Annotated in this window: 58 protein-coding genes (2 of these 58 only partly in view); 32 read left to right on the top strand and 26 right to left on the bottom strand. The window is 64.4% G+C overall.

Annotated elements, in window-relative coordinates; translation table 11 throughout:
- The 8 genes from F462_RS07860 to F462_RS07825 form a co-directional block, all read left to right on the top strand.
- Positions 1-878 carry the 3' portion of an NAD(P) transhydrogenase subunit alpha gene (locus F462_RS07860; protein WP_018874017.1) on the top strand. 256 nt of this gene lie to the left of the window's left edge, so only the last 878 of its 1,134 coding nucleotides appear in the window; the start codon falls outside the window, past its left edge; its stop codon occupies positions 876-878.
- Complete coding sequence (locus tag F462_RS07855) at positions 875-1,186, top strand: NAD(P) transhydrogenase subunit alpha part 2 (RefSeq protein WP_017942675.1); 312 nt, start codon at positions 875-877, stop codon at positions 1,184-1,186. Before F462_RS07860 ends, F462_RS07855 begins: the two co-directional genes overlap by 4 nt.
- Positions 1,183-2,571, top strand: a complete 1,389-nt coding sequence (locus F462_RS07850; protein ID WP_018874018.1) for an NAD(P)(+) transhydrogenase (Re/Si-specific) subunit beta — start codon at positions 1,183-1,185, stop codon at positions 2,569-2,571. Before F462_RS07855 ends, F462_RS07850 begins: the two co-directional genes overlap by 4 nt.
- Before the next feature lie 408 nt (positions 2,572-2,979).
- Entirely contained in the window at positions 2,980-5,175 is a 2,196-nt protein-coding gene (locus F462_RS07845) for a primosomal protein N' (protein WP_038053062.1), read from the top strand.
- A gap of 75 nt (positions 5,176-5,250) precedes the next feature.
- Positions 5,251-7,014: an arginine--tRNA ligase gene (argS, locus tag F462_RS07840; RefSeq protein ID WP_038053060.1), complete on the top strand. Its 1,764-nt coding sequence runs from the start codon at positions 5,251-5,253 to the stop codon at positions 7,012-7,014.
- A gap of 4 nt (positions 7,015-7,018) precedes the next feature.
- The gene (locus F462_RS07835; RefSeq protein WP_038053058.1) at positions 7,019-7,609 is read left to right on the top strand and encodes an SPOR domain-containing protein; all 591 of its coding nucleotides are present in this window, start codon (positions 7,019-7,021) and stop codon (positions 7,607-7,609) included.
- Positions 7,610-7,611: 2 nt separating this feature from the next.
- Positions 7,612-11,553: an ATP-dependent RNA helicase HrpA gene (gene hrpA / locus F462_RS07830; RefSeq protein WP_038053056.1), complete on the top strand. Its 3,942-nt coding sequence runs from the start codon at positions 7,612-7,614 to the stop codon at positions 11,551-11,553.
- Between the two features lie 25 nt (positions 11,554-11,578).
- Complete coding sequence (locus F462_RS07825; RefSeq protein WP_018141497.1) at positions 11,579-12,835, top strand: FAD-dependent oxidoreductase; 1,257 nt, start codon at positions 11,579-11,581, stop codon at positions 12,833-12,835.
- A 192-nt stretch (positions 12,836-13,027) separates the two neighbouring features.
- On the opposite strand, the gene F462_RS07820 is transcribed toward F462_RS07825, so the two are convergent.
- From F462_RS07820 to F462_RS07810, 3 genes are read right to left on the bottom strand one after another with little or no spacing between them, the layout of a single operon-like run.
- Entirely contained in the window at positions 13,028-14,362 is a 1,335-nt protein-coding gene (locus F462_RS07820) for an ATP-binding protein (protein ID WP_018141496.1), read from the bottom strand.
- Between the two features lie 25 nt (positions 14,363-14,387).
- Positions 14,388-15,104: a response regulator transcription factor gene (locus tag F462_RS07815; protein ID WP_018141495.1), complete on the bottom strand. Its 717-nt coding sequence runs from the start codon at positions 15,102-15,104 to the stop codon at positions 14,388-14,390.
- Entirely contained in the window at positions 15,101-15,430 is a 330-nt protein-coding gene (locus F462_RS07810) for a PepSY domain-containing protein (protein ID WP_038053054.1), read from the bottom strand. Before F462_RS07810 ends, F462_RS07815 begins: the two co-directional genes overlap by 4 nt.
- 96 nt (positions 15,431-15,526) lie before the next feature.
- Between F462_RS07810 and F462_RS07805 the strand changes: the two genes are divergently transcribed.
- Together F462_RS07805 and F462_RS07800 are read left to right on the top strand one after the other, a co-directional pair.
- Positions 15,527-15,838, top strand: coding sequence for a DUF2288 family protein (locus F462_RS07805; protein ID WP_038053051.1), 312 nt, complete (start codon positions 15,527-15,529; stop codon positions 15,836-15,838).
- Between the two features lie 9 nt (positions 15,839-15,847).
- The gene (locus F462_RS07800) at positions 15,848-16,240 is read left to right on the top strand and encodes a DUF3775 domain-containing protein (RefSeq protein WP_018141492.1); all 393 of its coding nucleotides are present in this window, start codon (positions 15,848-15,850) and stop codon (positions 16,238-16,240) included.
- Positions 16,241-16,261: 21 nt separating this feature from the next.
- Here the strand turns inward: F462_RS07800 and F462_RS07795 are convergent, their stop codons facing one another.
- The gene (locus tag F462_RS07795; RefSeq protein WP_081911380.1) at positions 16,262-16,570 is read right to left on the bottom strand and encodes a PilZ domain-containing protein; all 309 of its coding nucleotides are present in this window, start codon (positions 16,568-16,570) and stop codon (positions 16,262-16,264) included.
- Between the two features lie 224 nt (positions 16,571-16,794).
- Between F462_RS07795 and F462_RS07790 the strand changes: the two genes are divergently transcribed.
- Both F462_RS07790 and F462_RS07785 read left to right on the top strand, forming a co-directional pair.
- On the top strand, positions 16,795-17,106 hold the full coding sequence (locus tag F462_RS07790) for a c-type cytochrome (RefSeq protein ID WP_018141490.1): 312 nt from the start codon (positions 16,795-16,797) through the stop codon (positions 17,104-17,106).
- Between the two features lie 17 nt (positions 17,107-17,123).
- The gene (locus F462_RS07785; RefSeq protein WP_018141489.1) at positions 17,124-18,419 is read left to right on the top strand and encodes an FCSD flavin-binding domain-containing protein; all 1,296 of its coding nucleotides are present in this window, start codon (positions 17,124-17,126) and stop codon (positions 18,417-18,419) included.
- 283 nt (positions 18,420-18,702) lie between these two features.
- Here F462_RS07785 and F462_RS07780 read toward each other — a convergent pair whose 3' ends face one another.
- Entirely contained in the window at positions 18,703-18,903 is a 201-nt protein-coding gene (locus F462_RS07780) for a YdcH family protein (RefSeq protein WP_026181616.1), read from the bottom strand.
- A gap of 141 nt (positions 18,904-19,044) precedes the next feature.
- On the opposite strand from F462_RS07780, the gene F462_RS07775 reads away from it, so the two are divergent.
- Complete coding sequence (locus F462_RS07775) at positions 19,045-19,815, top strand: alpha/beta hydrolase (RefSeq protein WP_038053045.1); 771 nt, start codon at positions 19,045-19,047, stop codon at positions 19,813-19,815.
- A gap of 59 nt (positions 19,816-19,874) precedes the next feature.
- Here F462_RS07775 and F462_RS07770 read toward each other — a convergent pair whose 3' ends face one another.
- A complete protein-coding gene (locus F462_RS07770) occupies positions 19,875-20,615 on the bottom strand; it encodes a ferredoxin--NADP reductase (RefSeq protein WP_038053042.1) in 741 nt (246 codons plus the stop codon).
- A 114-nt stretch (positions 20,616-20,729) separates the two neighbouring features.
- Between F462_RS07770 and F462_RS07765 the strand changes: the two genes are divergently transcribed.
- Together F462_RS07765 and F462_RS07760 are read left to right on the top strand one after the other, a co-directional pair.
- A complete protein-coding gene (locus tag F462_RS07765) occupies positions 20,730-21,311 on the top strand; it encodes a thioredoxin family protein (RefSeq protein WP_038053039.1) in 582 nt (193 codons plus the stop codon).
- A 148-nt stretch (positions 21,312-21,459) separates the two neighbouring features.
- Entirely contained in the window at positions 21,460-21,990 is a 531-nt protein-coding gene (locus F462_RS07760) for a hypothetical protein (protein WP_038053036.1), read from the top strand.
- Between the two features lie 553 nt (positions 21,991-22,543).
- Here F462_RS07760 and F462_RS07755 read toward each other — a convergent pair.
- Complete coding sequence (locus F462_RS07755) at positions 22,544-22,924, bottom strand: hypothetical protein (RefSeq protein ID WP_018141482.1); 381 nt, start codon at positions 22,922-22,924, stop codon at positions 22,544-22,546.
- Between the two features lie 86 nt (positions 22,925-23,010).
- Between F462_RS07755 and F462_RS07750 the strand changes: the two genes are divergently transcribed.
- On the top strand, positions 23,011-23,217 hold the full coding sequence (locus tag F462_RS07750) for a hypothetical protein (RefSeq protein WP_038053033.1): 207 nt from the start codon (positions 23,011-23,013) through the stop codon (positions 23,215-23,217).
- 107 nt (positions 23,218-23,324) lie between these two features.
- Here the strand turns inward: F462_RS07750 and nadA are convergent, their stop codons facing one another.
- The gene (gene nadA / locus F462_RS07745) at positions 23,325-24,407 is read right to left on the bottom strand and encodes a quinolinate synthase NadA (RefSeq protein ID WP_038053030.1); all 1,083 of its coding nucleotides are present in this window, start codon (positions 24,405-24,407) and stop codon (positions 23,325-23,327) included.
- 134 nt (positions 24,408-24,541) lie between these two features.
- Between nadA and F462_RS07740 the strand changes: the two genes are divergently transcribed.
- The 4 genes from F462_RS07740 (at position 24,542) to F462_RS07725 (ending at position 26,470) form a co-directional block, all read left to right on the top strand.
- Positions 24,542-24,973 carry a hypothetical protein gene (locus F462_RS07740; RefSeq protein WP_038053027.1) on the top strand — a complete coding sequence of 144 codons (432 nt, stop codon included), beginning with the start codon at positions 24,542-24,544 and terminating at the stop codon, positions 24,971-24,973.
- Positions 24,970-25,509: a protein disulfide oxidoreductase gene (locus F462_RS07735; RefSeq protein WP_038053024.1), complete on the top strand. Its 540-nt coding sequence runs from the start codon at positions 24,970-24,972 to the stop codon at positions 25,507-25,509. Before F462_RS07740 ends, F462_RS07735 begins: the two co-directional genes overlap by 4 nt.
- Before the next feature lie 177 nt (positions 25,510-25,686).
- The gene (locus F462_RS07730; protein WP_018882585.1) at positions 25,687-25,929 is read left to right on the top strand and encodes a type II toxin-antitoxin system Phd/YefM family antitoxin; all 243 of its coding nucleotides are present in this window, start codon (positions 25,687-25,689) and stop codon (positions 25,927-25,929) included.
- Positions 25,930-26,095: 166 nt separating this feature from the next.
- Positions 26,096-26,470 carry a type II toxin-antitoxin system VapC family toxin gene (locus F462_RS07725; RefSeq protein ID WP_038053020.1) on the top strand — a complete coding sequence of 125 codons (375 nt, stop codon included), beginning with the start codon at positions 26,096-26,098 and terminating at the stop codon, positions 26,468-26,470.
- A 315-nt stretch (positions 26,471-26,785) separates the two neighbouring features.
- Here F462_RS07725 and F462_RS07720 read toward each other — a convergent pair whose 3' ends face one another.
- Entirely contained in the window at positions 26,786-27,652 is an 867-nt protein-coding gene (locus tag F462_RS07720) for a formylglycine-generating enzyme family protein (RefSeq protein ID WP_038053017.1), read from the bottom strand.
- Between the two features lie 261 nt (positions 27,653-27,913).
- Between F462_RS07720 and F462_RS07715 the strand changes: the two genes are divergently transcribed.
- From F462_RS07715 to F462_RS07685, 7 genes are all read left to right on the top strand, one after another.
- A complete protein-coding gene (locus F462_RS07715; RefSeq protein WP_038053015.1) occupies positions 27,914-28,438 on the top strand; it encodes a GspH/FimT family pseudopilin in 525 nt (174 codons plus the stop codon).
- A gap of 163 nt (positions 28,439-28,601) precedes the next feature.
- A complete protein-coding gene (locus F462_RS07710; RefSeq protein ID WP_018874026.1) occupies positions 28,602-29,090 on the top strand; it encodes a GspH/FimT family pseudopilin in 489 nt (162 codons plus the stop codon).
- A 38-nt stretch (positions 29,091-29,128) separates the two neighbouring features.
- Positions 29,129-29,611 (top strand): type IV pilus modification protein PilV, encoded by a 483-nt coding sequence (gene pilV / locus F462_RS07705; RefSeq protein ID WP_038053012.1) that lies wholly within the window; start codon positions 29,129-29,131, stop codon positions 29,609-29,611.
- On the top strand, positions 29,608-30,642 hold the full coding sequence (locus F462_RS07700; protein ID WP_051918119.1) for a PilW family protein: 1,035 nt from the start codon (positions 29,608-29,610) through the stop codon (positions 30,640-30,642). The genes pilV and F462_RS07700 overlap by 4 nt, the downstream gene beginning before the upstream one ends.
- Positions 30,643-30,662: 20 nt before the next feature.
- Entirely contained in the window at positions 30,663-31,142 is a 480-nt protein-coding gene (locus F462_RS07695) for a pilus assembly PilX family protein (RefSeq protein ID WP_038053009.1), read from the top strand.
- Positions 31,143-31,271: 129 nt separating this feature from the next.
- Entirely contained in the window at positions 31,272-34,601 is a 3,330-nt protein-coding gene (locus tag F462_RS07690) for a pilus assembly protein (protein ID WP_051074843.1), read from the top strand.
- A gap of 139 nt (positions 34,602-34,740) precedes the next feature.
- Positions 34,741-35,121, top strand: coding sequence for a type IV pilin protein (locus F462_RS07685; RefSeq protein WP_038053006.1), 381 nt, complete (start codon positions 34,741-34,743; stop codon positions 35,119-35,121).
- Positions 35,122-35,401: 280 nt separating this feature from the next.
- Here F462_RS07685 and F462_RS13890 read toward each other — a convergent pair whose 3' ends face one another.
- Positions 35,402-35,593, bottom strand: coding sequence for a hypothetical protein (locus F462_RS13890; RefSeq protein WP_208854132.1), 192 nt, complete (start codon positions 35,591-35,593; stop codon positions 35,402-35,404).
- 49 nt (positions 35,594-35,642) lie between these two features.
- Here F462_RS13890 and F462_RS07675 point away from each other — a divergent pair, with 49 nt between their 5' ends.
- Together F462_RS07675 and F462_RS07670 are read left to right on the top strand one after the other, a co-directional pair.
- Positions 35,643-35,873, top strand: coding sequence for a type II toxin-antitoxin system Phd/YefM family antitoxin (locus F462_RS07675; protein ID WP_038054893.1), 231 nt, complete (start codon positions 35,643-35,645; stop codon positions 35,871-35,873).
- A 1-nt stretch (position 35,874) separates the two neighbouring features.
- Positions 35,875-36,261: a type II toxin-antitoxin system VapC family toxin gene (locus F462_RS07670; protein WP_038053001.1), complete on the top strand. Its 387-nt coding sequence runs from the start codon at positions 35,875-35,877 to the stop codon at positions 36,259-36,261.
- 342 nt (positions 36,262-36,603) lie between these two features.
- On the opposite strand, the gene typA is transcribed toward F462_RS07670, so the two are convergent.
- The 3 genes from typA to speA form a co-directional block, all read right to left on the bottom strand.
- On the bottom strand, positions 36,604-38,424 hold the full coding sequence (gene typA, locus F462_RS07665; protein ID WP_018141463.1) for a translational GTPase TypA: 1,821 nt from the start codon (positions 38,422-38,424) through the stop codon (positions 36,604-36,606).
- A 369-nt stretch (positions 38,425-38,793) separates the two neighbouring features.
- A complete protein-coding gene (locus F462_RS07660; protein ID WP_038052998.1) occupies positions 38,794-39,042 on the bottom strand; it encodes a YcgL domain-containing protein in 249 nt (82 codons plus the stop codon).
- A gap of 5 nt (positions 39,043-39,047) precedes the next feature.
- Positions 39,048-40,952, bottom strand: a complete 1,905-nt coding sequence (speA, locus tag F462_RS07655) for a biosynthetic arginine decarboxylase (RefSeq protein WP_038052996.1) — start codon at positions 40,950-40,952, stop codon at positions 39,048-39,050.
- Positions 40,953-41,187: 235 nt separating this feature from the next.
- Here speA and speE point away from each other — a divergent pair, with 235 nt between their 5' ends.
- Positions 41,188-42,039, top strand: coding sequence for a polyamine aminopropyltransferase (gene speE / locus F462_RS07650; RefSeq protein ID WP_038052993.1), 852 nt, complete (start codon positions 41,188-41,190; stop codon positions 42,037-42,039).
- Positions 42,040-42,294: 255 nt separating this feature from the next.
- Here the strand turns inward: speE and fetB are convergent, their stop codons facing one another.
- From fetB to folB, 6 genes are all read right to left on the bottom strand, one after another.
- On the bottom strand, positions 42,295-43,101 hold the full coding sequence (fetB, locus tag F462_RS07645; RefSeq protein ID WP_038052990.1) for an ABC transporter permease: 807 nt from the start codon (positions 43,099-43,101) through the stop codon (positions 42,295-42,297).
- A complete protein-coding gene (locus tag F462_RS07640) occupies positions 43,092-43,712 on the bottom strand; it encodes an ABC transporter ATP-binding protein (RefSeq protein WP_038052987.1) in 621 nt (206 codons plus the stop codon). The genes fetB and F462_RS07640 overlap by 10 nt, the downstream gene beginning before the upstream one ends.
- Before the next feature lie 329 nt (positions 43,713-44,041).
- The gene (locus F462_RS07635) at positions 44,042-45,295 is read right to left on the bottom strand and encodes an ammonium transporter (protein WP_038052985.1); all 1,254 of its coding nucleotides are present in this window, start codon (positions 45,293-45,295) and stop codon (positions 44,042-44,044) included.
- Between the two features lie 34 nt (positions 45,296-45,329).
- On the bottom strand, positions 45,330-45,668 hold the full coding sequence (locus tag F462_RS07630) for a P-II family nitrogen regulator (RefSeq protein WP_012981610.1): 339 nt from the start codon (positions 45,666-45,668) through the stop codon (positions 45,330-45,332).
- 69 nt (positions 45,669-45,737) lie between these two features.
- Positions 45,738-46,454 (bottom strand): TorF family putative porin, encoded by a 717-nt coding sequence (locus tag F462_RS07625; protein ID WP_038052982.1) that lies wholly within the window; start codon positions 46,452-46,454, stop codon positions 45,738-45,740.
- Between the two features lie 384 nt (positions 46,455-46,838).
- Entirely contained in the window at positions 46,839-47,198 is a 360-nt protein-coding gene (folB, locus tag F462_RS07620) for a dihydroneopterin aldolase (protein ID WP_038052979.1), read from the bottom strand.
- A gap of 105 nt (positions 47,199-47,303) precedes the next feature.
- Between folB and F462_RS07615 the strand changes: the two genes are divergently transcribed.
- Positions 47,304-48,296: an amidoligase family protein gene (locus F462_RS07615; RefSeq protein ID WP_038052976.1), complete on the top strand. Its 993-nt coding sequence runs from the start codon at positions 47,304-47,306 to the stop codon at positions 48,294-48,296.
- Positions 48,297-48,345: 49 nt separating this feature from the next.
- Complete coding sequence (locus F462_RS07610) at positions 48,346-49,113, top strand: gamma-glutamyl-gamma-aminobutyrate hydrolase family protein (RefSeq protein WP_208854165.1); 768 nt, start codon at positions 48,346-48,348, stop codon at positions 49,111-49,113.
- Positions 49,114-49,361: 248 nt separating this feature from the next.
- Here F462_RS07610 and msrA read toward each other — a convergent pair whose 3' ends face one another.
- The 7 genes in view from msrA to trkA are tightly spaced (at most 40 nt apart) and all read right to left on the bottom strand, a layout consistent with a single transcriptional unit that may run on beyond the window.
- Positions 49,362-49,994 (bottom strand): peptide-methionine (S)-S-oxide reductase MsrA, encoded by a 633-nt coding sequence (gene msrA, locus F462_RS07605; RefSeq protein WP_038052973.1) that lies wholly within the window; start codon positions 49,992-49,994, stop codon positions 49,362-49,364.
- Positions 49,995-50,005: 11 nt separating this feature from the next.
- A complete protein-coding gene (locus F462_RS07600) occupies positions 50,006-51,160 on the bottom strand; it encodes a PQQ-dependent sugar dehydrogenase (RefSeq protein WP_081911430.1) in 1,155 nt (384 codons plus the stop codon).
- A 19-nt stretch (positions 51,161-51,179) separates the two neighbouring features.
- Positions 51,180-52,034 carry a DNA-formamidopyrimidine glycosylase family protein gene (locus F462_RS07595; RefSeq protein ID WP_038052971.1) on the bottom strand — a complete coding sequence of 285 codons (855 nt, stop codon included), beginning with the start codon at positions 52,032-52,034 and terminating at the stop codon, positions 51,180-51,182.
- An 11-nt stretch (positions 52,035-52,045) separates the two neighbouring features.
- Positions 52,046-53,023 carry an LpxL/LpxP family acyltransferase gene (locus F462_RS07590; protein ID WP_038052969.1) on the bottom strand — a complete coding sequence of 326 codons (978 nt, stop codon included), beginning with the start codon at positions 53,021-53,023 and terminating at the stop codon, positions 52,046-52,048.
- Positions 53,020-53,379, bottom strand: a complete 360-nt coding sequence (locus F462_RS07585; protein WP_038052967.1) for a tetratricopeptide repeat protein — start codon at positions 53,377-53,379, stop codon at positions 53,020-53,022. Before F462_RS07585 ends, F462_RS07590 begins: the two co-directional genes overlap by 4 nt.
- 40 nt (positions 53,380-53,419) lie before the next feature.
- Entirely contained in the window at positions 53,420-54,874 is a 1,455-nt protein-coding gene (locus F462_RS07580; protein ID WP_038052965.1) for a TrkH family potassium uptake protein, read from the bottom strand.
- 10 nt (positions 54,875-54,884) lie between these two features.
- On the bottom strand, positions 54,885-55,851 hold the 3' portion of the coding sequence (gene trkA / locus F462_RS07575) for a Trk system potassium transporter TrkA (protein WP_018141442.1). It continues 413 nt past the right edge of the window; 967 of the gene's 1,380 nt are visible here — the last part of the coding sequence; its start codon lies beyond the right edge, outside the window; its stop codon occupies positions 54,885-54,887.

Raw genomic sequence — 55,851 nt, 5'->3', positions numbered from 1 at the left:
AAGGCTCGACCGTGGTCAGCCTGTTCCACGCCCACCGCAACCCGGACGTGGTCAAGGCGATGCAGGAGCGCAAGATTCTGAGCTTCGCGATGGAACTGATCCCCCGCATCTCGCGCGCCCAGAGCATGGACGTGCTGTCCTCTCAGGCCGCCGTGGTCGGCTACAAGGGCGCGATCATGGGCTCGGATCTCTCCTGCCGCTTCTTCCCGATGCTGACCACCGCGGCCGGCACCATCCGCCCGGCTAAGGTCATCGTGATTGGTGCTGGCGTGGCCGGTCTGCAGGCGATCGCGACCGCCAAGCGCCTGGGTGCGATGGTCGAGGCCTATGACGTGCGCTCCGCCACCAAGGAGCAGGTCGAATCGCTGGGTGCGAAGTTCCTGGATCTCGGCGTCTCCGCCGAGGGCGAGGGGGGCTACGCCCGCGAACTCACCGAAGAAGAGAAAAAGCAGCAACAGGACGCCCTGGGCGAGTACATCGCCAAGGCGGACGTGCTGATCACCACCGCTGCGATCCCCGGTCGCGATGCGCCCAAGCTGATCCCCAAGGAAATGGTCGAGGGCATGAAGCCGGGCGCTGTGATCATCGACCTGGCGGCCGAGGGCGGCGGCAACTGTGAGCTGTCCAAGCCGGGCAAGACCAGCCGAACCAAGGGCGTGGTCATTCACGCACCGCTGAACGTGCCCTCGCAGGTCCCGCTGCACGCCTCCGAGATGTACGCCAAGAACCTGCTCAATTTCCTCACGCCGATGATCGCCGAAGGCGGCGAGTTCAAGCCGGACTGGGATGACGAAGTCATCGCCAAGAGCGTGCTGACGCGCGACGGCGAGATCGTGCACGAGGCCACCCGCGAGGCCCTCAAGGGAGCGAAATCATGATCATCGAAGGCTTTATCGCGCTGTACATCTTCATGCTCGCGGCCTTCACCGGCTACGAGATCATCTCCAAGGTACCGGTCATCCTGCATACCCCGCTGATGTCCGGTTCCAACTTCGTCCACGGCATCGTGCTGGTCGGGACCATGGTCGCACTTGGCCATGCCACGACCCCACTGGAACAGGCCATCGGCTTTGTCGCCGTGATCCTGGCCGCGGGTAACGCCGTGGGTGGCTACGTCGTCACTGAACGTATGCTGGAGATGTTCAAGACCAGCAAGAAGGACGACAAGAAGGGAGATAACGCATGAGCATGATCATCAACCTCGCCTACTTTGCGGCGGCGGTCCTGTTCATCGTCGGCCTCAAACAGATGTCTTCGCCGACCACCGCGCGGCCGGGCATCATCTGGGCCGGCGTGGGCATGGTGATCGCCACGCTCGTGACCTTCGTGCATCCGGAGATTTCCGGCGGCGTGAACTACACCCTGATCATCCTGGGTATCGTCATTGGTGGCGGCCTCGCCTGGTGGAGCGGCAAGAAGGTCGCGATGACCGACATGCCGCAAATGATCGCGCTGTACAACGGCATGGGCGGCGGTGCCGCAGCCGGTATCGGTGCGATCTACCTGCTGCAGGCAACCCCGGAAACGGTCAGCAACACCGGCCTGGCGATCGCCGTGACCGGCTCGCTGATCGGCTCGGTGGCCTTCTCCGGCTCGCTGGTGGCCTACGCCAAGCTGCAGGGTCTGATGAAGAAGACCTTCACCTTCGGCGGCCAGCAGGTGGTGAACATCGCGATCTTTGCGATCACCGTTATCCTCGGCTTCATGCTGGCAACCGGCGGCGGCGAGATTGGTTCGGCCACGCTGCTGCTGTTCTTCGTCCTGTCGCTGGCCTTTGGCGTGCTCATGACCCTGCCGATTGGCGGCGCTGACATGCCGGTAGTCATCTCGCTGTACAACGCCCTGACCGGCCTTGCAGTTGGTCTGAAGGGTATCGTCCTCGACAACCCGGCGCTGATGATTGCCGGTATCGTGGTCGGTGCGGCCGGTACGCTGCTGACCCAGCTGATGGCCAAGGCGATGAACCGCCCAATCAGCAACATCCTCTTCAGCCAGTTCGGTGGGTCCAGCGGCGGCGCGGAAGAGGCGATCGAAGGCACCATGAAGGAGATCCAGGCCAACGACGCCGGGATCATGATGGCCTACGCCGAGAAAGTGATCATTGTGCCGGGCTACGGCATGGCCGTGGCGCAGGCACAGCACAAGATCTGGGAGTTCACCCAGCTGCTGCAGAAGCGTGGCGTGGACGTGAAGTTCGCGATCCACCCGGTCGCGGGCCGCATGCCCGGGCACATGAATGTGCTGCTGGCCGAGGCCGGCGTGCCCTATGACATCATCTTCGACCTCGACGAGATCAACGAGGAGTTCAAGACTGCGGATGTCGCCATGGTGATCGGCGCGAACGACGTCGTGAATCCGGTGGCCCGGACCAACCCGGACTCCCCGATCTACGGCATGCCGATTCTGAACGCCGACCAGGCCCAGAACGTCATCTGCGTGAAGCGCGGCAAGGGTTCCGGTTTCTCGGGTATCGAGAACCACCTGTTCTATGCCGACAACAACCAGATGCTGTACGGCGACGGCCAGAAAGTGGCCGCCGAACTGGTGGCCTCGGTGAAGGCGCTCGGCTAGCCCGTCAGCCCCAGCAGCGAGCCCGGTTCCCGGGTCCGCAAATGAAACCCGGCCTACCGTTTAACGGTGCCGGGTTTTTTGTTGTCAGGGCCGGAGGAAAGGACCACGCCAGCGGTTTATCTGTACACACCCTGTACAGACTGCCCACAGGATGGGGGAAAAGATCCCGGTTAGCACACACAGCGTGCACACGGTTTCATGTTTTTCCATTAAATTACTGTTTTTAATAAATAAAAAGGTTCTGGTTGATTTTTGGCCAATCCAGCATCGCCCCAGCACGAACAAGCATTTAAGCCCCACCGAGCAGATTCACCCACAGACTTATCCACAGCTTTTGTGGATAACACACTGCGCCTCCCGGATACGGCCCTTGTCCCGCCATGGCACCCAACGCAGTAGACTGTGCGCATGCCTGCCGCGCCCCGAATCGCCCGCATTGCGCTGGATCGCCCGCTGGACCAGCTGTTCGACTACCGCATCCCCGAGGACCTATCGCTCGCGCCCGGACAAAGGGTGCGCGTCCACTTCGGACGCGGCGCCACGATCGGGCTGGTGGTGGAGCTGGCCACGACCAGCGACGTGCCGAGAAGTCGGCTACGCGCCATCCGCGATGTGCCGGAGGCGCATCCGCTTCTTGGACCCCATTTGCTCGAGCTCCTGTCATTCGGGGCCCGCTATTACCACCACCCGCTGGGGGAGGCCCTGCTCGGGGCCCTGCCACCGGCCGTGCGCCACGGCGACCCCCTTCCCAGTCTGACGCCGGAGACGCTCTGGCGCCTCACTCCCGAGGGCCGCGACGCGCTGTCCGGTGGCACCGTGCGCGGACGGCGCCAGCAAGCGATCCTCCGCAGCCTGGAGGCTGCCCCGGCGCTGGACCGCGCCACCCTGGCCGCGGCCACCGGCCTGCAGCTCACGCCAAAGGAACTGCGAGCGCTCGCCGAACGCAACTGGCTGGAAGGCATCACACCCGACCCGCAACACCCACCGCCACCGAACGCCAGCGACCACGCCCTGACGACGGAACAACAAGCGGCCGTCGACGCCCTGAGTCTCGACGCCGCGACACCACTGCTACTGGAAGGCGTGACCGGCAGCGGCAAGACCGAGGTCTATCTCCGGATGGCCGAGCAGGTCCTCGCCACGGGGCGTCAGGTTCTGTTCCTTATCCCCGAGATCGCGCTGACACCACAGCTGAGTGCACGCATCCAGCAGCGCTTTCCGGGTCAGGTGGCGCTGCTCCATTCGGGCCTGGCCGAAGGCGAACGACTGCGCGCCTGGGAGGCCGCGCGCCACGGCCAGCGGCGCATTGTGGTCGGCACCCGGTCCGCGCTGTTCACGCCCCTGCCCGACCTCGGCCTGATCATCGTCGACGAGGAGCATGACAGCGCCTTTAAGCAGCAGGACGGATTCCGCTACAACGCCCGCGATCTGGCCATCAAGCGCGGCCAGCTGGAACAGACCCCGGTGGTCCTCGGCTCCGCCACTCCCACCCTCGAGACCCTGCATGCGGCCACTACCGGGCGCTACGCCCACGCCCGCTTGGCCAGCCGCCCGGACGGCACCCGCCCGCCCATGGTCGAAAGCATTGACACCCGCGTGCACACCCCGGACGAAGGCCTGACCGCCCCACTGCTGGATGCTATGACGCAGACCCTCGCGGCCGGACATCAGTGCTTCCTGCTACTCAACCGCCGCGGCTTCGCGCGGGTTCTGGCCTGCGACGCCTGCGGCTGGGTCGCCGAGTGCCCCGACTGCGATGCGCGCCTGACCGTCCACGCGCACAACCCACGCGCCGTCTGCCACCTCTGCGGCCACCAGGAGCCGCGCCCCCAGCGCTGCCCGGAATGCGGCGAAGCGCTGGCCCAGCGCGGCCTGGGCACCCAGCGTCTGGAACTGGCCCTGGCCCGCCATTTCCCGGAGACTCCGCTGATCCGACTGGACCGGGACAGCATTCGCCACAAGGGGGCGCTGGAGGAGGCCCTGGATCGCATCCGCCAGCTCGACGCCGCCATCGTGGTCGGCACCCAGATGCTGGCCAAGGGCCACGACTTCCCGCAGGTGGGCCTGGTGGGCGTGATCGACGTCGACCAGGGCTTGTTCAGCGTCGATCTGCGAGCGACCGAAAACACCCTGCAGCTGATCGTCCAGGCCGCGGGGCGGGCGGGCCGCGGCTCCGGCGGCGGGCGTGTGATACTGCAGACCGGACACCCCGATCACCCCTTGATCCGCGGCCTCGATGCCGAGGACTACCCGGCCATGGTCGCGCCCCTGCTGGAGGAGCGCGCCGCCGCCGAGATGCCCCCGCACGGCCACCTGGCCCTGGTACGGGTCGAGGCCGGCGATGCTGACACCTCCCGGCGCCATGCCGAGCGCATCGCCACCCACCTGCGCGACACGGCCACCGATGGCCTCCGCGTGCTGGGTCCTGCCCCTGCGCCGCGCCACCGCGTCAATCGCCGTTTCCGCGAACAGATCCTGCTGCAGTCCACCCGCCGCGGTCCGCTTCACGAGGGTCTGCACCGGGCGCGCCATGCCTGGCAGGCCGACGACTTCCCGCGCAGTATCCGCATCGCGATCGACATCGACCCGGTCTCCCTCGCCTGAGCCTCGCGAGGGGCGGCACGCCCCGGACTTACGGGTTAGAATGCGGCCCTTTTTACACGACGGAACGAGCCCCTCTTGAAAGACACCCTCACCGAGGCCCTCGCGGCCGCCCTGGAGACCCTGGTAGCCGATGGCCGCGTGCCCGCCGATCATGGCGTCGAGGTTCAGGTCACCCGCGCGCGCGACCGCGAGCACGGCGACTTTGCCAGCAACCTGGCGATGCAGCTCGCGCGCCCGGCGAAATCAAAGCCGCGGGATCTGGCCGAGGCCCTTAGCGCGGCGATGCCGACCGTGCCCGGCCTCGCCGCCACCGAGATCGCCGGGCCGGGGTTCATCAACTTCCGCCTGGCCGCGGATGCCCGCACGCTCGTGCTCGGCCGCATCGCGACCCAGGGCGCCGACTTCGGGCGCTCCAGCGTGGGCGGTGGCCGACCCATCCAGGTCGAATTTGTCTCCGCCAACCCCACCGGCCCATTGCATGTCGGACATGGCCGCGGTGCGGCCTTCGGGGCGACGGTCGCGGACCTGCTGGATTTCTGCGGCTTCGATGTCACCCGCGAGTATTACGTGAACGATGCCGGGCGGCAGATGAACATCCTCGCGGCCAGCGTCTGGCTGCGTTACCTGGAACGCCACGGCGTGGACGTGCCGTTCCCGGCCAACGGCTACCAGGGCGACTACATCTACCCGGTGGCCGACACCCTGACCGCACAGATCGGCGAGCAAGGCGTGCACCCGGCCGAGGCCATCACCCGCGACCTGCCAGCGGACGAACCCGCTGGAGGTGACAAGGAAGTCTTCATCGACGCCGTGATCGCCCGCGCCCGCGAACTGCTGGGAGAAGACCTCTACCGCAGCGTCTTCGACTGCGGCCTGAACGCGATCCTCGAAGACATCCGCGACGACCTGCGCGAGTTCGGCGTCGAATACCAGTGCTGGTTCTCCGAGCGCAGCCTGGCCGACGCCGGCGCGATCGACGCCGCGGTGGACGAGCTGCAAAACCGCGGTGCCCTGTACGAGCAGGACGGGGCGCTGTGGTTCCGCTCCACCGAATACGGCGACGACAAGGACCGCGTGGTACGCCGCGAGAATGGCGACTACACATACTTCGCCTCCGACATCGCCTACCACCGCGAGAAGTTCCAGCGCGGCTTCGAACGCGTGATCAACATCTGGGGCGCCGACCACCACGGCTACGTCCCGCGCGTGCGCGCCGCGCTGCAGGCCCTGGGCCTGGAGGCCGACCGCCTCGACGTGCTGCTGGTGCAGTTCGCGATCCTCTACCGCGGCGGCGAACGCCTGCCGATGTCCACCCGCGCCGGGCAGTTCGTGACCCTGCGCGAGCTGCGCGACGAGGTTGGCTCGGATGCCGCACGCTTCTTCTATGTACAGCGCCGCTGCGACCAGCACCTGGACTTCGACCTGGATCTCGCCAAGTCGCAGTCCAACGACAACCCGATGTACTACATCCAGTACGCCCACGCGCGCATCGCGAGCGTGCTGCGTACCGCCGCCGAGCGCGGCCACGCCCCGGCAACCGCCGAGGCCCAAGGCCTCAGCACCCGCCTGGCCGAACCCCAGGAGGATGACCTGCTGGACCGTCTCGACCGCTTCCCTGAAGTGATCGCGGCAGCGGCCGAGGCCTGCGAACCACACCAGATCGCCCAGTACCTGCGCGATCTGGCCGCCGGTTTCCACACCTATTACAACGCAGTACCGTTCCTGAATGCCGACGACCCCGAGGTCATCGCGGCCCGACTGGCATTGATCACCGGGATCAAGCAGGTCCTGGGCAACGGGCTGCGCCTGCTGGGCGTCACTGCCCCGGAACGGATGTAGAACCATGGCCCAGGCGCGCAAGACCCGTCGCAAACCCACACCGCGGAAGACTTCCCGGCCGATACCCGGCTGGGTGTGGATGCTGATCGGCCTGGGTCTGGGGCTGGGGATTGCCGCCATCCTGTACCTGCAAGGGGCCGACCGTTCGCCCGACCTCGGCGCGTTGTTTGGCGACCCGGACGGCACGCCCGCCGCAATGCCACCCGTCCCCGCCACGGTGGAACGCGACACGGTGCCCTCGGACGAAGAGCCCCGCTTCCGCTACTACGAGCTGCTGCCCGAGGACGAGATTCGCGTGCCGGAGTCCGAACGCGACACCGCCGCTCCTGCCCTGCCACCCGCCGAATCGCCCAGCGAAGGCGACCCGGTGGTACTGCAGACGGGATCGTTCCGCCGCTTCGAGCAGGCCGACGAGATGAAGGCTCGCCTGACCCTGATCGGCCTGGACCCGCAGGTGCACGAGGTCGAGATCCAGGGCGAGACTTGGTATCGCGTCTACCTCGGCCCATTCAGTGACGAGGAGCGCGTACGCCAGGCACTGGAGCGGCTGCGCACGGAGAACATCGAGGCCCTGCGTCTGCGCTACCAGGGCTGATCGTGAACCCGGCCCCCGCCCCGGATCTGGAAGCCCTCGCGGCCCGCATCGAGGCGCTGCCCGCCGGCCGCGAACGCAAGGATCTTGCAGACCTGCTGCGCCGAGCCCGCCAGCGCCAGAAGCGCGGGCAGCCGTGCGACCGCATGGCCCGCACCCTCACCGAACGCCTGGCCACCACCGAGGGAGCCAACCTCCAGGTAAGCAGCGACGAGCGCGCCCGTCTGCGCCCGCACCCCATCTACGCTGGCGACCTGCCGATCCACGCCGAGCGCGAGCGGATTGTCGCCGCGATCCGCGAACACCCGGTGCTGGTGCTGTGCGGCGAGACCGGCTCCGGCAAGACCACCCAGCTGCCCAAGCTGTGCCTGGAGGCCGGGCGCGGGGAGTCCGGGCTGATCGGCCACACCCAGCCGCGCCGCATCGCCGCGCGCTCGGTCGCCAGCCGCATCGCCGAGGAGCTGGGCACCACGCTGGGGGGCGACGCAACCTCCACCGTCGGCTTCAAGGTCCGTTTCTCCGACCAGACCGGGCCGAACAACTGGGTCAAGCTGATGACCGACGGCATGCTGCTGGCGGAGCTGGCGCATGACCCGGAGCTGCGCGCCTACGACACCCTGATCGTCGACGAGGCGCACGAGCGCAGCCTGAACATCGATTTCCTGATGGGCGTGCTCAAGCGCCTGTCGAAGAAGCGCCCGGAGCTGCGCATCATCATCACCTCCGCGACGCTGGACCCGGAGCGGCTGTCCGCGTTCTTCGACGACGCCCCGATCCTGACCGTGGCCGGACGCACCTATCCGGTGGAACTGCGCTACCGCCCGATCGAGCCGGAAGACGCGGCCGACGACGAAGGTGCCGGCCGCGGCGAGCGCGACCTGTTCGACGGCATCCGCGACGCGGTCGCCGAATGCGAGCGTGCCGGGCCCGGCGACATCCTGGTGTTCCTGCCCGGCGAGCGCGAGATCCGCGACGCCCACAAGGCCCTGCGCGGCCAGGTGCGCGCGGACACCGAGGTCCTGGCACTGTACGCGCGCCTGTCCGCACGCGAGCAGTCGCGAGTATTCCAGTCGCACTCGGGCCGGCGCATCGTGCTCGCCACCAACGTCGCCGAGACTGCGCTGACCGTCCCCGGCATCCGCTTCGTGATCGACTCGGGGCTGGCCCGCGTCTCGCGCTACTCCTGGCGCTCGCGGGTCCAGCGCCTGAGCCTGGAGCCGATCTCGCAGGCCGCCTGCGACCAGCGCGCCGGGCGCTGCGGGCGATTGGGCCCCGGCATCTGCATCCGGCTGTTCGCGGAGGACGACTACAACCTGCGCCCGCCGTTCACCGACCCGGAGATCCAACGCTCCAACCTCGCCTCGGTGATCCTGCAGATGGCCGCGCTGAAGCTCGGCCAGCCGCGCCAGTTCCCGTTCGTGGACCCGCCCGACCCGCGCCTGGTCAAGGACGGCTACCGCCTGCTGGAGGAGCTGGGCGCAGTGGATGCGCGCGGGCGCATCACCCCGCGCGGCCGTCAGCTGGCGCGTATGCCCATCGACCCGCGCCACGGCGCGATGCTGCTGGCCGGGGCCGACCACGGCTGCGTGACCGAGACCGCGACCATCGCCGCCTTCCTGTCGCTGCAGGACCCGCGCGAACGCCCGGCGGAGGCCACGCAGGCCGCGGACCAGGCACATCGCGAGTTTCAGGTCGAGGGCTCCGACTTCATGGGCATGCTGCGGCTGTGGGAGGCCTGGCACACCGCGCGCGAGGACCTTGGCTCGAATGCGCTCAAACGCTGGTGCCGCGAGCACTTCCTGAACTTCCTGCGCATGCGCGAGTGGCAGGAACTGCGCGTGCAGCTGCTGCGCCAAGCCCGCGAGATGGGCCTGAAGCCGAACCACCAACCGGCCGACGCCGAGCCCGTGCACCGCGCACTGCTGACCGGGCTGGTCAGCCAGATCGGGCAGAAGACCGAGCGCGGCGACTACCTCGGCGCGCGCAACCGCCGCTTCCAGATCCACCCCGGATCGGTCCTGGCGAAAAAGAAACCCGCCTGGGTGATGAGCGCGGAGATCGCCGAGACCACCCGCGTCTACGCCCGCGACAATGCCCGCATCCAGCCCGACTGGATCCTGGCCGCGGCGGCGCACCTGCTCAAGCACCATATCTTCGAGCCGCACTTCCAGCGCCGCAGCGGACGCGTCGGGGCCTTCGACCGTATCACCCTGTACGGCCTGGTCGTCGCCCCGAAAAAGCCGGTGGACTTCGCCAGGCACGACCCGGCCGAGGCGCGGCGCATCCTGATCCGCGAGGGCCTGGTCGGCGGCGAGCTGCGCACCCGCTCCAAGGGGGTGCAGGCCAACCGCGAAGCGGTGGCCGAGATCGCCGAGCAGGAGGCGCGCGGGCGCCGACGCGACCTGCTGGTGGAAGAGGATCGGCTGTTCGACTTCTATGACGCCCGCCTGCCGGCGGAGATCACTGACGGCACGAGCTTCGAGACCTGGGCGCGCAAGGCCGAGAAGCGGGACCCCGACGCCCTGCGGATCGACCGCGCGGAGCTGCTGAACGAGCCGGACACCGCACTCCCGCAAGGGGCCTACCCCGATCACCTGGAGCTCGAGGGCCTGCGCCTGCCGCTGGCCTACCGCTTCGAACCGGGCCAGCCGGACGACGGCGTGACCGTGACCATCCCGATCGCGGCGCTGAATGCGGTACCCGACTGGCTGGGCGACTGGCTGGTACCGGGGCTGCTGGAGGAGCGTGTGACCGGCCTATTGAAGAGCCTGCCCAAGGGCCTGCGCCGCCAGTTCGTGCCCGCGCCGGATTTCGCGCAGGCCGCGCTCGCGCGCATCGAACACCGCCAGGGCCCGCTGATCCCGGCGCTGGCCGAGGCCCTGCGCGCGATGACCGGCACCGAGATTCCGCTGGATGCCTGGCGCCCGGAGAACCTGGAGCCACACCTGGTGATGCGCTTCCGCATCCTCGACCCGGAAGGCAGCGAGCAGGCCAGCGGCCGCGACCTGGCCGCGCTGAAGCGCCGGCTGGGCGACAGCGCCGAGGCCCATTTCGACGCCAGCCGCCCGGACGAGATCACCCGCGAGGGGATCACCGAATGGGACTTCGGCGTGCTGCCGGAGAGCGTCGAATTCGATCACCAGGGGGCGCAGCTGCGCGCCTTCCCGATTCTGGTCGATCGCGGTGACGCCGTCTCGCTGGAGCTGGAACCGGACCCGGCGCGGGCCGCGCGCGCCCACCGCGCGGGGCTGCGCCGGCTGTTCCTGCTGGGCGCGCGCAAGACCGCCCGCGATCTGCGCCGCCAGCTCCCGGAGATCGAACGCGCCTGCCTGAACTACTCGACACTCGGCAGCTGCGAGGCCCTGCGCGACCAGATCCTGGAGGCCGCGGCCGACCGCGTGTTCCTGGCCGAGCCGTGGCCACGCGAGGCCGAGAACTTTCAAGAGCGCCTGGAGGCCAGCCTGCCCGAGTTGTCGCCGACGGTGATGGAACTCTCGCGCCTGGCCGCCGAGATCCTGCGCCACTGGCACGACCTGCGCACCCGGCTGCAGGGGGATCTGCCGCTGTCCTGGATCGAGGCCGCACGCGACATCCGCGAGCAGCTCGACGCCCTGGTCCCGGCCGATTTCCTGCTGCGCACCCCGCACGCCGTGCTGCCCGAGCTGCCGCGCTACCTGCAGGCGATCGACAAGCGTCTGGAACGCCTGACCCAGGCCCCGGACAAGGACCGCGCCCGACGTGTGGCAGTCGAGCCACTGTGGCAGCAGGCACAGGAACTGATCGCGCGCGCGCCGGACCACCCCGACGTGCTGGCCTTTCGCTACCGCATCGAGGAGTTTCGCGTCTCGCAGTTCGCCCAGGAGCTGGGCACCCGCGAGAAGGTGTCGCCCAAACGCCTGGAACGCGAATACGCGACACTGATCCAACGACTGGCCAGTGGCACATGAGCCACCACGATAAAAGGATCGAGGGATGCGCGTAGCGGTGATTGGCGCCGGGGTCATCGGCGTCACCACAGCCTGGTACCTGCAGGAGGCCGGAGCCGAGGTGGTATTGCTGGACGCCAGCGCGGAGCCGGCCAGCGGGGCCAGCTTTGCCAATGGCGGCATGCTACACGCCAGCCACGCCGAACCGTGGAATACTCCGGGCGTGGGTCTCGACCTGTTGCGCTACCTGGGCCGCGCCGACTCGCCGCTGCTGGTGCGACCGCGCGCGATGCCGGGCCTGGTCGGCTGGGGGCTGCGCTTTCTCTGGAACAGCCGCCGTAGCACCTTCGAGGAACACACCCGGCTGAATGCCCGCCTCGCGACCTTCTCCCTGCAGGAGATCGACCGCCTGCAGCGCGAGCTGGACCCCGAGGGGCTGAACTTCGGCTTTCGCCGCTGCGGCATTCTCAAACTGTTCCAGGACCCGGCCAGTCAGGCGCGCAACCGAGCCGCCAGCGAGGGCATGATGGACGTCGGCGTACGCTTCGAGGACTGGGACGTAGAACGCATCATCAGCGAAGAGCCGGCACTCGCACCCGTGCGCGACCGGCTGTGCGGCGGGCTGTATTTCCCGGATGACGCCATCGGTGATGCCGCCCGGTTCACCACCGGCCTACTGGCCATCACCCGGCGCCGGGGGCTGACCTATTACCCGGGCATCGGGGTACGACGCCTGCGAACCTTCCAGGGACGCCTTGATGCGCTGGAGACCTCGGCAGGGCCAATCGCTGCAGATGCCTGTGTAGTTGCCAACGGCTACCACGCGCCCGACCTGCTGCGCCCGCTGGGCATCCGGCTACCCGTAGCGCCGGTGAAAGGCTATTCGCTGACCCTGCCGATGGAGGCCGACTCGCGGCTCAACCTGCCGTTGATCGACGACGCCAACAAGGTCGTGATGACCCCGCTGGGCAATCGCCTGCGCCTGGCCGGCACCGCCGAATTTGCCGGGCGTGATCGCCACCTGAACCCGCAACGCGCCGCCAGCGTGCTGGACCACTGCCGGCGCACCCTGGTCGGCCTGCCCGAGCAGATGGATGCCGAGACCATGGCCCCATGGACCGGCCTGCGCCCGATGAGCGCCCGCGGCACCCCGATCCTCGGAGCCACCCAGGTACCAGGCCTTTACCTCAACACCGGTTCCGGCCACCTCGGTTGGACCTTCGCCTGCGGCGCCGCAGCGCTGGTACGCGCCAGCGTACTGGGCGAAGACCCGGCCCTGCCGCTGGACGGCCTTACGCTCTGATCTCGAACGGCTAAGCGTAAGGAATGCCCGGGTCGATGCATTTCGCTACGCTACGGCCGGCGTGAGCCCATGCCTTCCTCATGCTCATCCAGAACCTGCACGCGCTTCCCGTCTCCCTGTGACCAACCTCTTGATCGGCCTTTCTCCGTGACCTCCGTGTGCTCCGTGGTGAAGAGCCCTATCACCCGGTCGTCACGAAGCCGCGAACACCATCCGAATACGGGCGCCATGGAGTTCCGGGGCCTGCTCAATGAACAATGCCCCACCATGGTCTGTGACCAGGGTATGAATAATATTGAGACCCAGACCCTGGCCCTCGGTGGCACCCTCGTCCTGCCCACCGCGGGTGTCTGCCCTTGTACCCCGTTCCAGGACTCGTGCTCGATCGACTGGCGGGATACCAGGACCATCGTCGTCGATGATCAGCATCACCTCGCCGGGCTTGCAGCGGGTGGTGATCCGCACCCGAGTGGTGGCATGGCGAATGGCATTATCCAGGGTGTTACCCAGTAGCTCGAAGATCGCACCACTGTCCATACGCAGCGCACAACCGGGGGTCAGGTCGGTCTCGATCTCCACGCCTTCCTGATTCGCCAATCGGCCCAGGGCCTGGCCGGTGCGTTCGATGATGGGCGCCAGCGGCTCGGGAGCCTGGAACGGTGCCGGCCCCAGGCGCTGCGCATGATTGAGTTGGTGCTGGACAATCGCCTGCAGCCGATCCACCTGACGACACATGTCTTCGTTATCCGGGCGCGCGCCCTCCAGGTTCAAACGCAGTGCCGAGATCGGCGTCTTTAGACTGTGGGCCAGATCCGCCAGCGCGTTCTGCTGACGCGCCAGGCGCGCCCGCTCGAACTCCACCAGATCATTGATACTGCCCGTCAGTGCCCGAACTTCGGTGGGGTAATGCCCTTCCAGGCGCGCGTGGTCACCATGGCGCAACGCATCCAGGTCGCTGCGAACCTGGCGCAGTGGGCGCAGCCCCCAGAACCACAGCGCCAGGGAAAGTACGATGATCATGGAGATGGTCATGGTCATCAGCCCCTGCCAGAGACTGGTACGGTACTGCTCCACCTGCTCGCTGAAGGCTTCCCGATCCTCCAGCATCTGGAAGGTCAGGCCGACCTGGTCGCCTTCCAGCTCCCACTGCACCGGCAGGCTGAAACTGAAGTATTCGTCCTCCGACCAGTCCCGCAGCGAGACTCCAACAGCCGAAGGGGAGCGCCACAGCGTCTGGCCATCCTCACCCAGGATGCGTGCATAGAGACCGCTGACCGGCAATTGCAGCCGGCTCTCGGGGAGCATCTCGGGCACGCGCACATCGGCCGGGCCGATCACCTCGGCCAGCCCCATCAACAGCAGGACCTGGGCCTCCAGGCGGGTCTCGACCGCATCGGCCGCATTGTCGCGAAAGGCCGCCTCTAGCACCCAGGCCGTCAGCAGGGAGAAGATCAGAACGGTAACGACCGTGACCCCCGCGAGGCGCAGGACCAGGCTGCCACGCAGCTTGCGCAGGGCCGCTGTCATGCGGACCGGGCGGCCTCGCGGCGGGTCATCGGGTGGTATCCGGCTCGTTTTCCGGGGCGGCGTCAGGCTCGCGGGCGAAGCGGTATCCACGTCCGCGCAGGGTTTCGATCAGGCCCAGGCTGCCATCGGCATCCAACTTACGGCGCAGGCGCCCGATCAGGACCTCGATCACGTTGCTCTCGCGGTCTTCGTCGTGGTCATAGAGGTAGTCCGCCAGCGCATCCTTGCTGAGCACCCGGCCCGGCTGGCGTACCAGCGTCATCAACAACCGGTATTCAAAGGTCGTCAACGTCACCGGCTCGCCGTTCAGCCAGACCTCGTCGCTCGCGGTATCGATCACCAGCGGGCCAAACTGCAAGCGCTCCTGACCGGACTGCAGGCTGCGCCGCGCCAGGGCCCGCAGACGCGCGAGAAGCTCCTGAATATGGAAGGGCTTGGCTAGATAGTCGTCACCCCCGGCCTCCAGACCCTCGACCTTGTCCTGCCAGCGATCGCGAGCGGTGAGAATCAGGATGGGCAGGCGCGGCTTCGACTCGCGTGCCTTGCGGATGACGTCCAACCCATCCATCCCTGGAAGGCCCAGGTCCACCACCGCGATATCGCAGTTGTATTCGGTGAGCAGGTAGAGCCCCGTCTCGCCGTCGGACGCGGTATCGACGCGGCAGCCGCTGCGATCCAGCTCATCGGCAATCTGGTTGCGCAGTGCGACATCGTCCTCGATCAATACCACGCGCAGATTCATTCCGGGAGCTCCACTTCGGTGCCTTCCTCGATCCGGAGGGTCCGCACCTGCTGGTCGTTGGTCAGAATGCGGATCACAAACAGGCGAGCGCCGTATTGGCCGACATCTTCGCGTGCTTGTAGAACCCGTCCTGGATAATGGGCTTCAATCTGGGCGACCGCCTCGTCGAGGTCCCAGACGGCGGCCTCGGGATCCTCGGTGTTGAACTGCCCTTGTGCCGGGAGCGCTACACACAGGAGCGTCGTCATTACGAGCGCGCACCCCACGCGGGGCCGTGTCAGGCCTCGCCCGCGGTATCCGAGCTGCAGATCCGGCATCGGTCGCATATCGGTTAATTCTCCGGGCGTTCAGGGGCGGCAGATGTTGAAGAACCAAGGGTATCGGCCTAGCCTGAACAATATCTGAAACCGACTGGAACCGTCATGCAAGACGCCCCCGCCGAACAACGCGAGATCCCGATTGAAGAAGAAGCCGGCCCCCTGCCCTGGAAGGAATTGATGCCCCATTTCGCCCGCGGCGTGGTCATCCGCGTTGCGCCGGAGCTGGACCTAATCGAAGTCGCCCGCGCATTCCGCGACGATGCGACTCACCAGGTGAGCGAGTGGCTGGCCAAAGACCAGGTTGCACGCGCATCGGATGACGATGCCCGGCGCTGGGCCGCCAATGACCCGATCTTCACCGCTATTGTCGCCGCCCCCTGGGTTCTCGCCCAGGAGCGGACTCCAGCTCACTAGGCGGCCACCGTGGCGGTCTCACTGGGCATCACTGGCGAGACACTGGAGCGACTGATTCAGGCCGCACGGGAATTCCATGCCAAGGAGGATGTGGTGTTTCCCGACACCGGGCCCGAAGGCAGCGACGACGACTGGGCAATGCAGATTCTTGCCGACCACTCCAGCGACCTCACCTTGCAAGAACTGGAGGGCACGCTGCGCGACCTGGGGCCAGAACAACAGGCCGAGTTGCAGGCCCTCAGCTCGATCGGGCGCGGCGATTACAGCGTCACGGATTGGGATACCGCCCTACAGGACGCACAGGACGATTGGAGCGCGGACACCGTGCACTGGTTGCTAACAAACCCGCTGATCGCCGATGAGTGGGCCGCGGGTCTCGAACAGATCGAACGCGAAACCTGAGGAGGCGCCGATATAGAGGCGTTATCCCAACTCTTCGGGATCAAAGCGCACGGCAATACCGCCGTCCATGACCCGCACCACCTGGGCCTTCACTCGTGGTGCCTCGCCGCCATCTCCGAGCACGCCGAACACCTGCAGCATCAACTCGTCGTCCGAGGCCAGCTTCATCAAGTGGCCTACGCAGGTGTTATCCGGGTCGTCCCATTCCAGAAACGCGCCCCCACCTGAGATGTCGTTGGTGGTGAGGGTCACCTTGTCCCCGGTCTCGCACTCAGCCACCACCTCGACGGTCATCGGAATCCGTGGATGACGTCGTCGCTCTCCTGTCATGGTGTTCCTCCTGATGACAGATACCTTTTCAATGTATCGAAAAGGCGCTTTCTATGTGCTATACGGAACCCATGATCGTTGGTTTATGCGATCAGGCGCAACTATCGGGCTTGAACCCGGTGGCGCAAACACAACCCGGATCTCAACACCGGGCCAAAGGATGAAGGCAGTACTCCACAGCTGTCGGTCACAAAAAGCCACTTCTAACGGAGGAGTCCGTTGCAATGAAGAAATCGCATTTGTACCTGGTGGGGCTTGCCGCCTCTCTGGCGATGGCGGGTACTGCTACCCAGGCCTTCGCCGACGACGAAATCACCCGAGGTCAGTTGATGGCCGCTTCCTGCAAAGCCTGCCACAACGCGGCCGGCGCCGAGGAAGGCGTTCCAGATCTGGCCCGCATTCCCGCTGGTGTCATCGAAAGCCAGATGAAGGCATTCCGCGACGGAGACCGCGACGCGACGATCATGGATCGTCACGCCAAGGGCTATTCCGACGAGGAAATTGAAGCGATGGCCGGCTACTTCAGCCGCTTCTGATCAGGGGGATTCACATCATGCATGACTTTACACGACGCAATTTCCTGAAGGTCGCGGGCGTTACCAGCGCCGCCGCCTTTGCCGGTATCGGCTGTGCAGCCAACGGTACGCGCGGTGCCGATCGCGCCCACGTAGTGGTCGTCGGAGGTGGCTCCGGAGGGGCCACCACGGCGAAGTACCTCAAACAGTTCTCGCCCAACCTTCGCGTGACGCTAATCGAGCCGAATGCCACCTATTACACGTGCTACGGCAGTAACTGGGTGATCGGTGGTTTCGCCAACATGGACTTCATTGCCCAGAGCTACGACAACCTGCGCGACGACTACGACATCGAGATCGTCGAAGATCGCGTTACGGCGGTGGACGCCGATGCCCGCAGTGTGCGCCTGTCCGGTGGCGACAGCATCAGCTACGACAAGCTCGTGATGTCCCCGGGTATCGACTTCAAGTACGACGACATGCCCGGAATCTCGGAGTCCGACGCCGAGCGAATCCCGCACGCCTGGAAGGCGGGCTCGCAGACCGAGCTTCTACGCTCGCAACTGCAGGACATGCCGAACGGCGGCGTGTTCGTCATGGTGGCTCCGCCGAACCCGTTCCGCTGCCCGCCAGGGCCGTACGAGCGCGTCTCGCTGGTCGCGCACTACTTCAAGCAAGAGAAGCCGCGCTCCAAGATCATCATCCTGGACCCGAAGGATGGCTTCTCCAAACAGGGCCTGTTCGAGGAAGGCTGGAATGAGCATTACGGCGACATGATCGAATGGCGGGCCGGTTCCGACGGCGGTCGTGCCGAGGAAATCGACGTCGACAACATGACCGTCAGGGCCGACAGTGGTTTCGAACGCGTGCGCGCCGATGTCCTCAACTTCATCCCCGCCCAGCGTGCTGGGCAGATCGCCCATGACGTGGGCCTGACCAACGATGAAGGCTGGGTCCCGGTCGATCAGCTAACCTTCAAGTCGGAGATGGACGACAACATCTATGTCCTGGGGGATGCCAGCGTGGCGGGCGCCATGCCGAAGTCCGGCCACTCGGCCAACAACCAGGGCAAGATCGTGGCCGCGGCCATCGTCCGCGAGTTGTCCGGGCAGGAGCCGATCAATCCGTCGTCCGCCAACACCTGCTACAGCCTGGTCACGCCGGACTACGCCATCAGCGTCGCCGCGGTCTACCAGTACAAGGACGGAGCACAGGCCGGGGTCGACGGATCCGGCGGGGTCAGCCCATCGGGTGCGAGCTCTAGCTTCCGGGAACGCGAGGCCAACTACACTCGCGCCTGGTATGCCGGTATCACCCGCGACATCTGGGGCTAACCTCCAACGCTCCAACACGGAGCCACACCAAACGGCGCCTCCGGGCGCCGTTTTTTTGCTCACCACGAAGCACACAAAGGCACGAAGAAGGTCAAGGTCAAGAGCGATTCACAGGAAGGCCGGAAGAGCGGAAGGAATCTGGGTCCGTTAGCCGCAAAGAACCATTACGGACGCCTGAGTCTGACTCAAACACCAACCAGCCCCGTCATCCATAAAACCCTTCCAATCTCCCAACCTTCCTGTGATCCGCTCTTGACCGTTCCCGCAGTGAGAAACAGCAGCGTCAGGCATTGAGGTCGGGGATCAGGCGGCTGCGCAGGCGCTGAATGGAGTCCTTCAGCTGGAGCTTGCGCTTCTTCAGGCGCTGGATGGCAAACACATCCGGCGAGGGCTGCTCGTGCATCACGGCGATGGCAGAGTCCAGGGCCCGATGTTCGGCCTCCAACTCGGCCAGGCGTGCGCGAATCTGACTCTCGGTTTCCAAGCCGGCCCCCAGTGGTTCCATGAAGTGGTGGCCGTGCTCCGGGAGACACCCCGCGTGGCCAATCGGATCGTCAAACCCGTATGATCGCAGACCGTCCCCGGCGGGACCATAGCCAGCACTCATTCATCCGGAGCCCATCCAATGGCGATCCACAATACGCCACTGACCATACAAACCCCGCGGGGCATCCGCCTGGGTGGTGTGTTGGTCGCACCCGAGGGGGACGCGTTTCGCGGGCAGGCCTGTATCGCCCACTGTTTCGCCTGCTCCAAGGACTTCCCGGCTACTGTGCGTCTGGCGCGCGCCCTCGCCGAGGAAGGCATCGCCACCCTGCGGTTCGACTTCATGGGGCTGGGCGACTCGGAAGGGGAATTCCGTGATAGCACGTTGGAAACGTATTGCGAAGACCTCCACTCCGCAATCGAGGCCCTGGAGACCTACACGGGGCAGCACACCAACCTGCTGATTGGACACAGCTTCGGCGGCGCCATGGCGATCTATGTGGGAGCGCAACGCGAAACGCTGGACGGGATCGTCACCATCGCCGCCCCCAGCCGCCCCGGCCATGTGGCCCACCTTTTCGGCGACACCGCAGAGGAGATCCGCCGCGAGGGTTCCGCCCGCATCACGATCGGCGGGCGCCCGGTCGAGATTGGACGCGACTTCATTGACTCCATCGAGGAGCCCACGCTGGATACCGCGCTAGAGACCCTCGAACAGCCACTCCTGCTCCTGCATGCTCCTGGCGACACGGTGGTCAGCGTCGACCATGCCCGCAAGATCTTCCAGCAGGCCCAGCACCCCAAGAGCTTCGTCGCCCTGCACCAGACCGACCACCTGCTCTCGCGCCCCGAACACACCCGCTACGTCGCCGGCCTGATTCGCGCCTGGGCCACCAACCTGCTGGACTAGACCCGGCACGGAAGGAGCCCCGTGGGAGCCTGCTTGCAGGCTCCTGCATATTCCGGGGCCTACCAGTAGTTCTCGGTGGTGATGTGCCCCGGCTTGCGGCGGCGGTTCTTCTCCAACCCGCGCTCGCGGAGCATGGCGGAGGTATCCTTCACCATGTCCGGGTTGCCACACAGCATGACCTGGGAGTGTTCCGGCGTAATCTTCAGCCCCGCATGGTGTTCCAGGCGCCCTTCAGCGATCGCACCCGGCACACGCCCCTCCAGCCCACCGGGAAACGGTTCGCGGCTGACGAACGGGATGTACTGGAACTGCTTGTCGTCGCGTTCCTGGAACTGCCGGATGGTGTCCTGGTAGGTAAGTTCTTCGACCTGACGCACGGCGTGAATCAAGCGGATGTTCTCGAAACGCTGCCAGGGGGCATCGGACTTCAGTATGGACAGGAAGGGCCCCAGAGCGGTCCCAGTGGACAGCAGCCACAGGTCACGGCTGTCGGGCAGTTCATCCAGGGTGAAAAACCCGTTGGCGCGCGGCATCAGCTCGACCGTATCCCCCGGTTCGAGTTGTACCAGCCGGTTGGACAGCGGGCCATCCGGCACCGTGATCAGATAGAAATCCAGCGGGCTTTCACCCGGCGCGTTCACGTAAGAATACGGACGGGCCACGGGTTCGCCGTCAATCTCCAGGCGCAGGCGGTTGAACTGCCCCGCCTTGAACGGTTCGACCTCGGCATCCACACGTAGCGAGAACAGCCGATCCGTCCACTGCTTGCGCTCCTGTACGACACCGGTCACCCAGCCCATATTCCTTACTCCATTACTCAGGTATTATTCAGAGAGTGCGGTCGCGGCGGGAAGGTTTCAAGCATCCCCGGCCAACGCCGTATAATTGTCGCAAATCCGACCACTGGAGCAGTCATGGCCCGCACCCCCTCGCAGATGATCGAACTCGGTACCGAGGCACCCAACTTCTCCCTGCCGGACGTCGTCTCCGGCGAAAACGTCAGCCTCGACAGCTTCCCCGACGCGAAAGGCTACATGATCGCCTTCATCTGCAATCACTGCCCGTTCGTACAACTGATCCGTCATGAGTTCGCGCGCTATGGTCGTGAATACTCGAACAAGGGCATCGCGGTGATCGCAATCAACTCCAACGACATCCAGGTGGTGCCGGACGACGCCCCGGACAAGATGAAGGACGACGCCCGCCGCTTCGGCTACCACTTCCCCTATTGCCTGGATGAGGATCAGTCCGTCGCCAAGGCCTATCACGCGGCCTGCACCCCGGACCTGTACCTGTTCGACGCCGAGCGCAAGCTCTTCTATCGCGGCCAGTTCGACGAGACCCGCCCCGGATCCGACAAGCCCGTGACCGGCCGTGACCTGCGCGCCGCCAGCGACGCCCTGCTCGCCGGACATGCCGCTCCCGAGCCGCAGCACCCAAGCTTGGGCTGCAACATCAAGTGGCGCCCCGGCAACGAACCCGACTACTTCGGTTGACCCTCCAGGGTGAGGATGCTGGCCTCGGCAGGAGCACACCCTGCGCGCGAACGCCTCGAATCGCACCCGATTCCGGGGCGGCACGTTTGCGTGCAGGCTCGCTCCCGCCGCCCCATACTGGCCCTGGATTCCACCCAAAGGTTGTCGCATGCCGCCCAGCAACATCCTTGACGGCCCCCGCGTCGCCACCTGGCGCTGCCCATCCTGCCAGGAGTCGGTGCCCCGCCTGTTGCCGAACGGCGAAACCAACCGTATCCCGATTCCATTGGAGCGTATGGCGCTACCCGATACCACGGTCCGCCAGGCCTGCGAACGCGTGCAGGGGCTGCGCGCGCCGGAAATCTGCTACGCCTGCGACCAGGCCTTTCAGGAATTACTCGGCACACTGGTACGACCGCCCGCCGAGCTTGGAGATGCCCGGGGCGAACCCGGCCTGAACGACACCGGCATCATTGGCGCCCTGCTGCCGATCGCCGACCAGGGCAGTCAGATCCTGATCTTTAACGTGATCAGCGAGGAACTGCGCTGCACCGAGATCGAACGCCTGGTCAGCTTCAACCCCGACCGCCTCACCTACCCCGGCTCGCGCGGCGCCATCGCCCCACGCATCTGGCGGCTCTACGAAGATCACCTGGCCAAACTACACGCCCGCGCGCCCACGCCCTACACGCCGGACTAGGGAGACGCTGATTGAATCGCACGTCCGCGCTCGAGTCGCTTTTGCGTGCGAACAAGGCGCGGTGACTGCCGTGCAGTCACTCTGCACAAGGGAACCGCAACGCTGTGCGCGCGCCCGTTTTTGATAACAACGGGCGGACGAGCCCCTGCTTTCAATGACTTGTGGGGTTGGTGCCCCTGTTCCCCGATCCTGCGATGCGCCGCTTGTGGGTAGAACCACTACCCGCTGCACGACGCGCCTTGTCTCGGAACGCTTTGTCTCGAAAACTGGGGGGCACCAACGCGGACGTGCGATTCAATCAGCGTCTCCCTAGAGCACAGCGCCCGACACAGGCCCACGTCGTCGCAAGGCACGGTGCGCCGTGGCGATCGCATCGGGGCTGGCACCACGGGATCGAATCAGGTGGCCGATGAACACGACTGCCGCGGCCCCGAGGGACCTCGCAGTGACGGACTTTTTAATCCGTCATTGCGAGGCGCGCAGCGCCGCAGCGATTTCTCCGGCCAACCCCATCCGCTGTTAACGGGACTACGCATCGACTACGCGCAAACCGTTACGCATCATCGGTCTCTTCATCGGCACGATCACCGGCCGCATCCACACGCGCGAGCATGCGCATTCCCCCCACCATGCAGCGCAGGGCCTCAAGGGTCTGCAGATCGAAGTCGGCCCCGGTCTCGGCAGGCAATCGCCAGTACTTCGGACGACAGGTCGCCGGGCGCGCTGCAGGCATGCGGCGGGCCGCCGCCTCGTCGACGGCCACCAAGAGGTCGGCCCATGCCAGATCGTCCTCCGTCACCCCATCCATGGCACGTCCGGGACGCACCTCAATCCAATCCTCGAATTCATCCGCAGAGGCCAGCTCGGCGACGCGCGCGGCGCGAGTATCCGGACGCTCGGACGCCACCAAAAGGCGTGCGCGGCGCTTAAACATCTCCGACGCTCCACAAGCCCATTTGTCGCCGCGCCACCACAGGCCGCAGGCTGTAATGCATATCCCGATCTCGGAGAACGGACACCATGGCCCACCTCGACTGGTCGCAGTATCCCGTGAATGAACTCAAGCTCGTCTACAGCACGCTGCATGCACAGCTGACGCTGGAGCCCGAACTGATGGATTCCGAACTGATGGCCGACCTACAAACCTTCCTGCAAAAAACCGCCAAGACCGACGGCGTGGATGTCTCCACCCATTCCCAATGGGCCGCCTGGCTCAACGACCGCTAACCTCTCAGTAGCCCCCACCCCACCGTAGGAGCCTGCTTGCAGGCGAATGCCCCACGCCCGACTCCGGCAGGGCTTCGCCTGCAAGCAGGCGCCTACAGGTCGCCGCGTCAGGCGTCGCCGGCGGTCGCCTTGCGGTGCTCGGCGGCGAAGTCGAGCATGCGCTGGGTGGCCACCAGGGCCTTCTGCCGCGCGGCCTCATCGACGAAGATCTCATTCTTCGCCGGCTCCGCGGTGTCTTCCAGCGTTTTGGCCAGGGAGACCAGATCATTCATGGCCATCCACGGGCAATGCGCGCAACTGGTACAGGTCGCGCTATGGCCGCCGGTGGGGGCCTCAATCAATGTCTTGTCCGGAGCCGCCTGCTGCATCTTGTAAAAGATGCCCTTGTCAGTCGCAACGATGAATTCCTGCTCCGATCGATCCTTCACCGCCGCGATCAACTGGCTGGTGGAACCCACCACATCGGCCAGATGGATCACCTCGCGTGGCGACTCCGGATGCACCAGCACGGCTGCGCCCGGATGGCGATCGCGCAGTTCCTCCAGCGCCCAGGATCGAAATTCGTCGTGCACCACGCAGGAGCCGTCCCACAGCACCATGTCGGCGCCGGTAGTGCGGCGGATGTAGTCGCCCAGGTGCTTGTCCGGGGCCCACAGGACCTTCTTGCCCTGGTCGCGCAGGTGCTCGACCAGCGGGACGGCAATGCTCGAGGTGACGACGTAGTCGGCCTGCGCCTTTACGTCCACCGAGGTGTTGGAATACACCACCACCGTGTGGTCCGGGTACCGCGCGCGGAACTTCGAGAACTCGTCCGCAGGGCAGCCCAGATCCAGGGAGCATTCGGCCTCCAGGGTCGGCATCAGCACGCGTTTCTCGGGGCTCAGGATCTTGGCGGTCTCCCCCATAAAGCGCACCCCGGCAACTATAAGGGTTTCGGCCGGGTGCTCCTTGCCGAAGCGTGCCATTTCCAGGGAGTCCGCCACACAACCGCCGGTCTCGTCCGCTAGACGCTGCAAGGATTCATCCACGTAGTAATGGGCCACCAGCACTGCGTTGCGCTCGATCAACAGCCGCTTGATGCGGCGCACCAACTCATCGCGCTGAGCATCGGTCAACGCGTGCAGCGACGCCGTTACGTGAGCCGTACTAGGCACTTGGAAGATCGGTTTTTCGGCCACCGGTGTGGTCATGAGCCCTCATCACCCCGGCATAGGGGTAAATTATCGTTAGCTAATAGTACGACAGGGCTCAGGTCGCTGTCGTTCCTACACATCTTGGGGGCGCCGCAACGTATCCCAACCGCCCCGCCTATAATGCATCCGCCATGACCGAACTACAGCAACAATACAAGGCGATGACGTTCGAGGAGCGCATGGACCTGGCTCTGTCCGCGGACCTCGAGGACGGCTGGCGCCCCCTGCTGGTGCGGGACCAGCATGCGCAGGTAAAGGCCTACTTCTCCCGCCGCATGGACCTGACACCGGAGGAAGTCGCGCTGCTGCTGGCCGACCCCAATCAGACCGTGCGCCTGAACTGCGCTAAACGGCCCGATCTGAGTCCGGAACAAGTCGAGGCCTGCGTGAACGACCGCGACCCCAATCTGCGCTACTTCGTTGCACGTAACCCGCTGCTCACCGAAACCCAGCGGGAACGCCTGATGGACGATGAGGACGAACTGGTACGCATCGCGGTGCGCAAGGGCCCGAAGAAACGCGGCACCCGCGCCCGCCCCGGACAAGCCGAGATGATCCGTTGACCGAGACCCCGCCCGAGAAACCGAAACGCCCGAAGCCCTCCGGACGCCGCCGCGCGCTGTCCTGGGGCATCCAGATCGGCCTGGCCCTGGTGATCTTCCTGGTCGTACGCGCCTGGATGGCGCGCGACATGGTCGAGGGCCCGGCCCCCGAGTTCGAGGCCCAGCTACTGGATGGCACGCCCGTGACGCTCGCCGACTACGCGGACGAACCCATGCTGCTGCACTTCTGGGCCACCTGGTGCCCGATCTGCCGCCTGGAGGAAGGCGAGATCGTGCGCCTGTCGCAAAGCCACCCGGTACTCACGGTGGCCATGCAGTCCGGCGTGGAAGAAGAGGTGCTGGAGCATTTGAACGAGCGCGAACGTGAGCTCGCCGTGGTCAACGACCCACGGGGCGAACTCGCCGCGCAGTACAACGTGCGCGGGGTGCCGGCGACTTTCATCATCAACCCCGACGGCGAGATCATCTTCCGCAAGCAGGGCTACGCCCCGCCACTCGAACTCCGCCTGCGCCTCTGGCTCGCCCGCTGGCTGTAAGCCACCCTTCGCCTAACGGCGTGCTTCTTGGGCGCAGTGCACCCTACGCCCAAGAAGCCCCTCGTGGGATGCGGTTAAGCGCAGCGAAACGCATCAAAATGATCGTGGCCGGCAACCCACTTCTTGACCACCAACGCACTTTAGTTACACTTCAAAGTGTAACCAAAGGAGGCCGTCATGGAAGCCACCACCAAGGACATGCGCCTGCACAGCCGCGAACTACTCGCCGCCGTGGACCGGGGCGAGGAGATCGAAATCACGTATCGAGGTCGCCTGCGCGCCAAATTGGTCCCATACCGGAGCACCTCGGCCCCGCAAACGCGCGCTGACCATAATCCTCTGTTCGGGCTTTGGCGGGACCAGCAAGGCTCGGTTGACGAACACGTCCGACGAATCCGGCAACCCAGGAACTTCAAATAATGCTAGGGAAACACTGCTCAATGTACACGCTCGCGTTGGCACCCCAGGTTCCCCGATCCTGCGTTGCGCCGCTTTCGGGTAGAACCACTACCCGCTGCACGACGCGCCTTGTCTCGGAAAACCTGGGGTGCCAACGCGAGCGTGTACATTGAGCAGTGTTTCCCTAGTGGACACGGATGTCCTGATCTGGAATCTGCGCGGGAATCAACGAGCCAGCGAATGGCTCGACAGCTCGCCGGGATTCACAGTGTCCGCAGTAACCTACATGGAGCTCATTCAGGGACTGCGCGACCAGACCGAATTCCGTGCGCTACGCCAGGCCATGCAGTACTGGGACGCCCGTATCCAGCCGGTAAGCGAAGCCATCTCGAACAGGGCGACCTTTCTTGTCGAGACTTACGCCCTCAGCCACAACATGCAGATGGCCGATGCGCTGATTGCGGCGACCGCCACACAGCTGGGTCTGCCACTCGTCACGGCCAATGATCGGCACTATCGGCACATCGAGGGCCTGGAGATCCACCTGTTCCGACCCGAATAGCGGCCCCTTCACTCCGACCGCAGGATGCCGTTGAGCGAAGCGAAACGCATCGCTCCCACGAAGACTCGGGAAGGGTGCCTAGTCTGTGATTATTCACCACAGAGGACACAGAGGGCACGGAGAAACCCTTCGACATTGCATTTCCCCGAAGATGGGGAGAGCGAAAGCAGGTGAGGTTCGAGGGGGACGGTCGCCACCCCCTGATCCTGATCCGTTTCGTGTGGCTAGACGTGCCCCCTTTGAAACCCGCCCTGCGATCTTCTCCGTGCCCTCTGTGGTTCATCCCGACCCTGCAGGCCGCCAGGAAGCCGTGCCTCAATCGTCCAGCTCGCGCAGGACGCGGAAGCCCAGGTTGGTATCCATCTCGTCGATATTGCGGCGGCGCCGGGCAGCGCTGCGGGTGTTCACCGCTGGATCGAACCAGGAACCGCCCTTGGTGACCACCCACTCGTTGTCCGGGTCGGCGCGATAGACACCGTCGCGGGGGCAGTTCGCGTGGCTGTCGTGCCAAGGCGTCGATGTAAACTCCTGCACATTGCCGTGCATGTCGTACAGCCCCCACAGGTTGGGCTGGAAACTGCCTACATCCAGCGGCCGCGACAGCGGGAAACACGCCGGGATGTACCACTTGCGCCGCTGGCGCCGCTCTTCGTACGGGAACAGCGAGTTGAAGTGCACGTCGCGACACCCCACCACCTCGCCGAACGCGAAGGGCGTGCGCGTGCCTGCCCGGCAGGCGTATTCCCACTCCGCCTCGGTCGGCAGGCGATAACGCTTGCCCGTCTCCTCGCTCAACCAGTCCAGGTACTTCTGGATGCTGTCCGGCTTGATATTGAAGATCGGCATGCGCGGCGCGCTCGGCCAGACCAGCCAGTCCCAGGGCTCCCAGCCGGTTGCCGCCTGGAACGCCTCCCACTCCTCACGCGTAATCGCGTAGCGCCCCAGGGCGAAGGGCCGCTCCAGCGCCACAAAACGCCGCGGTGCCTCATGCGGCTGATGGCCGTACTCCGAGGCATCCGAACCCATCTCGAATTCTCCGGGCGGGATCACCTGAAGCTCCGGCGTCGGCGCGCCGGCGCGGGCCTCGTCGCGAAACGTGACGGCTAGCCGTGCCGCGCGCGCCGCCTGCTGTTGCAGGTCCAGCAGATCCGCCTGATCCATCCGCTGCACATCCTTCACCATGGGCCTGCTGACCTCCTGATCTTTCTGCGCCCCGCAGACACCCACAAAACCCGTCATTGCGAGCGAAGCGAAGCAATCTCCCACCCGTACCCGGGTACTACGCCCCCACATCCGCCGGCAGCCTGAACCACTCGCCACCGGTGCCGACATCCTGTAGGCAAGCGTCAACTCCCGAGGTTCGCCCGCGCGCAGTGCCGCTTGCACCCGTCAAGCTGACATTTTACGCTCAAGCCCTTGTTTGGACTCAGGGAGGAGTCGAACATGTCCTGCTCGCGTGGCTTCACGTTGGTGGAGTTAATGGTCACCCTGCTGGTGGCCTCGATCCTGCTCGGCATCGGGGCACCCGCATTCGGCAACCTCGTCGAACAGACCCGGCTCACCACCACGACCAACCAGTTCCTGACCACCCTGCACATAACCCGCAGCGAGGCCATCCGCCGTGGCGGCCTGGTCACGCTGTGCACCTCAACCGACGGCGCCACCTGCACCGACACAAGCTGGGACGCTGGCTGGATCCTCTTCGCCAATCCGGGCCGCTCCAACCAGCCATCCGACCCTAACCGCATCTTGCGCGTGGGTAACGGCTGGACCAACCCGAGCATCGCGGTCACGGGCAATCAGCCCGTCAGCCAGCACATCTCCTACAACCCCCTCGGCCAATCCGAACGCCTGTCGGGTGCGCTACTGATGGGCACCGTGTCGATCTGTGCCGACTCGAGCGAAGGCCGCGCCATCGTCATCAGCAGCGCCGGCCGCCCCCGCGTCGCAGCCGCCGACTGCACCTGAGCCCAGGCTTCACCCGGCGGAACTCCGGTTGACGATCGCCGTGCCGCCACGGCCGCAAACACCGCTCGTGGCCGCGATTCGACCACTAACCCGGTCGGGCCTTGCAGTACCACCGCCGCGTGCTTATCACTAGAGTCACGGAAACCCGAACGGCTGACGCCCAATGACCCGACCCCACGGATTCACGCTCGTCGAACTGATGGTCACCATCGCGGTGTTTGCGATTTTGGCGTCGATCGCCGTGCCCAGCTTTCGATTCATTATCGAGAACAACCGTGTCACAACCGCTGCCAACGAGCTGACCACCGCCTTCAACTATGCGCGAAGCGAAGCCGTCAGGAGAGGCCTCCCGGTATCCGTATGTCCGCTGGGTGACGGATGGGCAGACGGCTGGCAGGTCGTGCGTAGCGAGGGATGCGGCGGAGACCTGCTTCGCGAGTGGACCGAACTCCCGATGCGGGTAACGATCGCCGCTTCGGGGGAAGATGACTTCCTCGCATTCGATGCCCTCGGCGGACGGATGGACACAGATGACGATGACGCCGAATTCACCTTCTCCATTCAACCCGAGGGCTGCGCGGGAGGTGAGCGCGCCCGGGAAATCTACGTCGGCCCCGGCGGCCGATCGTCCGTGCAACGCGTCTCTTGCTGACACGCCAAGAGCGCCGACGACCCAACCAGGATCTTCCAATGGCCAGACCGATCCCGCCAAAGCACTCGAAGCGCCGAGCCACCGGCGTCACCTTGATCGAGGTATTGGTGGCACTGCTAGTGCTTTCCATCGGACTGATCGGCGTGGCCGCCCTGCAGGCCAACGCGCTACAGGCCAACCATGGCTCCCAGATGCGATCACAGGCGACCAACCTTGCCTACGACATCGCCGACCGCATGCGGGCAAACCGCGAGGCCGCCCTGAACAACGCCTACGTTGGCGAATACGACGCAGTCGGCTGCCCTGACAGCGCAACAAACATTCCAGACAGTACCGGCACTGTAGCAGCAGACGATATTACCGAGTGGCGTATTGCCCTTGCGTGCGGATTACCCAATGGCCGCGCCCAAGTCAGCCGTAGCGGAGATGAATTCGTCATCCGCATCCGCTGGGACAATGACCGCCTCGCCGAAGACGAAAGTGAAGAAGTCGAAGAATTCGTCACCAGGACCGAGATATGAGCGCCCGACGAGCCCCGACAATTTCCCTTTCCAGTGCAGTCCGCGGCCTGACGCTCGTGGAACTGATGGTCGCCATGCTGATCGGACTGCTCCTGATCGGGGGCACCATCAGCATCTTCATCAGCACCCAGCAGACCTACCGCACTCAAGAGGCAATGTCCCGCGTTCAGGAGACAGGCCGATTCGCGATCGAACGTATTGCGCGTGACGCGCGCCAGGCAGGCTACGCCGGATGCCCGGGTGGGAACATCAACAACCTGCTCAACGTGAATGACGCCGGTTACGATCCATCAGTACACGACAACGTACAAGCATTCACCGCGGCACCAGGCACACTGCCCGACCGATACGTTCGGGGTGACGTACTCACCATTAACCGGATGGGGGCTTCCGACCGCGATCTCGTTGCGGCTGGTAATGGCTCAGGCAACGTTCCCCCCATAGTCCTGGATGGGGCAGAAGCGGGCATCCCGATGGGCACGGTCGTCCTCGTCGTCGACAGGACGGGAGGCAGCTGCGAGCGATTCCAGCACAATGCCAACGAAAGTGCTGCGAACCTCAACCGCTCCCAGAGCCCGGGCGGCCCTGGTAATTTGCCACCTGCGTCGGCGAACTACACCGAGTTCGTGGGCCCGATTGAATTGCTAACGCTGTCGAGTACTACCTACTTCGTAGGCGAAAGCACCTCCGATCCTAACCGGACAAGCCTTTTCCGGCAGAGCCTTTCCCCTGCGGCGGACCCCCGAGAAATTGCCGAAGGCGTCCACGACATGCGGATCGACTACGGCCTCGACGACAATGGGAATGCGCGCGTGGACCGTTACGTAGCCTCCGGGGACATGACCACCGGAGATTGGGAAAACGCAGCCGCCGTCCGCGTACACCTCCTGGTTAACAATGGTTCGGAAGACAACGTCTTGGAGGAGGCGCGCTCCAACCTCTACTTCGGCGGCATCCTTTTCGACGCCCCCGACCGACGCCTGTATCAGACTTTCACCACCACCATTGCCGCACGCAACCTCCTCGAGTGAGTCGCAAGGACGGAATGACCATGGCCTTTCCCTTTTTCCCCCACCGGAAACCTCATCGCACCCGTCAGACGGGCTCCGCCCTGATTGTGGCGCTGATCCTCCTGCTGGTGATCACCATCCTGGCTGTTGCCGGCATGCAGAACACCGTCCTCCAGGAACGCATGGCGGGCAACATGCACGACCGCAACATTGCGTTTCAGCAAGCCGAGAGCGGCCTCAGGGATGCCGCAAGAAACCTGAACAATGCCCAGAACCCGGTCGATTTCGCGCCCGCCAACGCAGAAGAATGGGACGAAGAACTCGACGTGAGTACGACGCGTAGCTTTGCCTACTTCATCGAGCGTCTTGATATATCCGGTCCGTCTTGCCCGCCGGGCCAGGTCTGCCCCGAAGATTTTGGCGCCCAGACGTTCGGCCAAGCATTCAGGATCACCTCGAAGGGCGTCGGGGGCACGGACGACGCCGTTGTGATTCTTCAAGCAGTCGTCCGGTCGAACTGATTCCACGCCCAACCGGGAACGAACTTGACACGAGAGATCAACACCATGGCCTCACATCATTTGAACGAAAGTCTCCTCCGCTCGCCACGCATGTCGCGCCGCAAGGTCGCCATTGCGGTCGCAGCGGCCATGATGAGCTTCTCGGGCACGGCGCATGGCATCAACCTGGCCAACACCCCGCTGTTTCTGCAGGACTCCGCGCTCCCGCCGAACATCCTGTTTATCCCGGACACGTCCGAGAGCATGCAGGAGAGTCCCGACGGACGACTGGCCATGGATCAGAGCAACCCCCTCTGCCAGCCCGGCCCGGATCTCGACCCGGATCTTGATTACAGCCGGGACCCTTCGCTGGACCTATGCCCGGCGGGTGCACGCAACCCGAATAGCAAAGGCAGCATCGTAAAGCGCGTGGGCCTCAACCTCGTCGACCAATACCAAGGTCAGGTGAATCTGGGCCTGATGTCTTATCAGCAGATGCCCGCCAGTAACAACCGCGCCGCCTTCAACACTGGAGGGACTGTACGCTGGCGCCTAGTGGAGCGTGCGATTGACACCCGCTTCAGCACTGACCCGGAACCAGACTGGTACCAGCCGAATTTCGAAGGGGATTGGGATTCCGATATCAAACGCTTTCGCGCACCGCACCCGACGCGCGACAACATCTGGGTGTTTTTCAACGACGGCGTTCCGGGATATTTCTGGGACACGGGCGATGGGTCTACCGGGACTCCAACAACGGACCAAACGGAATATCGGTGGTACACAGGGAATACATCTCAAAATAACCCGCCCGATGGGTTCCAAAACAACCGCTACGCAGATCTCCGTACGTCCGGCGGTGCACAAACATTTTTGGACCCAGATAGCGGACTGTACTTTGCCAGCCCAACGGGAACGATCAACACTTTTCTAGTCGACAGTCAGAGACAACGAAACATTACAAGCTGGGGCCAGCGCGCGGTCTTTTTCCAATACAACCAGCTAGAGTGGCGAAATACGCAATCGCCCGGACTGGGCTACCTGCATGTTCCGATCGGTGGCTTCGATAGCGAAGGCAACGTCGACACGGATCACTGGGACGCAATCCGCACCAAGCTGCAACCGCAACGCCACGACTGGGACGGCTCGGGCAACCCGATGACCGATCCCGACTGGCCCCTTATCGCCTCCGGCCTGACGCCACTGGAAGGGACGATGCAGACGGCCCGTGACTACTTCCTCGGCCAGTCGGCCAATTTTGGCTCGAACCAGGGCAACAACAATACTCCGGACATCCCGCAAAGCTGCGACATCAACGCCGCCATCTGGGTTACAGACGGACTACCCTCCGTATCGGCCAACGGCACGAGCCTGGGTACGGACCTGCCCGGAGCACTCGAGGATGCCAGGCAGGCGGTTGCGAACTTCCATAGCGACACCGGCGTAGACACCTATATCGTTGGGTTCGCGCTGCCTCCTGGCGTGTCCGGCATTCCGGGAATGCCCGCGAACCCACTCAACCTCCTGGCGGATGCAGGTGGCACCGGGACCGCATTCGACGCAACGGATGAAAGCAGCCTGGATTCCGCGATGACGGAGATTTTCGAGTCGATCATCGCGCAAGCCACCGGAAGTGCCTCGTCGGTCGCCGCTGCCTCGACCAGCTTCCAGCCGGACGGCACCAACCTCCTGTTCCAAGCGTCATTCAACTCGAATGACTGGTCGGGTGACGTTACAGCCTTCGACTTCATATTCGGCCAAGGCACCTTTACCGAGCAATGGAGCGCTGCCAGCATGCTGCCGAGCGCCGCTCAGCGAAACATCTTCTCGTACGACGGCAATGAGGGCATCCGCTTCACCTGGGAGAGCGTGGGTGGTGACTCAGGGCTGAGCGACACTCAGAAGAATATCCTGAACGACGATCCGGATCTGCTGGCCTATCTGCGCGGGGACCAGAGCAACGAAATCCAGAACGGCGGGGACCTGCGCAACCGCTCGACCCCGCTGGGCGACTTCGTCAACTCCAACCCCGCCTTCCAGGGGCCGGCCCTGAATTTCGGGTATTCGCAGCTGTCTGGCTACTCACAGTTCCGTGCCGACAATCAGGATGTGCCGGAAGTGGTCTACGTGGGCGGAAACGCCGGCATGCTGCATGCCTTCGACGCCCAAACCGGCGAAGAGTTGTTCGCCTACGTCCCGAACGCAATCTTCGACAAGCTCCCGAACCTGGCCGATCCGGACTACAGCCATCGATTCTTCGTGGATGGCCAGCAAACGATCGCCCATGCCCAGATAGGGGGCGATTGGCGCACCGTTCTGATTGGTACGCTGGGCGCGGGCGCCCGCGGTCTCTACGCCCTGGATGTCACGGACCCGACCGACTTCTCGGCCGACAACATCCTGTGGGAACTCACCGGAGATGACCTGGACGCACTCGGCTATACGTTTGGGGCGCCAACAATTGCCCGTACGGCCAATGGCCAATGGTCAGTGCTCTTTGGCAACGGCTACGGCAGCAATGACGACGAGGCCGTGCTGATGATCGCCAACCTGGCATCGGGAGCCATGACCGAGATCGAAACCGGCGCCACCGGCGGCAATGGACTGTCCGAAGCAACGTTCCGCGCCAACGCGTCCGGGGTGATTCAGGACGGTTTCGCGGGGGACCTGCAGGGTAACCTTTGGAAGTTTGATATCAGCAACCCGAACACCACCAACCAGTGGGATGCTGACCTGCATTTTCAGGCAACGGGCCCGAATGGCGAAACGCAGCCGATCACGGCGCGCCCCACAGTGGGCAGCCATCCTGATGGCGGTTCGATCGTGCTTTTCGGCACCGGAAAGTATCTGGAGAACGCCGACAACCAGGTGCCGAACCCAGCGCCAGTACAGAGCTTTTATGGAATACGCGACTACGACGGAGTCTCCACCCCGGTCAGCCGGAACGACCTCTTGCGCCACGAATTCATCGGTTCGGGGACGATAGGTGAGTTTTCCGTTCGCGCGACCACGGCTGGTGACAATTTCGACGCCAACGATCATGACGGGTGGTACATCGACCTCGACTATCCCGATCCCCGGGGCGAGCGCGTGGTCGAGCGCGCCCAGATCATTGGGGGACGAGTGGAATTCGTTACCCTGACCCCGTCCGATGACCCCTGCGCGGGCGGAGGCACTTCATCGATCGTAGCGCTCGATGCGGCCACGGGTAGCCGACCGAACGATCCCGTGTTCGATCTCAACCGTGACGGCCTGTTTGACGAAAGCGAAACCATCACGATCAATGGCGAGCAAGTGCCGGTCAGCGCAGTGGACCCCGGCCGCGGCATTATCGGCACCCCCACCATCGTTCGCAGCCCGGATGGGGGCATCACCCGCGTGATCGGTGGCACTGACGTCCTGGGTGGAGACTCACTGGACGAAATTGGTGGTCCCGGAACTGCCGGCCAGCGGCCACGCTCGTGGATTCAAATCCGCTAGTCACAATAGACAAGCACGCCGGATGACGGAACCCACCTGGCAGGAAGGGCACTTAGTTCCGGCGCATGCGGCACCCGAGGGTGCTTTCGAACACCAAGGACTGGGGCTTCACAGCCCCCGGCCAGAGGAGACAGGAAAAATGACGCGTCGACCAAAGCACGTCGGCTTCACGCTGATCGAACTCATGATCGTCGTTGCCATCATCGGGATTCTCGCTGCAATCGCCTTTCCGGCCTACGGCCGCTACGTCGAACGCGCACAGATCTCCGACGGGACCTCCGCACTCCTAGGGGCCGCCCAACGGATGGAGCGCTGTTTCACTTCTGAGATGAGCTATGCCAACTGCACGATCGCGAACGAATCTCCGGAAGGCTATTACTCGCTGACCATTACCTCTGCAGACAACAGCACCTTCTTGATTACCGCGAGCGGTCAAGAAGGACGAGTCCAGACTGGCACCTGCAGCAGTATGACCGTCAATCACCAGGGCGCCCGCACACCAACAGACGATTGTTGGTAGGACCTACAGATCGGAGACGCATTTAGACCCCACCGACCGCGCCAATGGTCCACTGCGGAAACGCGGCGGAAACGGGGACCGCGGCGGAAACGGGGACAGATTTATTTTCCGTCACCATCCCTCCTGGTTTCCTCGGCTTTGCGCGGCTTTCCGATACGTTGCGCCTGGTAGCTGGCGCTCAAGCCTTGTTCGGAGCCTTTCTACAGCCGCGCCTTCCGCGCACGCGTCGAAAGCCCATAGAGGTCCCGGATAATCCCTTCGCGGTTTACGGGGTGACGGCCTAGGAGGCCTGCTTGCGTTCGTGCTCAAGCACGAACTTTTTGAAGATGCGCAGGCTCTCCGGGGTGCCCTCGACGAGTTCGTCTTCGTCGATGAAATCGCGGGCCTCGGGGTCTACCTTTGGATCTAGCAGGCCGGGCCTGGCTAAGACCCACTCGGCAGAATGACCAGCGGTTACATTTGGTTGATGCAATGCCGACGCATAGACTAAGTCTTAAGACTTAGTCATGCAGGGCAAGCTCATGAGTACAACGGTCAACGTACACGAAGCGAAGACGCATCTGTCCCGCTTGCTGAAGCGTGCGCATGATGGCGAGGAAATTATCCTGGCCAAGTCCGGCCAGCCGTATGCGCGTCTCGTGCCGTTGGAGTCCACTCCGTTAAGGCGCCAACCCGGGCGCATAAAGGGCCAGGTTGAAGACGCATTCTTCGAACCCTTGCCAGAGCATGAACTCACCGCCTGGGAGCAGTAGTGTGCGAGTCCTGCTCGATACCCATGCGTTGCTCTGGTGGTTCACAAACGATGCGCGGCTATCAGCACGCGCACGGGACGTGATTGGAGACCTGGAAAGCACCGTCCTGGTAAGCGCCGCCAGCGCGTGGGAGATTGCGACCAAGCGCCGCTCGAGCAAACTGCAAATTGGCGGTGTGGTTATCCAGCGCTTCGATGAGCTGGTTACCGCAGATGGCTTTACGCATCTGGCCGTTAAGTACTCGCAAGCCATCCACGCCGGGACTTATTCTGTCGATCTTCGCGACCCATTCGACCGCATACTGGCTGCTCAGGCAGAGCTCGAGCAGATCCCTTTGCTGACCACCGATCCAGTCTTACGCGACTTCCCGATACGCTGCGTCTGGTAGCACGCTGGTCCGCCCGACTAGACAGAACGACAGACAGAACCGGGACCAGAACCGGGACAGATCTATTTTCCGTCTCCATCCCTCCTGTTTTCCTCGGCCTTGCGCGGCTTTCCGATACGTTGGGTCTGGTAGCTGGCGCTCAAGCCTTGTTCGGAGCCTCTCTACAGCCACGCCTTCCGCGCACGCGCTCACAGCCCATGGAGGTCCCGTATAATCGCTTTGCGATTCCCAGGATGACGAAGATCGAGGCTCCAGCGGACGAGACACGAAAAAGCGCCCGGCGGATGATCCGACCGGGCGCTTCTTTTTGCCTTGCCCACTGGCGGGGCGTTGGCGTCGGCCTTACGCCGAGGCGGCGCGGGAGGCCTTCTTGCGTTCGTGCTCGAGCAGGAACTTCTTGCGGATGCGCAGGCTTTCCGGGGTGACCTCGACGAGTTCGTCTTCGTCGATGAACTCGATGGCCTGCTCCAGCGTCATGCGGATCGGCGGGGTGAGCTGGATATTCTCGTCGGTTCCGGAGGCGCGCACGTTGGTAAGCTGCTTGGCCTTGAGCGCGTTCACGACCAAGTCGTTCTCTCGCGAATGCAGGCCGATAATCATGCCCTCGTAGACCTCTTCGCCGGGGCCGATGAACAACTTGCCGCGACTCTGCAGGTTGAACAGGGCGAAGCCCGGCGCCTGGCCGGCGGCGTTGGCGATCAGCACGCCGTTCTGGCGCGCGGCCACGGCACCCGGCTGATAGGGACCGTAGTGGTCAAAGATGTGGTGCAGGATGCCGGTGCCGGAGGTGGCGGTCATGAACTCGGTCTGGAAACCGATCAGCCCGCGCGACGGAACGATGAAGTCCAGGCGCACGCGGCCCTTGCCGTCCGGAACCATGTTGGTCATGTCGCCGCGGCGTTCGCCGAGCTTCTCCATGATCGTGCCCTGGTGCTGCTCTTCGACATCCACGGTGACCGCTTCGTACGGCTCCTGCTTCACACCGTCTACTTCCTTGATCACCACCTCGGGACGCGCGACGGCCAGCTCGTAGCCCTCGCGACGCATGTTCTCGATGAGGATACCCAGGTGCAATTCGCCACGACCGGACACCTTGAACTTGTCTGGATCCTCGGCCGGCTCGACTCGCAGCGCGACATTGTGCTTGAGCTCTTCCTGCAGGCGATCGCGCAGGACGCGCGAGGTGACGTACTTGCCCTCTCGTCCGGCAAATGGCGAGGTATTGACCTGGAAGGTCATGCTGACGGTCGGCTCGTCAACGGTCAGCGGCTCCATCGCCTCGACATGGTTCGGGTCACACAGCGTGTCGGAGATGAAAAGCTCGTCCATGCCGGTGAAGGTGATGATGTCGCCGGCGTTGGCCTCGGTGACCTCCACGCGCTCCAGGCCGTGGAAGCCCATGATCTGCAGCATGCGTCCATTGCGCACCCCACCCTCACGATCCACTACCTTGACCGGGGTGTTTGGCTTGATGCGGCCACGTTTCACACGGCCGATGCCGATCAGGCCCTGGTAGCTGTTGTAGTCCAGCGAGGAGACCTGCATCTGGAACGGACCGTCGGCGTCAACGTTCGGCGGCGAGACGTGCTTGACGATGGTCTCCAGCAGGCAGGTCATGTCGCCTTCGGTGACACTGGAATCCAGGCCGGCGAAGCCGTTCAGGGCGGAGGCAAACACGATGGGGAAATCCAACTGCTCGTCGGTCGCGCCCAGGCGATCGAACAGGTCGAACACCTGATCCACGGCCCAATCGGGACGCGCGCCGGGGCGGTCAACCTTGTTCACCACCACGATCGGCTTGAAACCCATCGCGAAGGCCTTCTGGGTGACAAAACGGGTTTGCGGCATCGGGCCGTCCACCGCGTCCACCAGCAGCAGCACGGAGTCGACCATCGACAGCACACGCTCGACCTCGCCACCGAAGTCGGCGTGTCCGGGCGTGTCGACGATGTTGATGCGGTAATCCTGCCACTCGATGGCCGTGTTCTTGGCCAGAATGGTGATCCCGCGTTCTTTTTCGATGGCGTTCGAATCCATGATCCGCTCGCCGTGGTCACCGCGGGCGTCGAGCGTGCCGGACTGGCGCAGGAGCTGGTCAACCAGCGTGGTCTTGCCATGATCGACGTGGGCGATGATGGCGATATTACGAAGCTTCTCGGTCATGGAATACGAACTCTAGATACTGGCAAAAGGGCCGACACTATACAGACTTATGCGTGTCCGCGCTGTGACTTCCACGTTTTATACGCAGCCTCCGCCCTCGCGCCTACCCGCGCGCCCCCGCCAAAGCCATCTACCACTTCGTCATCCCAACCAACATCCCGGTCACCCCGGAAACCGCGCAGCGGTTATTTGGGATCTGTCCGAGGGTTGCTCAGCATGGGTGCCTATCTTGGAACATCCCGGCGCTGCACTGGGGCCGGGGTGACAACATCACGGGTGTGTTCGGGCGAGAAAACGGTCGACCGGTACTGTGAGGGCGGGAACCATAGAGCGCCTCGCAGGGCAGGCACACAGTGCCGGGCCGCTGAATCAGGGCCTGGGGTCTTCTTCCGGCGGCGGGAACTGGAGGTGGAAACCCTGTTCCTTCAGATTGGCGAGGACCTTGTTCGGGTCTTCCTGGGCCAGGGTACGCCCCGGAGTCAGATCGAACTCCAGGGCGAACTCGAGACGCCCCAGCGCCAGCGTCACGCCTTCGGGAAGCGCGGAAAAGTCGTCCTTTTCGGGCAGATAGACGTACGTGTCGGCGCGCTTGGTCGCGCGGTAGACGTAACACTGCATGGGGTTCAATCCTCGAGGTAGGTGTAGCCGGTCAGGCCTTGTTCCAGTTCCGCCAGCAGCCGCCCGGCCGCCTCGCCGCGCAGGCCGATGGCATCGATCTTGGCACGGAAGGCGCGGCGCAGGTCGTCCGGGGCAAAGTGCACGTAGCTCAACAGTTCGTCCACGGTGTCGCCGCGCTCGGGGTGCAGCAGGCGGTAGCCGCCATCCGCGGTCAGTTCGACATTCACGGTGTCGGTATCGCCGAACAGGTTGTGCAGATCCCCCAGGATCTCCTGGTAGGCCCCCACCAGGAAGATGCCGAGATAGTACGGCTCTTGGGTATCCCACGGGTGCAGCGCCAGCGTGGTATGTGTGCCTTCGCGCTCCACGTAATGTTCGATGTGTCCGTCGGAGTCGCAGGTCAGGTCCTGCAGCACGGCGCGGCGGGTCGGCGCTTCATCCAGGCGGTGCAACGGCATGATGGGAAAGATCTGATTGATCGCCCAGGTGTCCGGGATCGACTGAAACACGGAGAAGTTGCAGAAGACCTTGTCGGCCAACTTGTCCGTCAATTCCGCGCGGATCTCTGCCGGCAAGGCCTCCGGCTGGGCCAGCAGGCGCTGACAAAGCGCAAAGTAAATGGCCTCCGCGCGGGCACGGTCCGCCAACGACAACATCCCGCGGGCAAAACGCGCCTGCAGATCGGAAAGCCCGAACGCGGCATCGTGATAGATCTCCGAGGCCGGACGCTCATTGCTGTCCAGTAGCGCGCGCATGGCGGCGATCTCGGGCAGTTCATCCTCCGCCGCCGGCGGAACCTCGCCATCCCCAGGGGCCGGTTCGCAATCGATTACGTTGGTGATCAGCACCGCATGATGCGCAGTCAGGGCGCGCCCGGATTCGCTGAACACTTCGGGCATGGCCAGATCATGTTCTTCGCAGATGCGTCTGAGCGGGCGCAGGATATTGAGCGCGTACTCCTCCACCGAATAGTTGATGGAGCATTCGTTGCGCGAGCGCGAGCCTTCGTAGTCGATGCCCAGCCCGCCGCCCACATCCACCACCTTCAAGGCCGCACCGGCCTCGGTTAGCGCGGCGAAATAGCTGGCCGCCTCGCCCATACCGTTCTGGATGTCACGGATGTTCGCGATCTGCGAGCCCATATGGAAGTGCAGCAGTTGCAGCCGATCCAGCCAACCCAGCCCGCGCAGGCGCTCCAGGATCCCCAGCACATCGGCGGCGGAGAGGCCGAACTTGGCCTTCTCGCCGCCGGTGTTCTGCCACTTGCCCTTGCCGATGGAGGCCAGACGTACGCGCAGCCCAAGTAGCGGCGCCACATCCATGCCCTCGGCCTGGCGAATCACCTCCTCCAGCTCGGAAGGCTTCTCAATCACGATGTAAACGCGGTGCCCGAGCTGGCGCCCGATCAACGCCAGGCGCACGTATTCGCGGTCCTTGTAACCGTTGCAGATGATCGCCGAGCCCGGGCGCGATTGCGCAAGCACGGCGATCAGCTCCGGCTTGCTGCCGGCCTCCAGCCCCACTCGCGGCGTGAAGCCATCCGCATCCGGCGAATCACCCGCCGCGAGGATCTGGTCCACCACACTGCGCTGCTGGTTGACCTTGATCGGATAGATCGCGGTGAAAAGCCCCTGGTAATCGAGTTCGCCCGCCGCGGCATCGAAGGCTTTCGCCAGACGCCGTACCCGTCCGTCGAGGACGTCCTGGAAGCGCACCAGCACGGGAGGGCCCACATGCTCCTCGCGCAACCGTCCTGCGAGCTCGAACAGATCCACGCCGGGATGATCCGGCCAGTCCGGGCGGCACATCGCCACGTGCCCGGCGTCATTGACCTGATAGAAACCGCCGTTCCAGTGGTCGATCCCATAAGTGGCGCGGGCCTCTTCCAGGTTCCAGGGCTTGGCAGACATGGCGAATCCGGGTTTTGGGTGAGCGCGGTACCCACGTCATTGCGAGGCGCAAAGCGACGCGGCAATCTCCATCCAGGGCCCCAGGATCCCGACACGGGGCCCACTTTGGCAGATTGCTTCGTCGCCTACGGCTCCTCGCAATGACGAAGGACGCAGTTGCCCGCTGCGCGCGGGCCTTTATCATAGCGGCGCTATCATACCGCCCACCGAACGATTCCCACAGGGAGCCCGGCCCATGGCACTCGACAACACCTGGTTCAGCGAACCCCATATGGACATCGCGATGTCCCTGCAGATCACGCAGAAGCTGCACGAAGAACAGACGCCCTACCAGAAGATCGAGATCTACGAGACCAAGGCGTTCGGCAACCTGATGGTGATCGATGGCTGCGTAATGCTGACCGGCCGCGACAATTTCATCTACCACGAGATGATGTCGCACCCCGTGCTGTACTCGCACAGCGCCCCGAAAAACGTGGTGATTATCGGCGGTGGCGACTGCGGCACCCTGCGCGAGGTGCTCAAGCACGACGAGGTCGAAAAGGCCGTCCAGGTGGACATCGACGAACGCGTCACGCGCCTGTCCGAGCAGTACTTCCCCGAGCTGTGCGATGCCAACGACGACCCGCGCGCCGAACTCTTGTTCGACGACGGCGTGCAATACCTGAAGGACGCCGCCCCCGGTTCCATCGACGTCATCATTGTCGACTCCACCGACCCGGTCGGCCCGGCCGAGGGCCTGTTCTCTACCGCTTTCTACAAGGATTGTGTGCGGGCCCTGGGTCCGGACGGCCTGCTGGTACAGCAAAGCGAATCGCCGCTGCTGCATACCGACCAGATCATCCGACCGATGCATGACAGCCTGCGCGCCGCCAACTTCATCGACGCCCTGACCATGCACTTCCCCCAGCCCACTTACCCCTCCGGCTGGTGGACCTGCACCATCGCCGCGAAGGATGCCCCGGTGTCATTCCTGCGCGAGGAGGCCGCCGAGGAGCTGCCCTTTACCACGCACTACTACAACGCAGCGATCCACCGTGCGGCCGGCGCAACCCCGGAGTTCTTCCGCCGCAAGCTGTTTGCCTGATCGCGCGCCAGGCCCCTGGCGGGGCCCTTCAATAACCCGTCATTGCGAGGCCACGCAGGGGCCGTGGCACAAAAGCGCGAAGCGCATTGAACGGCCGCAGGCCGGCCCGAAGGGCGAGCGCAGCGAGTAATCTCCCAACGAAACCCCCGACGTCTGCCCCGGCCGGCGCCTGGGCCGCTCACGGAGATCGCCACGGCGCTGCGCGCCTCGCGATGACGGGCACCACAAACGCCGCAGAGTGCATTGAGCTCGTGACTAAACGTGGCGGCCGGCCTTGAGGCGGTCGAGGCGCAGGCGTTCGCGGGTATCGAACAGGCGGCGCGAGGCGAACCAGACTGCGCCCAGGGTGCCAAATCCTGTGCCTGCCGCAATCAGGAACATGATCAGGATCTGGTACTTGACCGCCTCCACCGGCGGGGCGCCCGCAAGGATCTGACCGGTCATCATGCCGGGAAGGCTGACGATGCCCGCAGCCGCCATCGCATTGATGGTCGGCATCAGACCGGAACGGGCGGCCTCGCGGCGCATGGTGGCCACGGCCTCGCTCCAGCCCGAGCCCAGCGCCAGGCGCGCCTCGATGGTTCGGCGCTCGCGCCAGACGGTTTGGGTCAGACGGTCCAAGCCGAGCGCGATACCCGTCATTGTGTTGCCTAGCAACATGCCCAACAACGGGATCGCGTATTGCGGCTCCCACCAGGGTGTCGGCCCCACCATCGTCACCAGCGCCAGCACGGTTACGGCGAAGGCGGAGATAAACATAGTGACCGTGCCGATCCCGTATCCCCATAGCCCGACAAAACGCCGCTGCTGCCGGGCCATCACCTCGTAACCCGCTACCGCCAGCATGACGAGCGCCATCAGCGCCACCCAACCGAGCTGGGCATTGTCGAACAGGGTCTGCAGGATCAACCCGACCAGCAACAACTGAACGACTGTTCGCGCACCGGCGATCAGCAGGCTGCGGCTGAGCCCCATACGGGCCCAGAACGTGAGCCCAGCCAGGGCGACCACGAGCAATGCCGCCAGCGAAAGATCCAGTGCAGAGAGCGAGATCAGGTCCATGCCGGGCTCTCCAACTGGCCCTCGTGGATGGTCAGGATGCGACCACCCAAACGCTGACGCTGCAACGTGTCGTGGCTTACCCACAGCGCGGCGGCATCCTGTTCCGCCAGGTACCCGCGCACCGCCCGCTCGATGCGTTTGGTGTTTTCCAGGTCGAGGTTCGCGGTCGGTTCGTCCAGCAGCAGCACACGCGGTTGATTCAGAAGAGCTCGCACCAGGCCCAGGCGCTGCTTCTCGCCACTGGACAATCGCTCAACCTCCCAGCGCAGCGAGGCCTCCGGGAGCGCAACCTGGTCAAGCCAATGCAAGGCCTGCTCGCGCGAGAACTCAGCCGGGAGGTGCTCGTCGACGTACTCGCCCCACCAGGCAGTCTCGGCGGGGACATAGGCGACCCGTCGGCGCCACTGCACCGGCAGCATGTTGTCACGGGGCTCTCCATGCAGACGAACCTCCCCTGCATTCGGATCAAGATCAGCCAGAGCCCGTAACAACAAGGACTTCCCGGAACCGGAGGCACCCGTCACCTGCGCGAGCTCGCCGGGTTGTAGCGCAAGGTCCAGGGGGCCCAAGTGTTCGGTCTTCAGGGCATGTACATCGAGCAGCCGATCCATGCGAAAGGGTTCCGTTGCAGCGAGAACAGGATCGTAACCGAAGCCGGGGCCGCGGGATGAATGGCCGGACCAACAGGCGCCGCTTGCTGTGAGACGAACGGTCGATTCGGTCAGGTTGCCTCTGCTGATGCCGATCGTACGAACCGGCGCGGGCTCGGGCTTCGCGGGCGAGCCCGCTTTCACGAGTACAGAAACAAAAAAAGGGCGCCGGGGAGGCGCCCTAAAGGCCAACATCCAAGTCCTGGGAGACTGTCTTGTCGGCGTCGGAGGAGACTTTGTCGGGATCGAGCCGGCATGCGGCCCGATCCCGGTTTCAGGTTAACGAAGGATTATTGCTTCCCGGTGAATTCCGGGTAGGCTTCGAGACCGCATTCCGCGATATCGGCACCCACAGCCTCGTCCTCTTCGCTCAGGCGAATACCCATCACCGCCTTGAGGATGGCCCAGACAATCAGGCTGGCCACGAAGACGAAGACGAAGATAGCGAGCAGACCGGCAATCTGACCGAAGAAGGTCGCATCCGGGTTGGACAGCAGCACCGCCATCACACCCCAGATCCCGGCCGTGCCGTGAGCGGAGATCGCACCCACCGGATCATCGATCTTCAGCTTGTCGAGCGCCACGATCGAGAAGACCACGATCACGCCACCAACGGCGCCAATGATCATCGCCAGGACCGGGCTGGGCATCAGCGGCTCGGCCGTGATGGAAACCAGACCCGCGACCGCGCCGTTCAGGGCCATGGTCAGGTCGGCCTTGCCGAAGATCAGACGCGTGGTGATCAGCGCGGCGACCACACCCCCGGCCGCGGCCAGGTTGGTGTTAGCGAACACGGCGGCCACAGCGTTGGCGGACTCGATGTCCGAAACCTTCAGCTCGGAACCACCGTTGAAGCCAAACCAACCCAGCCACAGGATCAGTACACCCAAGGTAGCCAGCGGCATGCTGGAGCCCGGGATCGCGTTGATCTGGCCGTCCTTGCCGTACTTGCCCTTACGAGCACCCAGCAGGAGCACACCCGCAAGTGCGGCAACCGCGCCGGTGAAGTGGACGATGCCGGAACCGGCGTAGTCCAGGTAGCCGATCTGATCCAGGATACCGCCACCCCAGCTCCAGAAGCCCTGGATCGGGTAGATGAAGCCGGTCAGGATGACCGCGAAGGCCAGGAAGGCCCACAGCTTCATGCGTTCGGCCACGGCACCGGAGACGATGGACATCGCCGTTGCCACGAACACCACCTGGAAGAAGAAGTCGGCACGATCGGAGTAGTAGATGTCGCCACCGCTACCCAGCACGTCCGCGACCGCGTTATCACCCGAGATCAGGAAGCCAAGGCCCGGGATAATGGAGCTCAGGCCATCGCTGTACATGATGTTATAGCCGATCAGCATGTACATGATGCTCGCGATCGAATACAGGGCAATATTCTTGGTTGCAATTTCGGCCACACTCTTAGTGCGAACCATACCGGCCTCGAGCATGGTAAAGCCCGCGGCCATCCACATCACCAGTGCGCCGGCCACCAAAAAGTAAAAGGTGTCCATTGCATAGGCGAGTTCGACAACTTGCTGTTCAATTTCCATTATTGAAATTCCTCATTCGCTGGAAGGCAAAGGTTTAAAGCGCTTCCGGTCCGGTCTCGCCCGTGCGAATGCGCACGACCTGCTCCACCGGCGTAATAAAGATCTTGCCATCGCCGATCTTGCCCGTACTGGCAGACTTTGAAATCGCCTCAACCACCTGATCGACCAGGTTTTCGTCGACAGCCACTTCAAGCTTCACCTTGGGCAAGAAATCGACCACATATTCGGCACCGCGATACAACTCTGTATGACCGCGCTGGCGACCAAAACCCTTTACTTCGGTCATGGTCATTCCTTGCACGCCGATCTCCGAGATCGCCTCGCGAACATCATCAAGCTTGAACGGCTTGATCACGGCGGTAATCATCTTCATGTCAGACTCCTATGGGCGGACCCGCCACCATGCGGGCCCGCCATTTCATTTAAGTAGTGGGTCCAGGGGCTAGAACGTCTTGGACCAGCCCACCCAGGCGCCAACGTCCTCGTCAGACTCGTCGACGTACTCGAGGTTGAAGCTGAACTCGCCCCAGTCGCCGGCATCACGGGTAAGGCTCGCGGTGTAATGGGTGTAGTTGTCGTTTTCGTCGGTGTCGTCGAACGTCTGGCGACCGACCAGGAAGCCGGCGCTGTAGACTTCCATGAATGGGATGTCGAGGCCGCCGTAGTAGTACGTGTCCTTGCGCTCCAGAGCGGAGTCGGAGCTGTCGGTGACGACGTGTGCAATGCCGCCGTAGAGACCGACGGGTCCGGTATCGAAACTCACCTCGCCGTAGATCTCGCCAAAGTCGGCGCTCAGGGAACCATCGTCATCACGTGCATCGGGGTAGGCGTAGTAGACGTATCCGACGTCGTAGCCGAAGCCATTGTCAAAGTCATCGGCAAAGCCCAGATACAGATCGAGCTCGTAGCTCGTATCGTCCCCGAAGTCGACATTGGAGACCCAGGTTCCGGTGTAAAACCCGGATTCGTGTTCGTAATCGATGCCCCCCTGGATCGCGGCACCGTCATCGGTTTCGGAACCACCACGGAAGTAGTAGTTGGAGACCGCCCCAATGTTTACGGAAAGCTCCGCGGTGGCGGTCGAAGTAAAGGCCACACCACCGGTCGAGCCGATAGTTACAATGGCGGCGGCCAGTGCGGAACGAGTGAACTTCTTCATGTTGTGTTCTCCCAGTTGTGCAATCGAGTGTCGCGTAGTCGACACCCGGTCCTTGCATGGGCTGTGCCAAGTACCAAAATCGGCTTTTAACAACACCTGTTGTGGCCGAACCACGGGGGGGTTGCCTTCAAATGGTGCGCACTCAAAGTGCACACGCACCAAAAGCGTGCGCTTCGGCCATGTTGTGAACCATGTCCGGTGCGAGAGAAGGTTCAGGCATGGGCAGGGTGGTCTAGGGCGGGAGGAAACCGGGGGGAACGAATGTGGCATGGAACGTAGCCGGGCAATACTGCCCCGGGTGGCAGATCGCCAGGTCGCTTCGCGACTCGCGATCACCCAATAAGCGAGGTTTTCCGGAGCCTCAGCAGCCCGGGAGGGACGGTGTTAAGAAGAAAGGCTTCCGCGTTCGATCTCGATGCCGACCTCGCGGACCCCGGGGACCGCGCCGGGCTTGCCCAGCACGATGCGCACCCAAGGGGAAGCGAACTGGGCCATCAACGCCTCGGCGATCTCCTCGGCGAGCGATTCCAGCAACGCATGAGGTTCGCGGGTGACGATCGCGCGCACCACATTGGCGACGGCCTCGTAGTCGACGGTGTCGCCGATCTCCCCGGAGTGCGCGGCAATTCGGGTATCCGCCGCGAGCTCGATATCGAAGCGCAGGGGGCGCTGCAGCCGTTGCTCCCAGTCGTAGACGCCGACGACGGCGTTGATTTGGAGATCGCGCAGATAGATTCGGTCCATGGGGTCAGCCAGCTCCGGAAGGTCGGCGCTTATCCTACTTTCTGGGCCACACGAGGTACACCAAGTCGCTATCATGGGCGCACTAAATCACGGCCCGAGTCCCGCATGAGCGACCTCTTTCACGAACTCCCCTGGCCCACCAATCCGGACGGCGAAGCGCGACGTATCGGTTTGGAACTCGAGATGGCCGGGGTCTCGCTGGACACCATGGCCGAAACCGTCCAGGCCGAGTTTGGCGGGCAGATCGATTCGGACAGCGCCTTCGTCTGCCACGTGCGCGATACCGAGGTTGGGGATTTCCAGCTGGAGCTGGACGCCCGCGTGCTGAAGGACCGCGCCTATCGCGACCACCTGGCACGCCTGGGCATTGAGCTGGACGACTCCGACGAGGCCGCGCTGGACCGCTGGCTGGCCGACGCCGCGGGCCGCCTGGTCCCCCACGAGATCGTCGCCCCGCCCATCGCGGCAGCCGACCTGCCCCGCCTGGACCGGGTACGAGCCGCCCTGCAGCAGGCCGGCGCACTGGGCACCGAACGTTCCCTGTTGTACGCCTTTGGCCTGCAGATCAATATCGAAATCCACCGCACTGACGCCGAGTGGCTGCTGGCGATCCTGCGCAGTTTCCTGCTGATGGTGGAGGTTCTCACCGCGGCCGGAGCCATCGACCTGGCCCGACGGTTGTCCCCCTACATTCGGGCGTTTCCCGGCCCTTTTGTACGCTACGTGCTGGACCCGGATTTCCGGCCCGACCAGGCCGGCCTGATTGATGCCTACCTGGCGCACAACCCGACGCGCAACCGTCCCCTGGATCTGCTCCCATTGTTCGCACATCTGGACGCGGACCGCGTCGACGCAGCGCCCGTGGAACACGAGCTGATCAAACCGCGCCCCGCCTTCCACTACCGTCTGCCCAACTGCGAGATCGACGACCCGGAATGGAGTCTGGCGCGCCCGTTCAATGGTTGGGTCGAGGTGGAGCGTCTGGCGGCCGATCCGGAACGCCTGGAGCGTTTGTCACGCGAATACCTGGAACGCCCAGGCCAGGCCCTTGGCCGCTGGGCCGACGACTGGAGCCAACGCCTCAGTGACTGGTTCTGAACCCGCGACCAATACGAACGACCCACTCGCCCCTCGCCCCCGCCGCCCGGTGATCGCCATCACCGGGCCCGACCAAGGCGGGGGCCCGGCCTGGCTATTTACAGCACTGGCGGTCTGGAGGGCGGGCGGCCGCCCGTTACGGCTGCGTCCCGGCAAGCCACGCAGCCACTGTCACTTCGACGGCCTGGTGGTCGGTGGCGGGGCGGATGTCGATCCCGAGCTCTATGGCGAGACGCTGCCGGAGGGCCCGGACGCCGCGTCCATCCGGAAGGCGGAGCGCCGGCTTTCGCAGCGCCTGATCGGCTACCTCTTCTACCCGGCGCTGTGGCTGCTGCGGCGGCTGTTCCAGTCCCACGGCGGCGTACTGGACACGGATCGCGACCGCCTGGAAAAGGCCCTGATCCATCGCGCCCTGGACGAGCACCGCCCCATCCTGGGTATCTGCCGCGGCATGCAGCTGATCAACGTGGTCCGCGGCGGCACCCTGCAGCGCGATCTGGCTGAATTCTACGTGGAAACCCCTCAGGCGCGCAGCCTGCTACCGGTCAAGCCAGTCGCGCTGGAACCCCGCAGCCGCCTCGCCGATATCCTCGGCGACCACACGCTGCACGTGAACGCGCTGCACAATCAGGCAGTGGACGACCTGGGCCGCGGGCTCCAGGTCGCGGGCCGCGAGACCACCGGCGTGGTTCAAGCGATCGAGGCCGAACGCGACTGGTGCATCGGCGTGCAATGGCACCCCGAATACCTCCCGCAGAAGCGCCGCCACCAGCGCCTGTTCCACGCCCTCGTCCAGGCCGCCACCCAAAGGGACTGAAAACCCTTGTTCACCACGAAGTCCACGAAGGCACGAAGAAAGGCGGTTTCACAGGAAGTTTTGAAGAATGGAAGAAGGCTGATGCCACGGCCGCAAGCGACACGTTGATAGGGTGACTTGAGAAACGGTCACGCACCCGCCCCTTCACCCGCAAACTTTCCCTTCTTCCAGACTTACTATGAGTCGCCCTTGCCCTTCTTCGTGCCTTCGTGGGCTTCGTGGTGAAATTCGTATTTTCGAAGCGAGCCTCAGGTGGGATAGGGGACGGACAGGCCGCCGAGGCCGCAGTAGCCGTTGGGGACTTTGGCCAGGTATTGCTGGTGGTAGTCCTCGGCGAAATAGTACGCCGGGCCTTCGGCGATCTCGGTGGTGATGGTCCCGCGACCGGCCGCATCCAGCGCGGCCTGGAACCGTTTGCGGCTGGCCTCGGCGGCGGCCATCTGGTCGGCTTCATTGGTGTAGATCGCAGAGCGGTACTGGGTGCCGACGTCGTTGCCCTGACGCATTCCCTGGGTCGGGTCGTGGCCCTCCCAGAAGGTGCGGAACAAGGCCTCTTGCGACACCTTCTCGGGATCGAACACAACGCGTACCAGCTCGGTGTGCCCGGTCTGCCCGCTGCAGACCTCGCGGTAGGTCGGATTCGGGGTGTAGCCGCCGCCATAGCCAACGCTGGTCGAGTACACCCCGTCCATCTGCCAGAACAACCGTTCCGCCCCCCAGAAACAGCCCATGCCGAAGTGGATCACCTGCATACCCGCAGGGTACGGTGGCGCCAACGGCGTCCCCAGCACCAGGTGGCGGTCGGGCACCGGCATGGGCTCGTCGCGCCCGTTCAGGGCCTGCTCGGGCGCGGGCATGCGTGGTTCTGAAAACGCAAACATGGCAGGGTCCTTCAGTCCGTCGGGGTAAGCCGGATCAACTCGCCCGGATTGTGGTCGGTGAGCACGTAGATCGCACCATCGTGTACGCGAACGTCACGGATACGGCGGCCAAGATCAGGGAGCAGATCGACCTCCTCGACCAACTCGCGGTCCTCAAACGTGAGCTTGCGCAGAGTCTGACCACGCAACCCGCCGACCAGAAGATCGCCATCCCAGTCGGCAAAGGCCGGATCACGTAGGATCGCCATGCCGGACGGGGCAATGGCCGGTGTCCAATAATGCAACGCGGATTCCATGCCTTCCTTCTCCGACTCGCCACTCCCGATCGGGCCGCCGGAATAGGCCCCGCCGTGAGAAATCACCGGCCACCCATAGTTCAGACCGCGCTCGATGATGTTCACCTCGTCACCGCCCCGCGGGCCGTGCTCGTTTTGCCAGAAGATTCCAGTCTCTGGGTCAATCACCATCCCCTGCGGATTCCGCACACCGGTAACCCATATCTCAGGGTGAGCACCCTGCTCACCTACAAAGGGGTTGTCGTCCGGCACCGAGCCATCGTCATACAGGCGCACAATACTGCCAGCGTGGTCGTCCTTCTTCTGCGCTCGGTCCTGGTCGCCACGGTCGCCGACGCTGACATACACATAGCCGTCCGCATCGAACACAATGCGCGACCCGAGGTGCCGTCCTCCACGCGCGACCGGCTCGGCGCTGAACAGGATCTCGACCTCCTCAAGGACCCCATCGGCAAACTGCCCGCGCGCCAGTCGCGTGGTCTGGCCACCATCGGCCTGGGCGGCGTAGGTAAAGTACAACCAGCGGTTGTCCTCAAACTCCGGATGCAGCACCAGATCCAGCAGCCCCCCCTGGTTCTGCGCGACCAGATCGTCGGGCAGGCCGGACACCAGGTCGCCACGCCCCTCGAAGTTCTCCGCATCCGGGAAATAGCGCAGTTGCCCCGGCCGCTCGCTGATCAGCGCCCCGCCATCCGGCAGAAAGGCGATTGCCCAGGGATGATTCAGCCCCTGATGCAGCACCTCGCCACGCAGCTCGCCGCCACCCGTAGCAAACTCCTCGGCCGCAATCCCCGTCGAGCCCCCGCAAGCCACCAGCAGGCCGCCCAGCAAAGGGGCTGCCAGCACCCGACCCGACATTCTCTTGTCCATGTTCATCGCTTTGCCTCCGCTACGTCCGTCCCCTTTGGTGGGGCAGGATCGGCGCAGGGTTCCCCGTCTGACACGACGGACACCAATAGGTCGAACGTCCATGCTCACCCAACAAAGCTCGCTGGATGGGGACGCCACACGTCCGGCAGGGCTGGTCGATGCGTCCGTATACGTACAAATACTCGTTCGTCTCGGCCCGCTCACGCGTGATGCGGGGCCCCGGCTTGAGGTTGCGGCGCAACAAGTGCGCCGCCTCGTAATAAATCGCCAGCAGGGCGGTATCCGTAATCGCCCCAACGGCCGTCAGCGGGTGCCGTCCATGTATGAACAACACCTCGGATTTGTAGATATTGCCGATGCCCGCAGCCAGCGATTGATCCAGCAACACGTCCAGGATCGGGCGCGCCACGTCGGCCCTGGCGCGCACCCGAGCGACCACGGCCTCAAGGTCGACCGCCGGATCGAGAAGATCAGGCCCGACACGGGCATCCAGCTGCGGCACATCCGCGGCCCCGGACACGTGCGGACGCCACTGCAACTCGCGGGGGTGAAAGCAGACCAGCACCCGGTCCGCCAGGGTCAGGACAGCCCAGGCGCTGGGGTCCGGCTTGTGCCAGGCGGCGCCCAGTGCGTACTGGTGCCAGGTTCCGTACATACCGAGGTGGGTGCGCAGTTGCCAAAGCCGGCCATCCGCATCCTGCAAATCGAGTAGCAGGTGCTTGCCCCGGGCCTGCACGGCTCCGGCTTCCATCGCGCCGTGTTCGAGCAGTGGGTCCCCACGTCGGGCGCGGGTCGCGACCGCGCTCAGCGTTGCGCCCGCCAGCATCGGGCGCAACGCGGATGCCAGCTTGTGGATGGTATCGCCCTCGGGCATGGCGGCCGGGATCAGCCCTTGCGGTCAGGGTACAGGCGGGGCTCGCCTTCGGGGCGGGTGCGGAACAGGCGCATGGACCACAGATACTGCGCCGGGGCCTGGCGCACGCCCTGCTCCACGGCCTCGTTCATGCGCCGGGCGTCGAGCTCGTCGTCGCCTGTCGGGTATCCCTCAATCGGAGGCCACAGGCGCATTACGTACTGATCCGCTGCCGCGTCGTACCAGGCGAAGCTGGGCAGCACCACCGCCTTCGACATCCGCGCCAGGCGGCCCAAGGCCGTCAGAGTGGCCTTCTGCACACCGAAGAAATCGACGAATACCGCACCGTCCGCACCCAGGTCTTCGTCCGGCAGGTAGTAGAAGAAACGTCCGCGCTTGAGTTGGCGAATCGCCGGGCGCAACCCCTGGTCGCGGGCAAAGATATCGCCGGAATAGCGGGTGCGGCTGCGGTGGTTGATCCACTCCAGGACCGGGTTCTTCATCGGCTTTGCGAAGGAGACACCATCGTACATCTGGCTCATGCGCACACCGCCGTAGTCCAGCGCCAGTGAATGCGGCGCCAGGATAATGACCGGCTTGCCACTGGCCTGCAGGCGCTCGTAGTGCTCCAGACCTTCGATGCGGATGCGCGCCGCGTGCTGGCCCGGCTTGCCGAACCACAGCAGGCCGTAGTCCAGCACCGTCTGCGCCTGATAGCGGTAATAGGCTTCCAGGCGTCGGGCGCGTTCGGCCGCCGACATCTCCGGGAAGCACAGTTCCAGGTTGCGCTCGGCCACCGCGCGGCTACGCCCGGCGAAGCGCTGGATCAGCCTTCCCAGCCCACTTGCCAGACCGCGCACCGCAGAACGCGGAAGCTCCTGGAGCACCCAAGCGAGGGCCAGAAACAGCCAGCTCCCCCAATACTGCGGGGCAAAATGTCGGGCGGTCAGGGGGGCCTGATAGGCCCCCGCCTCGTCACCGCGCGATTGCGGGTCGTCCGTCGAATTCATACGTCCCCGGGCCCCCTGGCGGTATCACCCTGGGACGCCTGTTGCTTGCGCGCGCGCCTGGCATAGACCTCCATCTCCTTCGCGGCCTGGAGGTCGCCCTTCTCAGTGGCCACGCGGATGCCGCGCTCGCATGTGGATAGCGCCGCCTCCGGGCGCTCCAGCTCCACCAGCGTCTTGGCCAGCAGCTTCCAGGCCGCGGAATAGCCACCGTCCAGCTCGAGGGCCCGTTCCAGGTGGGGCACCGCGGCCTCCAGCTGACCGTCCGTCGCCAGGGCGTTACCCAGCGAAAACCGCAGCATCGCGGAGTCCTGTCCGCCATCCAGCATGTTCTGGAAGCGTTCGATCATGTCGCTCATGGGGCACCTCCCGCGCCGCGTGCAAATCCGGGCATTCAGGCTAACGCCGCCAGAAGGCGGGCGACAGAAGCACCAGCACAGTAAAGATCTCCAGACGCCCCATCAGCATCGCGAACACCAGAACCCACTTGCTGAAATCATTGATCGAGGCGTAGTTCGCGCCCACCTCGCCGAGGCCGGGGCCAAGGTTGTTCAGGGTGGCCGCGACCGCCGAGAACGAGGTGACCTGATCCAGACCAGTCACCATCAACAGCAGCATCATCACCACGAACACCATCACGTAGGCCGCGAGAAAGCCCCACACCGCCTGGACGACACGGTCCGGGGCCTCCTTGCCGTTCACCTTGACCGTGATCCGCGCATGCGGGTGGATCAGACGCTTGATCTCGCGCAGGCCCTGTTTCGCCAGCAGCAAGACGCGCACCACCTTCATCCCACCGCCAGTGGAGCCGGTACAGGCACCAATGAATGACAGGAAAATGAGCAGCACCGGCAGGAATCCGGGCCACAGGTAGAAACTGTCCGTCGAATATCCAGTGGTAGTCGCGATCGACACCACATGGAACAGGCCCTTGCGCAGCGCCTCCGTGGTGTCGCTGGCGAAGCCGGTCACGAGCATGAAGGTCACCACGACCACACTGGCTCCGGCGAGCAACAGCAGGTAGGTGCGCAGCTCCTCGTCACGGCGATAGGGTGCGACCGTGTGACGGTGGATCACCAGAAAATGCAGGGCGAAGTTCATCCCCGCAATCATCATAAAGACGATCGCCACGGCCTCGATCATGGCGCTGTCGAAGTGGCCGATGCTCGCGTCGTAAGGCGAGAAGCCGCCAATCGCCACGGTGGAGAAGGCGTGCGCCACCGCATCAAAGGCCTCCATGCCGGCGGCCCAGTAGGCCAGCGCGCAGGCCACGGTAAGGCCCAGGTAGATATACCAGAGATTGCGCGCGGTCTCGGCAATGCGCGGGGTCAACTTGTTGTCGCGGATCGGCCCCGGGGTCTCGGCCTTGAACAGCTGCATGCCGCCCACGCCCAACAGCGGGAGGATGGCCACCGCGAGCACGATGATGCCCATGCCCCCCATCCACTGCAGCTGCTGGCGATACCACAGTAGCGCCCGTGGCAGATCGTCCAGTCCGGACAGCACTGTGGCCCCGGTCGTGGTCAGCCCGGACATCGATTCGAAGGTGGCATCGGTAAAGGAGATCTGCAGGCTGGGGTCGAGGAACAACGGAGTCGCGCCAGCAATCCCCAGCCCCAGCCAGAACAGCACGACCAGGATGAACCCGTCGCGCGCCTGCAGTTCCTGGCGCATTCGGTATAGCGGCGCCCACAGCAGCCCCCCCATCAGGAGCAGAAGGGCAAACGCCTGCAGGAAGACAAACGCCGTGGACTCGCCGTAAAGGAAACCAATCGCCGCCGGCGGCAGCATCGCCAGGCTGAACAGCGTCAGCAGGACACCCAGCAACCGGGCGGTGGAGGCAAGATGCAGCATTGCGCGCGGGCTAGAAGAACAGCGCCGTGGGCTGGAACAGGCGCTGGACCTGCTTCACCTTGCGCCGATCGGTTACGAACAGGATCACGTGATCCCCCGCATGGATCACCGTATCGTGGTGCGGAATGATCACCTCCTCCCCGCGCACGACCGCCCCCACGCTGGTCCCCTCGGGAAAGTCGATCTCGTCGATCGTGCGATCCACCACCTGCGAGGTGCGGGCATCGCCGTTAACCACCGTCTCGATCGCCTCGGCCGCCCCACGACGCAGGGCATGCACGGTGGCCGTGCCACCCTCGCGCACCCGCGCCAGCAGGGCGCTGATGGTGGCCTGCTGCGGCGAGATCGCGACGTCGATGGTTCCGCTCTGCAGCAGGTCCACGTAGCTCGGCCGATTGATCAGGGACATCACCTTGCGCACCCCCCAGCGCTTGGCCAGCATCCCGGCAAAGATGTTCGCCTGATCGTCGTTGGTTACGGCACAGAACACGTCGCTGTGTTCGACGTTGATCGACTCCAAAAAGCGATCGTCGGCACTGTCGCCATGCAGCACCAGGACATTGCTTGGCAGGCTTCTCGCCAGATGATCGGCACGGTCGGAATCGCGCTCGATTACCTTGACGCGGTAGCGCTTGCTGAGGGTCTCGGCGAGGCGCTCGCCGATGTTGCCACCACCGGCGATCAGGATTCGCTTGTAGGGCTTCTCCAGCTTGCGCAGCTCCGAGGTGACCGCCCGGATATTTTTCTTCGCCGCGACAAAGAACACCTCGTCATCCGCCTCGATCACCGTATTGCCATCGGGTTGAATCGATCGGTCCTTGCGGAAGATCGCAGCCACCCGGGTGTGAATGCCCGGCATGTCGCTTTGCAGGTTCTTCAACTCGTGGCCGACCAGCGGGCCGCCGTAATAGGCCCGCACCCCAACCAGGGAGACCCGGCCCTCGGCAAACTCCAACACCTGCAGCGAACCGGGATGC

The organism is Thioalkalivibrio sp. ALJ1, from assembly GCF_000745395.1.
Lineage (GTDB): Bacteria > Pseudomonadota > Gammaproteobacteria > Ectothiorhodospirales > Ectothiorhodospiraceae > Thioalkalivibrio.
Note: the sequence above shows the minus strand (reverse complement) of the source record. Positions and strands in the feature narration are given on the sequence as shown.

What these genes read in the sequence shown, in the direction of transcription:
- F462_RS07855 (WP_017942675.1), top strand. Translation starts at nt 875, where the DNA reads ATGATCATCGAAGGCTTTATCGCGCTGTACATCTTCATGCTCGCGGCC.
- F462_RS07850 (WP_018874018.1), top strand. Translation starts at nt 1,183, where the DNA reads ATGAGCATGATCATCAACCTCGCCTACTTTGCGGCGGCGGTCCTGTTC.
- F462_RS07845 (WP_038053062.1), top strand. Translation starts at nt 2,980, where the DNA reads ATGCCTGCCGCGCCCCGAATCGCCCGCATTGCGCTGGATCGCCCGCTG.
- F462_RS07835 (WP_038053058.1), top strand. Translation starts at nt 7,019, where the DNA reads ATGGCCCAGGCGCGCAAGACCCGTCGCAAACCCACACCGCGGAAGACT.
- F462_RS07825 (WP_018141497.1), top strand. Translation starts at nt 11,579, where the DNA reads ATGCGCGTAGCGGTGATTGGCGCCGGGGTCATCGGCGTCACCACAGCC.
- F462_RS07820 (WP_018141496.1), bottom strand. Translation starts at nt 14,362, where the DNA reads ATGACAGCGGCCCTGCGCAAGCTGCGTGGCAGCCTGGTCCTGCGCCTC.
- F462_RS07815 (WP_018141495.1), bottom strand. Translation starts at nt 15,104, where the DNA reads ATGAATCTGCGCGTGGTATTGATCGAGGACGATGTCGCACTGCGCAAC.
- F462_RS07810 (WP_038053054.1), bottom strand. Translation starts at nt 15,430, where the DNA reads ATGCGACCGATGCCGGATCTGCAGCTCGGATACCGCGGGCGAGGCCTG.
- F462_RS07805 (WP_038053051.1), top strand. Translation starts at nt 15,527, where the DNA reads ATGCAAGACGCCCCCGCCGAACAACGCGAGATCCCGATTGAAGAAGAA.
- F462_RS07795 (WP_081911380.1), bottom strand. Translation starts at nt 16,570, where the DNA reads ATGACAGGAGAGCGACGACGTCATCCACGGATTCCGATGACCGTCGAG.
- F462_RS07790 (WP_018141490.1), top strand. Translation starts at nt 16,795, where the DNA reads ATGAAGAAATCGCATTTGTACCTGGTGGGGCTTGCCGCCTCTCTGGCG.
- F462_RS07785 (WP_018141489.1), top strand. Translation starts at nt 17,124, where the DNA reads ATGCATGACTTTACACGACGCAATTTCCTGAAGGTCGCGGGCGTTACC.
- F462_RS07775 (WP_038053045.1), top strand. Translation starts at nt 19,045, where the DNA reads ATGGCGATCCACAATACGCCACTGACCATACAAACCCCGCGGGGCATC.
- F462_RS07770 (WP_038053042.1), bottom strand. Translation starts at nt 20,615, where the DNA reads ATGGGCTGGGTGACCGGTGTCGTACAGGAGCGCAAGCAGTGGACGGAT.
- F462_RS07765 (WP_038053039.1), top strand. Translation starts at nt 20,730, where the DNA reads ATGGCCCGCACCCCCTCGCAGATGATCGAACTCGGTACCGAGGCACCC.
- F462_RS07760 (WP_038053036.1), top strand. Translation starts at nt 21,460, where the DNA reads ATGCCGCCCAGCAACATCCTTGACGGCCCCCGCGTCGCCACCTGGCGC.
- F462_RS07755 (WP_018141482.1), bottom strand. Translation starts at nt 22,924, where the DNA reads ATGTTTAAGCGCCGCGCACGCCTTTTGGTGGCGTCCGAGCGTCCGGAT.
- F462_RS07750 (WP_038053033.1), top strand. Translation starts at nt 23,011, where the DNA reads ATGGCCCACCTCGACTGGTCGCAGTATCCCGTGAATGAACTCAAGCTC.
- nadA (WP_038053030.1), bottom strand. Translation starts at nt 24,407, where the DNA reads ATGACCACACCGGTGGCCGAAAAACCGATCTTCCAAGTGCCTAGTACG.
- F462_RS07740 (WP_038053027.1), top strand. Translation starts at nt 24,542, where the DNA reads ATGACCGAACTACAGCAACAATACAAGGCGATGACGTTCGAGGAGCGC.
- F462_RS07730 (WP_018882585.1), top strand. Translation starts at nt 25,687, where the DNA reads ATGGAAGCCACCACCAAGGACATGCGCCTGCACAGCCGCGAACTACTC.
- F462_RS07720 (WP_038053017.1), bottom strand. Translation starts at nt 27,652, where the DNA reads ATGGTGAAGGATGTGCAGCGGATGGATCAGGCGGATCTGCTGGACCTG.
- F462_RS07715 (WP_038053015.1), top strand. Translation starts at nt 27,914, where the DNA reads ATGTCCTGCTCGCGTGGCTTCACGTTGGTGGAGTTAATGGTCACCCTG.
- F462_RS07710 (WP_018874026.1), top strand. Translation starts at nt 28,602, where the DNA reads ATGACCCGACCCCACGGATTCACGCTCGTCGAACTGATGGTCACCATC.
- pilV (WP_038053012.1), top strand. Translation starts at nt 29,129, where the DNA reads ATGGCCAGACCGATCCCGCCAAAGCACTCGAAGCGCCGAGCCACCGGC.
- F462_RS07700 (WP_051918119.1), top strand. Translation starts at nt 29,608, where the DNA reads ATGAGCGCCCGACGAGCCCCGACAATTTCCCTTTCCAGTGCAGTCCGC.
- F462_RS07695 (WP_038053009.1), top strand. Translation starts at nt 30,663, where the DNA reads ATGGCCTTTCCCTTTTTCCCCCACCGGAAACCTCATCGCACCCGTCAG.
- F462_RS07690 (WP_051074843.1), top strand. Translation starts at nt 31,272, where the DNA reads ATGATGAGCTTCTCGGGCACGGCGCATGGCATCAACCTGGCCAACACC.
- F462_RS07685 (WP_038053006.1), top strand. Translation starts at nt 34,741, where the DNA reads ATGACGCGTCGACCAAAGCACGTCGGCTTCACGCTGATCGAACTCATG.
- F462_RS07675 (WP_038054893.1), top strand. Translation starts at nt 35,643, where the DNA reads ATGAGTACAACGGTCAACGTACACGAAGCGAAGACGCATCTGTCCCGC.
- typA (WP_018141463.1), bottom strand. Translation starts at nt 38,424, where the DNA reads ATGACCGAGAAGCTTCGTAATATCGCCATCATCGCCCACGTCGATCAT.
- F462_RS07660 (WP_038052998.1), bottom strand. Translation starts at nt 39,042, where the DNA reads ATGCAGTGTTACGTCTACCGCGCGACCAAGCGCGCCGACACGTACGTC.
- speA (WP_038052996.1), bottom strand. Translation starts at nt 40,952, where the DNA reads ATGTCTGCCAAGCCCTGGAACCTGGAAGAGGCCCGCGCCACTTATGGG.
- speE (WP_038052993.1), top strand. Translation starts at nt 41,188, where the DNA reads ATGGCACTCGACAACACCTGGTTCAGCGAACCCCATATGGACATCGCG.
- fetB (WP_038052990.1), bottom strand. Translation starts at nt 43,101, where the DNA reads ATGGACCTGATCTCGCTCTCTGCACTGGATCTTTCGCTGGCGGCATTG.
- F462_RS07640 (WP_038052987.1), bottom strand. Translation starts at nt 43,712, where the DNA reads ATGGATCGGCTGCTCGATGTACATGCCCTGAAGACCGAACACTTGGGC.
- F462_RS07635 (WP_038052985.1), bottom strand. Translation starts at nt 45,295, where the DNA reads ATGGAAATTGAACAGCAAGTTGTCGAACTCGCCTATGCAATGGACACC.
- F462_RS07630 (WP_012981610.1), bottom strand. Translation starts at nt 45,668, where the DNA reads ATGAAGATGATTACCGCCGTGATCAAGCCGTTCAAGCTTGATGATGTT.
- F462_RS07625 (WP_038052982.1), bottom strand. Translation starts at nt 46,454, where the DNA reads ATGAAGAAGTTCACTCGTTCCGCACTGGCCGCCGCCATTGTAACTATC.
- folB (WP_038052979.1), bottom strand. Translation starts at nt 47,198, where the DNA reads ATGGACCGAATCTATCTGCGCGATCTCCAAATCAACGCCGTCGTCGGC.
- F462_RS07615 (WP_038052976.1), top strand. Translation starts at nt 47,304, where the DNA reads ATGAGCGACCTCTTTCACGAACTCCCCTGGCCCACCAATCCGGACGGC.
- msrA (WP_038052973.1), bottom strand. Translation starts at nt 49,994, where the DNA reads ATGTTTGCGTTTTCAGAACCACGCATGCCCGCGCCCGAGCAGGCCCTG.
- F462_RS07600 (WP_081911430.1), bottom strand. Translation starts at nt 51,160, where the DNA reads ATGGACAAGAGAATGTCGGGTCGGGTGCTGGCAGCCCCTTTGCTGGGC.
- F462_RS07595 (WP_038052971.1), bottom strand. Translation starts at nt 52,034, where the DNA reads ATGCCCGAGGGCGATACCATCCACAAGCTGGCATCCGCGTTGCGCCCG.
- F462_RS07590 (WP_038052969.1), bottom strand. Translation starts at nt 53,023, where the DNA reads ATGAATTCGACGGACGACCCGCAATCGCGCGGTGACGAGGCGGGGGCC.
- F462_RS07585 (WP_038052967.1), bottom strand. Translation starts at nt 53,379, where the DNA reads ATGAGCGACATGATCGAACGCTTCCAGAACATGCTGGATGGCGGACAG.
- F462_RS07580 (WP_038052965.1), bottom strand. Translation starts at nt 54,874, where the DNA reads ATGCTGCATCTTGCCTCCACCGCCCGGTTGCTGGGTGTCCTGCTGACG.